The sequence below is a fragment of the Streptomyces sp. NPDC038213 genome (genome assembly GCF_055600495.1).
Window position 1 is genome coordinate 1 of sequence record NZ_JBVJYM010000032.1, and the last position, 55,450, is coordinate 55,450.

Sequence of the window (55,450 nt, forward strand, 5' to 3'; positions counted from 1 at the left end):
TACCGCCTGCGGAACCGTGTCCCCCAGGGACAAGAACTCCGCCCGCGTGATGCTCGTCCGGGCTGGTCTCGTACCCGGCTAGCGCTGATCTTGTAAGACCTGCCCGTCGCTGACGGTCAGGCGAAGTGAGCTAGGAATCCCCTCCCTTCAGGGAGGGGAGGAGTCAAATTCCCCCTGCCGAGCCCCTGGTGCCCACGCCCGTGCGCCCCGCTCCGTGCCCGCCCGTGCAGCGTTTGGCGGAGATTTGGGGAAACGATGGCGGCCCTCGCCAGGATGGACACGTCCGCATCACCCACTGATGTGAAGGAGATTCCCATGAAGAAGATCCAGGTCCGCAAGGCCGGTCCGGTCCGCCTGACCTCCTCGGCGTGCGACGTCTACACCAACCCCAGCTGATCTCGGATCAGTTGAGCCCCGGCACCTGATCAGCCGGGGTCCGGCGCCGTCGTGTCCCGGACCGCCCGAGGCGACTCGGGCCGTCCGCCGGCACGACGGCGCCTCCCGGGCGGCGGGCCCGCCCGCAGCCGGGTCCGGACCGCAAGCCCGAGGGAGGCCCCATGCCGGAGCACGGCACCCGCAGCGACGCAGACGCGCCCCTGCCGTTCCACCCGCTGGTCTACCTGGAGGACGGCGACGAGGTCACCATCGGGCGGCCCGACACGGACTCCTACGGGATCTTCCCGCCCGACGGCGCCCACCTGGTGCGCCGCCTCGAAGCCGGCGCCACCCCGTCCCAGGCCGCCGACTGGTACGCCGCCGAGTACGGCGAACAGGTCGACGTGGACGACATCATCGGCGCGCTGCGCGAACTCGGCTTCGTCCGCGAGGAGGGCGAGGAGCCCGCGCAGACGGGCCCGCTGCGCTGGCAGCGGCTCGGCCGCGCCCTGTTCTCCCCGCCCGCCTGGATCTGCTACGGGCTGATCACCGCCTGGGCGCTCTGGCGCACGATCCGCTCCCCGGACCTCGTACCGACCGCGCACGACATGCTGTTCAGCGAGTACTACGCCGTCATCAACCTGGTCATGCTGGTCGCCGCGGTACCCCTGATCGCCATCCACGAGTGCTTCCACGCCCTGGCCGCCCGGCGCCTGGGCGTCGGCTCCAAGACCAGGCTGTCGCACCGCTTCTACTTCCTCGTGGTCGAAACGGCCCTGGACGGGCTCGTCGCCGTGGAACGCCGCAAGCGCTACCTGCCGATCGTCGCCGGGATGGTCGCCGACGTCGTCCTCGTCTCCCTCCTCGTCACCGCCGCCGACGCCGCCCGCGGCCCCGGCGGCGCCGACACCACCGCCAGCCGCGTCCTCCTCGCGGTGGCCTTCGCCGCCCTGCTGCGGGTGGCGTGGCAGTTCTTCCTCTACCTGCGCACCGACGTGTACGTGCTGATCACCACCATGCTCGGCTGCGTGGACCTGCACACCACGTCGGTACGCCTGCTGCGCAACCGCTACCTGCGGCTGCGCGGGCGCACCGAGGGACTGGCGGACGAATCCCTGTGGCACCCCGTCGACCGCCGGGCGGCCCGCTGGTACTCCTGGCTGATCGTCGGCGGCTACACCTTCAGCCTCGGCACCTTCCTGCTGGCCCTCGCCCCCGTCTTCGTGGAGATGGTCTCCGGGGCCGTCAGGCGCTTCGGCGGCGAGGACTCCAGCTGGGTCGAACTGCTGGACTCCTCGGCCTTCCTCATCATGGCCTTCTGGCAGACCGCCCTGACGATCTGGATCGCCGCCCGGGAACGCCTGCGCGCCCGCACCTCCCGCACCCACCACGTCATCGACTGACGGAAGCCGCCACCCATCCGGGCGGAACACACCACGTCACAGGCCGGCGGACGCCCCCGCCGGTCCCCACGAAAGGCAGGCTCATGACCGGCCACTACTGGATCGCGGCCCCCCTGCGCCGTGAACGCGACCGGCTGCGGGCCGGGCTCGGCCTGCCCGCACCCCTGGCCGTGGTCGACGCGCACCGGCGGCTGCGCGGGCCCTACTCCGCGGCGGGTGCGCTGCTGCGGCAGGTCGCCCCCGAGGCGCTGCGCCGGATGCCCGAACTGGCCGCCCGCCACTACATCGAGCTCCAGGAGAGCACCCCGGAACTGGAGCACCTCGTACCGCCGCGGGCGCGCGCCCTGGAGAAGGCCGCCAACGCCCCGGGCGAGGCCAGCCGCTACCCGGCCCGGCTGCACTCGCTGCGCATCTCGCACGGGCTCGTGGACTTCCTGCTCGCGGCCCTCCCCGGGGCCGCGGACGGCCCGCGCACCCTCGTCGTGGAGAACGTGCAGCACGCGGACGTCACCGACCACGAGTTCCTCGCCGCCGCCCTGCGCCGGATCCCCGCCGAACTCCTCACCCTGGTCGTCGCCACCGACACCCCGGAGCTCGCCGACCAGCCGGGCATGGTCTCCGTGTCCCTGCCCGCGGAGCTCGCCGTGCGCACCACCCGCGTCCACCACCCCGGGACCCCCGCGGGCGCCGGGTACGACGGGCCCGCTGCCGACGGCGCCGGGGCCGGCGGCCTGGCCGAGGCCGCGGCCCGGTACGTGGACGGGGACTGCATCAGCGACGAGCCCGCGCTGCGCGCCGCGTACGAGGCCCTCACCGGCCCCGAGCGCGCCGCCCTGCACGACCGCCGGGCCGAGGAGGTCGCCGCCCGCGCCGAGGAGGAGCCCTCGCTCCGGCTGGGCACCCTCCCGTACCACCTGCTGCGCGGCAGCGACGGCGACGGCGCCGGACTCGACGCCCTGCGCCAGGCCCAGCTCCGCTGCAAGTACCTGGGCTTCTACCACGCGGCGGCCGAGATGGGCGAGGAGGGCCGCCACCGCACGGGCCCCGGCGTCCGGCCCGAACTGTGGTGGCCCTTCACCCGCGAGACGGGCGTGTGCCTGGCCGCTGCCGGACGGCCGGAGGAGTCCGCCGTCGTCCAGGAGGAGGCGCGCTCGCAGACCACCATGCCCAAGCACCACATGAGCCTCGCCTACGAGACGGGCATGCTGTACGCCCGCCACTTCCCGCCGGAGCTGCGCGACGAGCGCCGCGCCCGCGCGTACGTCAACCAGGCCATCGCGATCTCGGACCTGCTGACGGACCCGAAGGAGCGCGCCTTCTTCTCCGTGTTCAACCGCAACGGCCTCGCCCTGGTCGAGGTCCGCGCGGGCCGCCCCGACGAGGCCCTGAGGCTGCTGGACGAGGGCATCGAGCGGCTCGACCGCGAGCTCGGCATCGGCGAGCGGACCTGGCACCGCGTCGGCCTGCGCTACAACCGCGCCCAGGTCAACGGCATGAGCGGCCGGCTCGAGGACGCCCTCGAGGACTACGCCTCGATCATGGACCTGGACCACGACTTCGCCGACCACTACTTCAACCGCGGGAGCATGCTCCGCCGGCTCGGCCGCATCGAGGAGGCCATCGCCGACTACGAGCGGGCACTCACCCTGGAAGCGCCCTTCCCCGAGGTGCACTACAACCGCGGCGAGGCCCGGCGCGAACTCGGCGACCTCGACGGCGCGCTGGCCGACTTCGACCGGGCCCTCGAACTGGAGCCGGGCAACCTGGAGGCCCTCCTCGCCCGCGCGGGCCTGCTGGCCGACCAGGGCGAGGCCAAGGCGGCCCTCGCCGATGTCGAGGCAGGGCTGCTGATCGACGCCGAACACCCCCATCTGCTCTGCCTCCGGGGCCGGCTCTGGGGGGAGGAGGGCCGCACGGCCGAGGCCCGCAGCTCCCTCGACGCGGCCCTGCGCCTCGATCCGGAACTGGCCGAGGCCTGGGCGATCAAGGGCGAACTCGCCTATCTGGAAGGGGACCTGGCCACCGCACTGGCCGATTTCAACCGGGCGGTGGGGCTGGAGGACCGTCCGGAGTTCCGGTTCAACCGGGGCGTGGTCCACGAGGCGGCGGGCAGCCCGGCCCGGGCGGTGGCCGACTTCGACGCGGTCCTCGCCGTGACCGAGGACGAAGAGGCCCGCAGCCGCCGGGAGACCTGCCTGCGCGCGGCCGAGCGCGCGCACGCGTAGGGGCCGGGATGGACCTCCGTCAGCAGGAGAAGCAGCAGGAGCGCGGGCAGGAACGCCAGCGTGAGGCGCAGCGGGAGCGCGGGACCGGCGCGACCGTACCGGCGGCCGCGTTCACCGAGGCGATGTCGCGGCTGGTCTCCGGGGTGGCGGTGGTCTCCGCCCGGCGGGGCGACGGCCGGCCCTCGGGGCTGCTCGTCTCCTCCGTCTGCTCGTACAGCGCGGACCCGCCGTCGCTGCTCGTGGCGCTGGCGCGCACCTCCCGGACCTGCCGGGAGATCACGGCGGGGCCGGACGCGTACTTCGGCGTCCACCTGCTGGCGCGCAGCCACGCGGCGCTGGCGAGGACCTTCGCGGGCAGCTCCGGGGACAAGTTCGCCGACGTGCTCTGGGACTGGGACGGTACGGTGCCGCGGCTGGCGGGCGTCCCGGTGTACGCGAAGTGCCGGGCGGGGGCGGTGCTCCCGCACGGCGACCACGTGATCGTGGTGGGCGAGGTGGTCGGCTGCGCGGTGGCGGAGGACGACCCCCTCGTGTACTTCCGGCGGCGGCTCGACTGGAGCCTCGGGGGCTGAGCGGGGCCGGGCCGGGCCGGGCTCCACGGGCATACGGGTACGCCGGTACGCGGAGGACGCGTACCGGCGTACCGCTGTCTGTGCGTACTGGCGTCCGTTGCCCCGCGGAGGTGCTGCCTCGTGCCCCTCAGCCGCTGAGCGCCGCCGGCCGGAGTGCGCCCGCCGGGCGGCAGCCGTCGTGCCGGGTGTTGTCGGGCCGGTCCCCGCGCAGCAGGGCCTGCTGGGCCGCCCGCAGGCCCGGACCCGGTTCCATGCCGGTGTCCTCCACCACGGTGCGGCGGGCCCGGGCATAGGCGTGCAGGGCCTCGGCGCGGCGGCCCGCGGCGGCCAGGGCGAGCATCAGCTGCTCGTGGAAGTCCTCGCGCAGCGGGTGGCGCGCGCACAGCTCCTCCAGCTCGCCGACCACCTCGCGGGCCCGGCCGCTGCAGATGTCGGCGCCGATCCGGTCGTGGACGAGGGCGAGCCGCTCCTCTTCGAGACGGACGGTGTAGTGCGCGGGGAGGCAGGCGGGTCCGAGGTCCCCGAAGGGGGTGCCCCGCCAGAGGGACAGGGCCCGGTGAAACGATTCTGCCGCGGTGGTGCAGTGCCCCGAGGCCCGTAGTTCCCGGCCGCGCGCGGCCAGCGTGCGGAACCGGTCGAGGTCCAGCTCCCCCGGCTGTACGCGCAGCAGGTAGCCGTTGCCGTAGGTGAGCAGCAGGGGGTGGCGGCGGGGGTCGCCGCCCCCGCGGCTGTGCTCGGGGGCGAGGACGCGGCGCAGCCCGGACACGTACATCTGCACCGTCGCCACCGCCGAGCGCGGCGGCCGGTCGTCCCACAGCTCACCGATCAGGGAGCAGATCGGGAAGCGGCGGTTGGCGTGCAGCAGCAGCAGCGTGAGCAGGGCGCGCCGCTTCAGGGAGCTGGGCGTGCAGAGCACCCCGTCCCGGTGGACCTCCAGGGGTCCCAGGATCCGGTACGCCGGACCGTCGGCCGGCCCGCCCCCGCCGCCAGGGTCGGGGGCGGGCCCGGGACAGCCGGGTAAGTCGGGGTCCGCCGGAGCACCGGGGACGGGGTCTGCCGAGGATCTTTCGGTTCTGGCCAGCACTGGTCTGCCACCCCCGCGCTACCGGCGCCCTCGGGCGCACTGTCCTGTCGGCACGCGGTGGGGCTCACCGGCGCTCACGTCAATGGATACGGGATCAGCCGAGAGAGTGTCAGGGGCGCGAACCAGCCAACTTCCAATAAAAATAGGTGAGTTGTGAACCGGCAGCCGTCCTCAGCCGTGTGCCCGCCGCATCTCGGCCAATAATCGGGGCGCCCGGCCCGGCTCGGATCTTCTCCTTGGCAGGGGCCCGCCGCAGCGCTAGCGTGCCTCGATCTCCTCCCGCCACGCACGTTCTTCCCGATCGTCGACCGCCGACCACGGCCCTGCCGACCGGTCCGTTCGACCTGCCGTGAGAGGGCACCCAGCCATGTCCGCACGTCGTACCGCCGCGGCGACCGCCACCCTGGCCGCCGCCGCACTCGTCTCCCCGCTGCTCCTCGCCGGGCCCGCCAGCGCGGGCGCCGAAGACCCCGGCCGGGCCGCCGCCGCGCGGGGCGCGGCCCTGGCGGCACAACTCGTCCGGGAGTCCACGGCCAAGGACGCCCTCCGGCACCTGCGGGCCCTGCAGTCGGCCGCGGACTACAACGGCGGCGACCGGGTCGCGAGCTCGAAGGGCCACGAGGCCTCGGCCGCGTACGTGGAGGCGGCGCTGCGCAACGCCGGCTACCGGCTCTCCCGCCAGGAGTTCGGGTTCGTCTACACCGAGGACCTCGCCGAGTCCCTCACCGTCGACTCGCCCACCCCGCGCGAGGTCGCCGTCCAGCTGATGGCGTTCACGGCCCGCAGCCCCGAGGGCGGGGTCACCGGGGAGCTGGCCGTGGTCCCCGTCGACGCCGACAACACCCACGGGTGCGAGCCGGGCGACTTCGCACCGGGCGCGTTCACCGGCAGGATCGCCCTGGTCAAGCGCGGCGGCTGCGCCTTCGCCGTCAAACAGGGCAACGCGCACGCGGCGGGCGCGCTCGGCGCGATCGTCTACAACAACACCTCCGGCAAGATCAACGGGACCATCGGGGACTCCTCCCTCGCCCGCATCCCCACCGGCGGGATCAGCCAGGAGGACGGCGCGGCCCTGACGGCGGAGGCCGCCGCCGGGCCGGTGACGGTCACCCTCGACATCCACGAACTGCGCGAGAACCGCCGCAGCTTCAACCTGGTCGCGGAGACCCGCGGCGGGGACGCGGCCGACACCGTCCTGCTGGGCGCCTACCTCGACTCGCAGCACGACACCCCCGGCATCAACGGCAACGGCTCCGGCTCGGCCGGGCTCCTCCAGGTCGCGCTGAAGCTCGCCAAGTCCCAGGACCGCGTGGGCAACAAGGTGCGGTTCGCCTGGTGGTCGGGGCAGGAGTTCGGCGTCGCGGGCTCGCAGGCGTACCTCGCCGCCCTGACGCCGGAGCAGCGCGCGCAGCTGCGGCTCTACCTGAACTTCGAGACGATCGCCTCGCCGAACGGCGCCTTCTTCGTCAACGACGGGGACGACTCCGACCGCGTCGGCGCGGGCCCCGGCCCGGAGGGATCCGCCCAGATCGAGAAGGGCATCACCGACTTCCTCGACGCGAAGGGCGTCCCGCACGAGGGCACCGACTTCGCGGCCCTGACGGACTTCGGGCCCTTCCTCACGGCCGGCATCCCCTCCGGCGGCATCTTCTCGGGCTCGGACGGCATCAAGACCGAGGCCCAGGCGGCGAAGTTCGGCGGCTCGGCGGGCACCGCCTACGACGTCAACCACCACAAGCCCGGCGACGACCTCACCAACATCGACATGCGCTCCTTCGACGTCAACATCGACGTCATCGCCGACGCGGCCGGGCGCTACGCACACGATCTCGGAGCCCTGGGCAGGCGCTGACCGGAAGCCGCCCGCAGCGGCCGGCGGGGCACGGGAGTGGCCCGCCGGCCCGCGGGTAGGTGCCGCCCGGGCGCCCGGGGGCCGCGGCACCGCAGGGGTGCCGGAGCCGGGCGCGCGTCCGAGGAGGCAGAGCCATGTCCGCATCCGCACCCGAGCCGGGCAGGGGCGGGGTGCCGCCCGGGGAGACCCCGCCGGGGGAGTCCGGCACCGGCCCCGGCACCGGCCCGTACCGGCCCCCGACCCGCGGCTGGGCCGCCGGACCCCTGGCGGTGATCTGCCTGGTGGCCGTGGCCTGCGCCCTGTTCTTCCTGGCGTACGCCGTCCTGCTGGACCTCTGATCCTGAGCCGTACGCCCGCTGTGCCTACGACGGGTGCCATTCGGTGAGCAGGATGGTCGCGTCGTCGCTCAGCCGGTGGTTCTGGTGCGCGAGCACGTCCTGGACCAGCCGGCGCAGGGCCTCGGGGGCGCTCTCCCCGGCCGCCATCGAGCGGATGACGGCGTCGGCCAGGCGCCGTTCGCCGAACAGTCCGCCGTCGGGCGCGCGGGCCTCCGTGACCCCGTCGCTGTACAGGAGCACGCGGTCGCCCGGTTCCAGCCGGGCGTGGTGCACCGCGGGCGGGGTGCCGGTGTGGAAGCCGAGGCCGAGCGGCAGCTGCGGGGTGCGTTCGAGGTGCTGGTGGAGGACGCGGCCGCCCCTGATCAGCAGCGGCGGGGGATGCCCGCAGTTGATCCAGGAGAGCTGCCCGTCCGCGGTGTCGAGCCGGGCGAGGACGGCGGTCATCAGGCGGCCCGGGATCCAGCGGTCCAGGGTCTCCTCGATGGCGGTGGCGATCTCGGTCAGGGTCCCGCCGGAGCGCCGGGTGGCGCGGCAGGCGGCGAGCCCGGCGGCGCTCGCCCCGCCGGAGGCCAGGTCGTGGCCCATGGCGTCCAGCAGGGTCACGTGGAGGGAGCCGTCGGTCAGGTTGTGGTCGAAGGCGTCGCCGCCGATGTCGTACGCCGGCTCCAGCACGGCGGACGAGGTGACGTCCGCGGTCCCGATGGTCCGCGGGGGCAGGAACGCCCAGAGCAGTTCGGCCTGCACGGTCATCGGGCGGGCGCGCTCGCGCCGGATCAGCAGGTCGTCGTGCAGCGACTTCGAGACCACCAGCAGGGTGGCGAGCGCGGCCAGGGCCTCCCCGGCGGCGATCAGCCCGGCGGGGGCCCCGCCGGCGGCCGTCTCTCCGGCGGCCGTCCCGGCGGGGGGTTCCTGCGCCGCGGCCCCCGCCGTGGCCCTGAGCACCCCGACCCGCTCGATCCCGTCGATCATCGGCAGCCAGTGCGCGCCCGAGTCGCGGGAGTGCTGCACCCGCTGGGAGCGGTACGCGAGGCCGCCCAGGGAGGAGTCGATCTCGAGGACGTCCCCGGCCTCCGCCGGCCGCCCCAGGGCCACCAGCCGCACCTGCTGGAGGTCGGCCAGGTAGATGGCGGCCCCGCCGAACCCCATGACGCGCGCGGCGGCGTCCACCAGGGCGGGCAGATCGGCGGCGGACGCCCGGTGCGAGTCCGCCAGCAGCCGCGCCAACACCGCATCGGTCCCGGCCACGGCTGCTCCGTCCCACCGCGTACACCCGTACCCGGCTGCTCCGGCGCGGGCCCGTGCGGCCGCACGCCTCCCCGCCATCCTCCCCGCGCCCCCCGCGTCCCGCCGGACCGACACGGCGCAGACGGTGCCGGGTCCGCGCCGTCCTGCGCGTCACGGCTCCGGCCGCTCCCGGTGCCGCCTGCGGTAGCGGTCCCGCCACCGGAGGAGCAGTTCGCCGGGCGTCCTGGGCGGCGGCGGGCGTCCCCCGGGCCCGCCCGGCCCGTCCGCCCGCCCGTCCGCCGCCGACGGCATCAGACAGCGCCGCCCCCCGGTCTCCAGCACGCACAGCGGTACCCCGTCCAGGGCGCCGGGTCCGAGCCGGACGAGGAAGGGGGTGGCGGGATCGGTGGGCAGTACGGCCTCCAGCACCGTGACGGCACCGGGGTGCGTACCCGTCGCGGCCACCGTCTTGCCGTTCACCCACACCTCGGCGCGCCGCCTGCGCGCATCGTGCACGACGGTGAGGGAGTGGCCGCTCTGGTCCAGGTGGTAGCGGTGGTAACCGGTCATGGCAGCTCCCGGGGCCGAGACGCCCGTACCCGTCCCCTACCCTCCCGGCCCCGCCCTACCCCTCGGGCCGCCCGGGGGCCGGAGGTGCGGCTACCGCGCCGGGGGAGGGGTCCTCGACCTCCAGGCCGTGGTCCGCCGGGTCGAAGGAGCCGGGTACGAGGGGGCGGCCGCGCAGCCGTCCGCGTCCGACATCCCGTCGGCCGGGGCCCGGGCCCCCGCCGACGCGGGTCCGTCCGCGCCGGGGTGTCAGTCCGCCGTGGCCCCGGCCGCCGCCTCGCGGCTGATCTGCTCGAACTGGGCGCCCATCGCCGCGGCCAGGGCCTGGGCGGCGGACAGCGGGCGGACCATGACGGTGAACTCGTCGATCCTGCCGTCCTCGTCGAAGTGCAGGAAGTCGCAGCCCTGGATCTGCTTGCCGTCCACGGTGGCGGTGAAGACGAGGGCGTGGTCGCGGGCGCCCGGTTCGCCGATCTCGCGGACGTACCGGAAGTCCTCGAAGACCCGCATCACGGCGCGCAGGATCGCCGCCGTGACGGGCTTGCCGGCGTAGGGCTTGAAGGCGACCGGGCTGGTGAAGACGACCCCGTCGGCGAGGAGCTCCTCGATGGCGGCGGCGTCCCGGTTCTCGACGGCGGTGCGGAACGGGTTCACGGCTCCTCCTGGCTGCTGTTTCGGCATACGTTTATGCAACTAGTTGAATAATCCCTTCAGGGGCAGAGCGTAGGCCGCCCCGCCCCTCAGGCCAAGACCCCGCCGCGCCGGATTCCCGTCCGCCGCCGAGAACCGATCGGGCCGCGCGTGCGTGATAGGGGGCGTATGTTCCGGCATCCGGAATTCGGGATTCGGCACGAGCACGTACGACATGCACGACCATGCGCGGCCGTGGGCGGCTGCGCGTCCAGCCACACGGACGGGGGAGACCAGGGTGGGACGACGACGCAGGTCGAGGGCAGGGGGCGCGGTGCTCGCCGCCGCGGTCGCGGGGGCGCTGATCGCGGGTGCGGGGCCCGCCGCGGCCGGGCAGGTTGACGGACCGCAGCGGGCGGGCGGACCGGAGCAGGCGGCCGGGGACGGGAGGACGGCCGGGGCCCTGAACTTCGGCTGGCAGAGCGTCCCGGGGGCGGGGAAGGGCGGGGCGGGGGTACGGGCGACCGTCACGCTCGTCACCGGGGACAGGGTGCACGTCGGCGCGGACGGCCGTGTCCTGCGCATCGACCCCGCCGCCGGCCGGGACGGGGTCCTCTTCTCCGTACGGCGCGAGGCCGGGCACACGTACGTCGTCCCGCAGGACGCGCAGCGCCCGCTCGGCGAAGGCGTCCTGGACCGGCGGCTGTTCGACGTGACGCGGCTGGTCGCCGACGGGTACGACGATGCGCGCCGCAGCACGCTGCCGCTGATCGTGGGCTACCGCGGCGACGACGGCGCCGCGCGCGGTTCCGCCGCCTTCCGGGGCGCGCTCGACGCCGTGGCGGGCGACCGGCGTGCGCTGCCCGCCGTCAACGGCGAGGCCTTCGAGGTGCGCAAGGGGGCGACGGCGGCCCTGTGGTCGGCGGTCGCCGGACCCGCGGGGGCGCCCCTGACCGGCGGGGCGGCCCGTACCGCGCCCGTCGCGCACCTCTGGCTGGACGGCAGGGTCCGCGCTGCGCTGGAGAAGAGCGTGCCCCAGATCGGGGCCCCCGCCATGTGGCGGGCCGGGTACACCGGCAAGGGGGTCAAGGTCGCGGTGCTGGACACCGGCATCGACCAGAACCACCCCGACCTCCGCGGCCTGGAGGTCGCCGAGCGGAACTTCAGCGGCGCGCCCGACGCGAAGGACCGCTACGGGCACGGCACGCACGTGGCCTCCACCGTCGCCGGTTCGGGCGCGCAGTCCGCGGGGCGCAACAAGGGCGCGGCGCCCGGCGTGCGGCTCATCGACGGGAAGGTGCTCGGCGACGACGGCTGGGGGGACGATTCATCCATCGTCGCCGGGATGCAGTGGGCCGTCGACCAGGGCGCGAAGGTGGTCAACATGAGCCTGGGCGGCGGGGACGAGCCCCAGGTGGACCCGAAGGAGGCCGCGGTCGCCCGGCTCTCCGCCAAGGCCCTGTTCGTGGTCAGCGCGGGCAACAGCGGCGACGCGCCCGGCAGCATCGCCTCCCCGGGCAGCGCGCCCGCGGCCCTGACCGTCGGCGCCGTCGACAAGGGCGACAAGCTCGCGGAGTTCTCCAGCCGCGGTCCGACCGCCGCCGGAGCCTCCAAGCCCGACGTCACGGCCCCCGGCGTCGACATCCTCGCCGCCGCGAGCACCCAGACCGTCCCGCCCCCCGGGCCCGGCGGGTACGTCCCCATGTCGGGGACGTCGATGGCCGCCCCGCACGTCGCGGGCGCCGCCGCCCTCGTCCTCCAGCAGCACCCGACCTGGAGCGGGGCCCGGGTCAAGGCCCTGCTCACGGGCTCCGCCAAGGCGCGGGCGGGGCTGGTCCCGCACCAGCAGGGCGCGGGCCGCGTGGACCTCGTACGGGCCCGTACGGCCTCCGTGGTCTCCGAGCCCGGCGCGCTGGACTTCGGTACGCAGCTGTGGCCGCACGCCGACGACAGGCCGGTGGTCCGGAACCTCGTCTACCGCAACCTCGGTACCCGCGCGGTCACGCTGAAGCTGACCGCCGCCGCCGTGGACGCGGCGGGCCGCGCGGTGCCCGCCGGCACCCTGAAGCTCGGCCGTGCGCAGCTGACCGTCCCCGCGGGCGGTACGGCGGGGACCACCGCCACCCTCGACACCCGCAGGGCCATGGCGGACGGCACGGTCGGCGGCGCGGTCACCGCCGCGGGCGGCGGCCAGTCGGTGCGCACGCCCCTCGTGGCGCTCCGCGAGACCGAGTCGTACGACGTCACGTTCCGGCACACGGACGAGACCGGAGCCGCCACCGCCGCCTACACGACCTCGCTCATGAACCGCACCCCGTACGGCATCAAGCGGACCGACCTGCCGCAGCGCGCGAACGGCACGGTCGTCCAGCGGCTGCCCAAGGGCGAGTACCTGGTGGAGGGCCTGGTGCACAGCCCGGGCAGCGGCAACCGCACCGCCGCGTTCGTCCAGCCGCTCCTGAAGGTGGCCGGGAAGACCACCGTCGCGCTCGACGCCCGCAGGGCCAGGCCCTTCGCCGTCACGCCCCCCGACCCGGCGGCGAAGCCGGTCTCCACCACCGCGGGCTACGAGGTCCCGGCCGTGTTCACCGGCAACGCCTGGGTCGTCGGCGCCGGGACCCGCTTCAGCACCGCCGGTCTCGGCCCCGACTCCGCCGGGGTGCAGGCTCTGTTCCACGGGGTCTGGAAGGTCCCCGGGGCCGCCGGACGGAACACCGACTACCGCCTCGCCTTCCACCGCAAGGGCAACTGGTTCACGGGGCTGACCCGCACGGTCACCCGCGCCGAGACCGCCGAGGTCCGGCTCGCCGTCGGCGCCTCCGTCAGCGCCAAGGGCATGGTGCAGGCCCAGCCGTACACCGCGGCCGGCTTCAGCGCCGGACCGCACCCGCAGCTCCGGGCCGCCCTCCCGCTGTCCGCCACGCAGTACGTCAATACCGCCGACCTGCGCTGGGAGTGGTCGGCGGCGCAGTTCGACGCCCGCGGCGACGAGGTCCTGGGCTACACCGCGCGGCCCGCGGCCTACACCCCGGGCAAGCGGTACGCGCTGAACTTCAACACCGGCGTGGCCGGTCCGGACCTGGGCGCCGGGACCGAGCAGGGCGTCCGGCGCGACGGCGACGTGCTCGACGCCAACATCATGATGTTCGTCGACGGCGCCGGACACGAGGGCGGGTCCTTCGGCGACGGCTTCACCCGCCTGGAGTCCGGCGGCCGGGTCGTCGCCACGAGCTCCTCGCCGGGCTCGCTCACCGCCGAACTCCCGGCGGGTGCGGCCGCGTACCGCCTCACCACGCAGGCCACCCGGCCGCTCGCCGTCTCGACCACGAGCACGAAGGTGTCGGCCGTGTGGACCTTCACCTCGGCCCGCCCCTCCGGCGGCGCCGCCGTGAAGCTCCCGCTGTCGACCGTACGGCTCAACCCGGCGCTGCGCCTGAACGGCACGGCCCCCGCGGGCGGCACCCTGAAGGTGCCGCTCCACGTGGCCGGGCACGCCGCCGGCGCCGGGCGCCTCGCCGCCCTCGCGGTCTCCGTCTCCTTCGACGGGGGAGCCACCTGGAGGGCCCTCACGGTCTCCACCGGTACGCGGGGCGCCCGCTCGGTGACCGTCGCGCACCCCGCCGCCGCGAAGTCCGCGAGCTACCGCGTGGACGTCAAGGACACCTCGGGCAACACCCACCGCAGCACCATCACGCACGCGTACCGCCTCGCGCCCTGAGCCGGGATTCGGGTGCCGGGTGCCGGGAGTCGGCACCCGGCACCCGTACGCCCCTCAGAGCCAGGGCACCTCCTGGGCCCCGTACCGGTAGGCGCGGAACACGGAGTTCTGGGCGCCCGCGGAGGACTCCAGGCCCACGCCCTCGCCGAAGGACCGGAACTGCGGCACCACGAACTCCCACACCACCTCCCCGCCGGGGGTCACCTCGAAGAGCCGCCCGAAGGAGCCCTCCGCGATGAAGGTGTTGCCGTTCGGCAGCCGCTGCGCGCTGGACATGTACGGGCTGTAGAAGTTCTGCGGCGGGTTGTCCTGGTACGACCAGACCTCCTCGCCCGTGCGCGGGTCCAGCTCCAGCACCCGCGAGTACGGGACCGAGGTCGTATCGCGGTAGGTGCCGTTGTCGAAGACCAGCAGCGTCCCGCCCGGCAGCTCGTGCGGGTGGTGCTGCTGGGCCAGGACGTCCGGGCCGATCCGCCACCGCACGGAGCCGTCCGCGCGGTCCACGGCCACCACCGAGGACGCGCTGCGGAAGCCCACGACCACCGAGCCGTCGGCCGTCTCGTTCACGGTGTTGGCCATCGGCCAGTGCTCGCGGGCGAAGTGCGGGTCGAGCGGGTAGTCCTCGGGGTCGAGGTGCTCGATCGCGGCCCAGCGCCACACCTCCTCGCCCTCCCAGGTCAGTTCGAGGACCACGTCCCCGTAGACCACCCCGCCCGGCGCCTCGGAGCCGGGGATTCCGCCGCGGATGCGGGCCGCGTCGGCGGGGGCGAGCGGCTCGACGACCGTGACGAGGAGGTTGCCGTTGCGCAGGACCGAGGCGTCGTGGTGGTGGAAGGGGTGGCGCACCTCGCGGACCACCGTGGAGTCGGGGGCCAGCTCCTGGAGGATGCCGCCGTGGTAGACGTCCCAGATCGGGAAGAGGCTCGGGCCCGAGGTGTCCTTCGCGGCGTAGAAGAGGTTGCCGCCGGGCAGCAGCTGGGCCTGGCGGCCGGGCGGGTGCGGGGAGTTCCAGGTGTGCACGGGCCGCCCCGCGATATCGACGAGGTGGATCTCGCCGGCGCTGGTGATGGGCGTGTAGAGGGTGTAGCCGCCGTGGCTGCGGCCGGGGTCGTGGGCGATCAGGCCGGTACCGCGGCGGCGCAGGGTGTTCTGGTCGACGGTGCTCATGGGGTGTCTCCTGTTCGGGCGTGGTCGGGTGAGGGGGATCGGGGCGCCACCGCTCAGGGGAGGGTGACGGCGGCCGGGGCGACGGCCTTCAGCGGACCCGGGTCCAGGTGCTCCAGCAGCGCGGCCCGGTCGGCTGCTCCCGGCAGGCCCTGGGCGGCCTTCACCCAGCTGGCCTCCTGCTCCAGGTGGGCCAGCAGCCCGGGGGAGAGGGTCGCGCCGTAGCCGTAGCGGGGCTGGAAGGCCTCCACGTACGCGGCTTCGAGGGCGCCCTTGGACTGCGCGAGTACGGCCTTCCGGGCCCCGGCCGGGTCGGCGGCGATCTCCCGCTGGGCCGCGGTCAGCGCCCGCAGGACGGCCCGCACGGCCGCGTCGGCGGCCCCCGGGCCGGCGACCAGCAGGGTCCGGGCGGTGTAGCCGGGGAAGGGGAGTTCGGCGTAGCGCGCGCCGAGGGCGGTGCGGGCGGAGCCGTAGAAGCTGGGGAAGGTGACCCCGGCGTCCACGTCCCCGCGGGCCAGCGCCGCGGTGACCTGGTTCGGGGCGAGGTTCACCACGGTGACGTCGGCGGGCTCCAGGCCGGCCGAGGCGAGCATCCGCGACAGGGCGTACTCCACGTTCGTGCCCTGCGGGACCCCGACCCTGCGGCCCTTCAGCGCCGCGAAGCCGGTGATGCGGCGGTCCGTGCGGGTGAGCAGCCGGGTGTCGGAGAAGCGCGACAGGTCGGCGACGATCCGCAGACCGCGGCCGCCGAGGGCGGCGGTGACGGCGGGCAGGTCGCCGACCACCCCGAGCTGGGCCTGCCCGCCGAGCACGGCGTTCAGCGCGTCCCGCCCGGTGGCGTGGGTGGTGACGGTGGCGTCGACTCCGTGGCCCGCCCACAGCCCGCGCTCCTGGGCCACGTAGACGGCGGCCCCGCCGAGGTGGTCGCTGGCGGCCAGGGACACGGCGGGCCGGCCCCCGCCCGCGGGGGCGGCCGCGCCGGGGGAGCCGGTGCAGGCGGTGGTGAGGGCGCCGAGCAGCGCCGCCGCGGTGAGCAGGGCGGCCGCGGCCAGGGGTCTGCGCATGGGGATTCCTTCGGGGGATCGGGGGAGCAGGTGCACCGGAGGGGAAGGGGGTTCAAAACCGGGTTTTGAAAAGGGGGTTCAGGAGGCGCCGAGCCGGTCGGCGATCAGGGACCGCAGCGCCGGGTCGGGCGGCCCGTCCGGTACGGCGTGGTCGGCCAGCACCCGTCCGGGGCTGCCGCCGAGGACGACGACCCGCCCGGCCAGGGCCAGCGCCTCGTCGATGTCGTGGGTGACGAACAGGACGGTGGTGCCGCGGCGCCGCCACAGCTCGCGCAGCAGCTCCTGCATCCGGGCCCGGGTCAGTGCGTCGAGCGCGCCGAACGGCTCGTCCATCAGCAGGACTTCGGGTTCGGCGGCCAGCGCGCGGGCCAGGGCGACCCGCTGCTGCATCCCGCCCGACAGCTGCGCCGGGTACTTCTCCGCGCCCTCCTCGAGCCCGACCTCCGCCAGGGCGGCGAGGGCGCGTCGGCGCCGCTCCGCGCGCGGCAGCCCGAGCCGCTTGAGGGCGAACTCGACGTTCCCGCGGGCGGTGCGCCAGGGGAAGAGCGCGTAGTGCTGGAAGACCACCCCGCGCTCGGGGCCGGGCCCGCGCACCGGGGCCGAACCGGCCGTCACCCGCCCCCCGGTGGGCCGGACGAACCCCGCCACCAGGCCCAGCACCGTGGACTTGCCGCAGCCGCTGGGCCCGAGCAGGGCCGTGAACGACCCGGCGGGCAGGTCGAGTTCGGTGCGCTCCAGCACCGCGGCGGCCCCGTACCGCACGGACACCCCCTCCAGCCGTACGTCCAGGCTCACGACGCGCTCCAGTGCACGATCCGGCGTCCCGCCGCGGCGAGGAGGAGGTCGACGGCCACCCCCACCAGCCCGAGGACCAGCAGGCCCGCGAACATCCGGTCCACGCGCAGGAACTGCCCGTCCACCTGGAGCCGGTACGCCAACCCGCTGTCCGCACCGCCCAGTTCCGCCGCGACCAGCGCGAGCAGGGCCACCGAGGCCCCGTACCGCAGGGCGGCGAGCAGGGCGGGCGCGGCGGCGGGCAGCAGCACCTCCGTGAACCGGCGGTGCAGCGGGGCCCCGAGGGAGCGGGCGGCCCGCAGGTGCGACACCGGGACCCGGGACACCCCGTCGTGGACGTACAGCCAGACCGCGAGCAGGACGGCGTACGCGATCAGCAGGCGTTTGGCCGTCTCGCCGATGCCGAACCAGGCGGTGGCCAGGGGGACCAGGGCGATGGCGGGGATCGGGCGCAGGAAGGACACCAGCGGGGTGACGGCGGCCGACAGCGCGGGCAGGTAGCCGGTGGCGAATCCGAGCACGCCGCCCGCCAGGGCGCCGAGGGCGAAGCCCTGTCCGGCGCGGGCCAGGCTGGCCGCGAGATCGGCGGCCAGCACCCCGCTGCGCACACCGTCCGCGAGGGCCGCGGCGGTCTCGCCGGGGGTGGGCAGCAGCCCCGGCGCCACCACCCCGGACCGGGCGGCCAGGTACCACAGCGCGAGCACGGCGCAGGCGGCGGCGAGCGCCGGCCCGGAGCGGCCGAGGGCCCGGCCGGCGGGCCGGGGTGGTGGTGAGGCGGTGGGGACGGCGGCGTGCATGACCTGGCGTGCTCCTCGGTTGTCCGGCGGTTCATCGGTCCGGAGGTTCATAAGTGGGGTCAATAATTGACCACGCTTATGAAGGGAGTGTTGCGGGCGTGCGAAACCTGTCGGGCGCCTCCGGCCCCCCTGCCGCCATGGGGTACGTTCACCTGCGTGTCTCGACCCGAACCCACGCCCGAGGCGATCGAGGTCGGACGGGTGATCCGGAGCTGCCGCAAACGGAGCGGGGTCTCCATGGCCGTCCTCGCCACCCGCTCGGGCCTCTCCCAGCCCTTCCTCAGCCAGCTCGAACGCGGCCTCGCCACCCCCAGCCTCAGCTCCATCTACCGGATCGCCGAGGCCCTGGACGTCTCCCCGGGCACCTTCCTGCGCCCGCCCGCCCGGCCCGGCGCGGTCAGCCACGAGGAGGACCCGCAGGTCATCCGCGTGGAAGAGGCGGCGGGGCAGATCGCCCGGGTCCTCATCCCCGGCGGCCGCAGCTCCCGGATGGAGGCGTACGAGCACCACTTCGCCCCCGGCCAGGGAGAGCGCGGCTGGTTCGAGCACCCCGGCGAGGACCTCCTGTACGTCCTGGAGGGGGAAATCGTCCTGGAGATCGAGGGCGAGGAGCCGCTCACCCTGCGCGCCGGCCAGAGCGCCCACCACCGCGGCGAGGTGCCGCACCGCTGCCGCCTCGCGGGCCCGCACCCCGCCCGCACCCTCCTGGTCATCGCGAACGCCTGACGGGCCCTGCCGCCCCGGGGGCCGGACCGCCTCCCGGACCCCCCGGACCCCCCGGGCCGTACCGCCGCCCCGGCCCGTGGCCCGTCGGATGCTCCGAAGATCCGCCACCGGTACGGATGAGGCGGCCGGTACGGGGCAGGCGAGAGAACCGGGACCCGGACGGGCCGGGCGCGCACCGCCGCCCCACCGGTCCGGTCCCGGCGACCCGCTGCCCAGGACCACGGAGGTGCCAGGTGTCCACAACCGCCCTCACCGCGGGCGTGCTGCCCGCGGGACTCATCGCCCTGCCGGGCGTCTACCGGCCGCAGGGGGACACCGGCCTCCTCGGCCGGGCCCTGCACGAGGAGGACGTCGGCCCGGACACGGACGTGCTCGACATCGGCACCGGCACGGGCGCCCTCGCCCTCCTCGCGGCGGACCGCGGCGCCCGCGTCACCGCCGTGGACGTCTCCTGGGCGGCCGTCCTGACCGCCCGCCTCAACGCCCTGCGCCGGGGACTGCCCCTGCGCGCCCTGCACGGGGACTTCGCGGAGCGCACCCGCGGCCGCCGCTACGACCTGGTCCTCGCCAACCCGCCCTACGTCCCCGCCCCCGGGCGCGCACTGCCGCGCCACGGGCGCCGCCGGGCCTGGGACGCGGGCCGCGACGGGCGCGTCCTCGTGGACCGGATCTGCGCGGCGGCCCCGGCGCTGCTGCGCCCCGGCGGCGTACTGCTGATGGTGCACTCCGGGATGTGCAGCGCGCACGAGACCGTGGACCGGCTGCGCGGGGCGGGTTTCGAGGCCGGGGTGCGCTCGCGCTGCCTGGTCCCCTGGGGCCCGGTGCTGCGCTCCCGCCGGGCCTGGCTGGAGGCCCGCGGCCTGGCCGCCGCGGACGAGGACCGGGAGGAACTGGTGATCATCCGTGCCCGCGCCCGCTGACCGCCCCGCGGGTACGGACGGGGGTGCGGACCCGGGGACGGCTGCGGACCCGGGGACGGATTCGGGCGCGGGGTCCGGCCCCGCGCCTGCCGCCGCCCGCCGCGTCAGCGTGGAGCCCGGCGGCCCGGTGGTGGTCGAGGGCCCCGTGGAGATCGTCCTCGACGACCTCACGGTCGCCCGCTCCGACCGCTTCGCCGTCGCCGTCTGCACCTGCCGCCGCAGCCGCACGTACCCCTGGTGCGACACCAGCCACCGCCGCCGCGCCTGAGCCCGGCCCCAAGCGCCGACGGACCAGAGAACAGGAGCCCCCCATGCCCGCCGCCGCATCCGCGGAGACCACCGCCCCCGAGCCGACCGCCACCCCCGCCGCCCCCGGACCCCGCCTGCCGGCCGACGGCCGCGGCCACCTCTCCGCGGCCGTGGTCCGCGCCCTGCGCTCCGGCGGCCCGCCCCGCCTCACCGGGTCCGGGACCGGGGCCGGAACGGACGCAGGAGACGCAGGGGACTCGGCGGGCCCCGCGGACGTACAGGACGCCGTCCGCGCCGCCGACCCGTACGGAGAGGACGTCCAACTCGCCCTCTACCTCCTCTACGAGCTCCACTACCGCGGTTTCGAAGGCGTGGACGACGACCGCGAATGGGATCCCGCCCTCCTGCACCTGCGCCGGGCGCTCGAAGACCGCTTCCTCGGCGCCCTGCGCACCGACCTGGCCGATGCCCCCCGCACCGCCGAGGTCGCCCTCGCCCCGCTGCTGGTCGAACCGCTCGACCACTCCGGCAGCCTCAGCCACCGCCTGGCGACCGGGGGCGAGCTGTGGCAGCTGCGCGAGTACGCCGCCCTGCGCTCGCTCTACCACCTCAAGGAGGCCGACCCCCACGTCTGGGTGATCCCCCGGCTCACCGGCCGCGCCAAGGCCGCCATGGCCGCCATCGAGTACGACGAGTTCGGCGCCGCCCGGCCCGAACGGATCCACGCCCGCCTCTTCGCCGCCCTCATGGCCGACCTCGGCCTCGACCCCGTGTACGGCCGCTACCTCGACCGGGCCCCGGCCGCCCTCCTCGCCACCGTCAACCTGATGTCCCTCCTCGGCCTGCACCGCGCCCTGCGCGGAGCCCTCGTCGGGCACTTCGCCTGTGTGGAGGTCACCTCCCCGCCCGGCTCCCGCCGGATGGCCGCGGCCATGCGCCGCTGCTCCGCGGGCCCCGCCGCCGAGGAGTTCTACGCCGAGCACGTGACCGCCGACGCCGTGCACGAGCAGGTCGTACGGCACGAGGTCGTCGGGGGCCTCCTCGCCGATGAGCCCGCACTCGAAGCCGACGTCGCCTTCGGCTGCGCCGCCACCCTGTTCCTGGAGGACCGCCTCGCGGACCACATCCGCGGCGCGTGGGACCGCGGGCGCAGCGCCCTGCGCAGCCCGCTGCCGGACCCGGCGGACCGCGGGGCCGACAGCCCCGGCAACGGCAGAGGGGAGGCCCCGGCCGAGTGCGCGGCCGGGACCTCCCCGAAGTGACGGGCTGTCAGCCCGTTTGCTCTGCTGCCTACTTGCCCAGGTAGGCGTTCTGGATCGTCACCGCGGACTTGTTGCCCTGCTTGTCCGTGACGTGAGCGCGGAAGGAGATGCCCTTGTCCTTCGCGGGGTTCTTCACCGTGACCGCGCCGTTCTCGACCGCGACGCGCTGCCAGGTGCGGCCGCCGTCGTAGCTGACGGCCACCGCGAGCGCCTTGAGGTTCCTCCCCGCGGCGGAGCCCTGCACCGTCACCGGGATCCGGACCTCCTGGCCGGCCGGGGCGCGCGAGGCGAGGTCGACGGGGGCCGCGAAGCGGACCGTGGACACCGGCAGGGCGGTGGTGGCCGCGACCTGCTTCGAGCGGAAGGCGAAGGCCACGTCGATGCGCGTCGAGACCCGGGCGTTCTTCGCCGGGCGCTTCACCGAGGCGGTCAGCCGGTACTCGGCGTCGTCCGCGCCGACCGCGAAGGGCTCGAAGCCGCTCAGCGGGTCACTGTTGCGGGCGACCTCGACCCCGTTGCGGTAGAGCGTCGTACGGGCCGCGGTGTACGCCGAGGAGCCCGCGTGGCCCGCGCCGTCCGTGAACAGCGGCACCGCCCCGACGAGGTGCTGCTCGCCCGTGTCCGGGTCGGGCGCGGTGCGGAAGACGCCCAGCTTCTTGTTCAGCATCGGCCCGAAGACACCGGTGTTGAAGGTCTCCCGGTACGTCCGGCCGGCCTCGTAGCGCTTCGGGGCGACCGTCTCCTGGTTGCTGTCGAAGGTCGGGAAGCCGTGCTCGTCGGGCGCACCGTACTGCTCCGAGCGGGTCACCCACTTGACCGCGTCTGCCGTGGACACGTACAGCGTGCGCGTGCCCGGAGCGGGCTGGCGCGAAGAGAAGCCGTTGCCCTCCGGCGCCCCGGGCAGCTGCGGGAACGGCGCGGTCAGGGCGGCCTTGCCGGGGGCGGAGGCACCCACGGCCACCTTCACGACCGCCAGTTCGGAAGCCTTCACGTGCTTGGTGAAGCCGGTCGCGACCTTCTGCTGCTTCCCGCCGAAGGCCACGGCGTACTGGGCCTTCGCGCCCTTGAGGAAGTGCGCGTCCCAGGTCTGCAGCAGCGAGCCGTCGGTGACCGCCGGACCGGCGTGCGCCGTGCGGAAGCCCTCGAACCCGCGCAGCACCCAGCCGTTGCCGACCCGGCCGATGTCCGTCGCGCGCTCGTAGTACGTACCCGCCCAGTCCGCCTTGCTGAGGCCCGGAACGGTCAGGTCCACCGGTTTCGCGGCCCGCGCGTCCACGGTGATCTTCGTGGCGCGGTTCACCTCCAGCTTCGGCTGCGCGATCCAGTCGGCGCCCTTCGCCAGGTCCGAGGGGTCCTGGTACACCGAGGTGTTGAGCATGTACGAGCCCTTGGGCACGCGGATCTTCTGCGCGCCGGGCTTGCTGTCGATCCGGGCCTGGAAGCCCGCGCCGAGGCCCGCGACGCCGATCAGGGTGTTGGTGTAGCTCGCGGCGTCGGCGCCGTCGCGGCCGAGGGTCCGCAGCGTGATGTCGTACGACTCCGCCTCCCGGACCGCCGTGGCCGCCGTACGGACGGACTGCCCGCCCGCGGTGGCGGTGACGTACCCGGAGTACGCGCCGTCGGCGGTGCCGATCCGCGTGTCGGCGGTCAGCGCCACCTCCGCGCGGCCCCCGGCGGGCACGGTCAGCGTGCTCGCGCCCAGGGTGAAGAAGCCGGCCGGGGCGGGCTTGCCCGAGGGGTCCAGGGTGGCCACCGACAGCGCGAGGGTGACGTCCTTCGCACCCAGGTTGCGGTAGGCGAGCTTCTTCGTCCGCGGCTTGTCGTCGGCGTGCGGCCAGCTCGCGGTGCCGAAGGCCAGCGAGACCGGCTCGGCGATCACGGTCTGGTCCAGTGCCCGGTCCACCTGGATGCGGCCCGAACCCTGCTGGAAGGCCGTGTACGCGCCGCCCTTGGTGGAGCCGGCCAGCACGCCCTTGAGCTCGGCGGCCTTCCACGCCGGGTAGCGCTGCTTGAGCAGCGCTGCGGCGCCCGCCACGTGCGGGGTCGCCATCGACGTGCCGTCGATCGCGAGGTAGCCGGGGGCCGGGTGCGGCGTACCGGGGCGGACGTCGATGGCGCTGCCGGCCGCCGCAGCCGCGGCGATGGCCACGCCCGGGGCCGTCACGTCCGGCTTCACGGCGCCGTCGCCGACGCGCGGGCCGGTGCTGGAGAACGGCGCCAGCTTGTCGTCCTTGTCCACGGCGCCGACGGTCAGCGCGGCGTCCGCACTGCCCGGGGAGCCCACCGAGGACGGGCCGGTCTCGCCCTCGTTGCCCGAGGCGATGGCGAACAGCACCCCCTTCTCGGCGGTCAGCCTGTTCACCGTGGCCTCCAGCGGGTCCACGCCGGGGGAGTCCGGGCTGCCGAGGCTCAGGTTCACCACGTCCGCGCCCTCGGCGACCGCCCACTCCATGCCCGCCACGATCGCGGAGTCGTCCCCGAAGCCGTGGTCGCCCAGCACCTTGCCGCTGATCAGCTCGGCACCCGGGGCCACGCCCTTGTACTTCCCGCCCGAGCGGGCGCCGGTGCCGGCGGCGATCGAGGCCACGTGCGTACCGTGCCCGACCCGGTCCTTGGCGTCCGGGGAGTCGGAGAAGTTCTTCTCGCCCTTGACCTGGGTCCGCAGATCCTCGTGCGTGCTGTCCACACCGGTGTCCAGGACGGCGATCCGCACGCCCTTGCCGTCGTACCCGGCCTGCCAGGCCCGGTCCGCGCCGATCTGCCGCGTGCTGCGGTCCAGGCTCGCCTTGCGGACCCCGTCCAGCCACACCCGGGAGACACCCGCCGCGGCGGCGCGCATCCCGCCCCGGCCGCGGTCGGTCAGCGCCTCCCACACGGCGGCCGCGGAGTCCGGCGGGGCCTGCACGGAGTCCGCGCCGAGCGCCGGGAGCGTACGCAGCACCTGCGCACCGCCCCCCGCCCGCATCCCGGCCCTGGCCTTGTCCTTCGCCCTGCCCGCGTCCGCGTACTGCACGATGAGCTTGAGCCCGTCGCGGTGGCTCCTGCGCAGCGCGGGGTCGGTCAGCACGCCGATGTCGAAGAGCCGCTCGTCGAGCGTGCCCGCGGCGATCAGGCGCTCCGCGTCGGCGGGCACCACCAGGGTGCGGTCCCCGGTGCGCTGGATCCGTACGGGTATCCGCTCGCGGCCCGCGGCGGCCTCGAAGCCCACCACCCGGCCGCCGGGGCCCACGACGACGCGGTCGCCGGTGAGGAGCTGGATCCGCTGGTTGCCGCCGATCCGGGCGGTACCCGAGCCTGAGCCGGAGGCCGAGAGCGGCCCCGCCGTCGCCGCCGTGTACGAGCCGATCGCCGTGGCCGGCCCGGTCATTCCTGCCACGAGCGCCACCGAAGTGGCCACCGTGACGGTGAAGGCGCCTGCCGTCTTCACATGTGCGCGCAAGTCTCCCCCAGGAGCTTGGGATGGGGTGGGGTGGGGTGTCATTCCGGCCAGGGGCGCAGAGCTGCGGTCGGCCGGGGTGAGCGCAGTATGTGAGCCGGGAAATGCGGTGATCAACCACGGCACCCCCGCCGAACCGCCCCATCCACCGCTTTCAAGCCACGTGACGGCCCCGGAGTTTGACGACCGCAAGACCGCACTGTGACCGTTCCATGACCACCCCGCGATCACCCCGCAACCACCCCACACCCCACCCCACCCACAACCCCCACCCCCACCGGCCCCACCCCACCCCCCTCAATCCGGAATCCCCACCACCACTTCCCCACGGCCAACTTGGCCGTTTCCGACAGCACCCGGCGAGCGGGGAAGGGCTGCCCCCGACTCGAAGCCGAAGCGGCAGCCGGCGCGGGCGCCGTTCCCGTCCGCCGCTAAGGTGGCCGTCTTGCCGGTGGCCGCCGGCTGGTGGGCCGGAGCAACCCCGCTGCCCGCAGCGGTGGTCGGGGGAGCGCGCGTATCAAGGCCCGGAGTCGCGCGCCGGAGTGTGGGGGAGAGCCGTGTACGCCGCTGCCGTAACGACTCGGGGCGATCAGATGCGCTGGGTCGAGCTGCCGGGGGAGGAGCCCGCCCGCGTGTACGTGCACGGCCTGGGCGCCACCTCGCCCGCCTACTTCGCCCGGGTCGCGGTGCACCCGCTGCTCGCAGGCCGCCGTTCGCTGCTCGTCGACCTGCTCGGCCACGGCCTCAGCGACCGGCCCGCGGACTTCCCGTACACGCTGGAGGCGCACGCGGACGCACTCGCCGCCGCGCCGGCCGAGGCCGGCGTCGAGGGCTGCGAACTGGTCGGCCACAGCATGGGCGGCTCGGTCGCCGTCGTCCTGGCCGCCCGGCACCCCGCGCTCGTCTCCCGCCTGGTGCTCGTCGACGCGATCCTCGACCCCCTCACGCCCGTCCGCGGGGCCGCAGGCAGCAGCGGGATCGCCGCCATCCCGGAGGAGGAGTTCCTCGCGGGCGGCTGGGAGGAGATCCGCGAACTCGCGGGCCCGCACTGGTGGTCCACGATGCGGCTCGCCGGCCGCGAGGCCCTCCACCGCAGCGCCGTCCACCTCGTCCGGGCCACCGTGCCCACGATGCGCGCCCTGCTCCTGGACCTGGACGTCCCGCGCACCTTCCTCCACCCCCAGACCGACGGCCCCGTCCCCGGCACCCCCGAACTCACCGCCGCAGGCGTCACGGTGGTCGGCATCCCCGCCTGCGGCCACAACGTCATGCTGGACAACCCGGAGGCCTTCGCCCGGGCCACCGCCACGGCCCTGGGCTAGCCTTCAGCACCCGCTGCCCCCGCCCGCCGCTTACCGCGCCAACATTGCGCGGAGCCGGTCCGCGGAGGCGGCACCCGAGGCGCGTACGGTCAGCCAGGACCCGTCCGCGCACGCGATGTCCACACGCCGCCGTGTCCGCCGGGGCCACGGGGTCCGCCGTACGCCCGCGTGCGCGCACACGGCCGTGTCCGCCGGGTCCGGCCATGCCGCCCGTACGCCGATCCGGCCGTCCGCCACGAAGAGCAGGCAGTCGGCCTCCTCCGTCCGCCGGGCGTCCCGCACCCAGTACGCCGTGTGCACCGCGAGGACGAGCCGCCCCGCGTCCCCGTCCCAGCCTCCCCGCGTCGCGGGCCCGGCCCAGACCCGCACGGCGAGGCGCCAGGCCTTCGCCACCGGATCGAACAGGGCGGCCAGCGCCCCGGGCGCGTCATCGGGCAGCTCAGCGAGGAACCGTACGAGGAAGAAGTCCCGCAGCGCCCGCCACCGCGTCCGCCGCGGATGCGGCGGCAGCAGCCGCACCCCCGGCCGCCGCCCGTACCGCGGCAGCCCCACCTCGAACGGGAACCCGGACGGGAACTCGGCGTCCGTTCCCGTTCCCCGTCCCGTTCCCCGTCCCGTTCCCGTCTCCGCCATCCCGACCCCCCAGCCCCGCCCCCGATACCTGCAACCCATGCGCAATAGCGCTGCGATAAGCCCGCGATGTGCGGTCTTCCTAGCGTCACCCCCGTACGCACAACCGCCACGGTACTCACACCAGTACCGCCGCCACCCACCCCACACACCTGCGGAGACCCCGTTGAAGCGACTGCTCGCCACCGCCACCGCCCTCGTGTCCCTCGCCGGAGCCCTCGCCATCGCCGCCCCCGCGCAGGCCGCCGGGCCGCGCCCGCTCTTCCAGCTGCCGTTCCCCTGCGGCGAGCAGTGGCGCCTGGCGACGTACGCGGGCCACGACGACTACGACATCGACCTGACCCGCCCGGACTGGAACTCCAACGACCGGCCGGTCGTCGCCTCGTACGGCGGCACGGTCAGCTACGCCGGCTGGGACAACGGCGGCGGCAACATGGTGGTCATCGACCACGGCAACGGCTGGAAGACCGAGTACCTGCACCTGATCCGCCCGGCCCCGGTCACCTCCGGCCAGCGCGTCGAGCAGGGCCAGCGCATCGGCAACGTCGGCTCCACCGGCGACAGCAGCGGGCCGCACCTGCACTACGCACAGCGCCGCGACGGCGCCGTGGTCCAGTCGTACTTCAACGGCGCCCCGTCCGACATCACCGACGACGCCCGCGCCAACTCCTACCTGGACACCAGCCGCAATTGCGGGGGCGTGACGGCAGGCGGCACGATGCACTCGGTCTGGGGCGACTCGTCCGGCTGGCACGCCGGGTCGATGGACAACATCAAGGCCGACCTGGTGGCCGCGGTCGACATGGGCGAGGCCTTCCCGCAGGCGATGGTCGTCAAGGACGGCTGGATCCAGCAGGTGTGGGGCAACAGCAGCGGCTGGCACTACGGCAACACGGGCATCCCCGCCGCGGGCGTGACCGCCATCTCGGCCGTGAACATGGGCGGTTCGCACCCGCAGGCCGTGGTCGTCAAGAACGGCGTCCTGCACTTGGTCTGGGCCGAGGGCACGGCCTGGCGGATCGGCAGCATGGACGGCATCACCGCCGAACAGGTCACCGCGCTCAACCGCGGGGGCAAGTTCCCCGAGCTGATCGTCCTGAAGGGCGGAGTCCTCCACTCGGTGCGGGCCGACGCCTCCGGCTGGCACGCCGGCTCGATGGACGGCATCAGGGCCGACATGGTCGCCGGAGTCCACACCGGCGGCGCCTTCCCCCAGGCCATGATCGTCAAGGACGGCCAGGTCCAGCAGGTGTGGGCCGACAGCAGCGGCTGGCACGCCGGCAGCACCGGAGTCTCCGCCGCGGGCGTCTCCTCGATCTCGGCGGTGTACATGGGCGGCACCCACCCGCAGGCGGTCCTCGTGAAGAACGGCGTCCTGCACCTGGTCTGGGCGGACGCCTCGGGCTGGCGCTCGGGCAGCATGGACGACATCCCGGCCAACGCCGCCTCCCCCCTCAACCGAGGCGGCAAGTTCCCGACGGTCCTCACCCTGCGCTGACGAAACCCCCGCCGGCCAGGTCCGCTGCCCGGGAGCCGTCTCCCGGCACACCGGGCACCCGGAACACCGGCCACCTGGCACGCCGGGGAGACGGCTCCCGGGCCGTGCGTCACGGGTCCAGCGTCGGGGCCTCCCTGAGTACCAGCCACGTGCCGCCCGGCTGGCGGGTGCAGATCACGTACAGCTCCTGGGGGGCCTCGCGGGTGGTCGTGCCGTCCGCGGCGGTCAGTACGGGGACGTAGGTGACGCGGAGCACGGCCCGGGTCGGGGTCGTCCGGGTCGTGGTCGCCCGGACGTCGGCCGGGGCTCGTGTGGCACCGGGCGGCGGCGGGTCCCAGACCGGCTGGCCCATGCCGCGCTCGGCGTTGTCGGGGCGCATGTACTCCTCCGCGCGGCGCGGCGGGGCGGAGGCGTCGGCCGCCCTGACCGTACGGCTGGCCGTGACGTACCCGGTGGCGGCGGCCTCGGGGGTGGCGGGGGCGGCCGTACGGGAGGGGGCGGGACCGGGCGGGCGGTAGCCGGGATCCGGCTGGAGTACGGGCGGGCTGGGGCTGGCGGCCGGGACGGCATCGGCGCCGGGTTCCCCGCCGGAGCCGCCGGGTTCGCCGGGGCCGCCGCAGCCGGCCAGGACCGCGCAGAGCGCGGCGGCGGCCAGGACCCGGGGGAGTACGGGGACGTGCATCGGGGGCTCCTAGCTCAGCGGCACCGGCCCCTTGCCGGACCCGGAGACGAGCCCGGACCCCACAGGACGGGGACTCGCCATGCGCGTCAACCGGGCCGCGAGCACCCCAGCGGAATCCACCCCCGCCGCAGTGCCGCCGCTCGGGGCAGGGGCCTCCCGTACCCCGACCGCCGTCTGATGGCGGGCCGCGGCCTCCGGATCGTCCGCCCTGGGGTCGAACCACTCGTGCGCCTGCTTCATCGCCTCTTCGGGAGTGTGCGCCGCGTGCAGGAGCTGCGTGTACAGGTGCATGGCTCCGGGGTGCCGCTGGGTCAGTTCGGCCGCCAGGAGGTTCGCGGCGTCCTGGGCCCCGGGATCGGAGTGGACCCGTAGCCGCGCCACGGCCCAGGCGGTGGTGAGCTCGTCCGTGGTCGCCGCGTCGCGCCAGTCCTCGTCGAGGGCCCGCTGCCACTGCACACGGGCCGTGGGCAGCCGAAGCCGCTCGGCTGCGGCCTCGGCACGCAGGCGCTCCGCCCCGTCGGACCGGCGCCGCTCCAGCGCAGCAGCAGCCGTCGCGGCGGCGTCGGCCAGCTGGACCAGGAGGGCGGAAGCCCGTGCCGAGGCGGTCCCCAGCGCCTCGTTCAACGGGTCGGTTCCGTACTCCAGCGGGCTGCTCACGGGGCACCCCTCGCGCCGGTGCTCACACGTCCCACCCGCGTCCGAGGCCGCCGGGCCGACTCACAGGGCCGGTCCCCGGTGCGGATCGGGGGCCGCGGCCCGGGCCGCCCCGGGCTGCCCCGCGCCCCGGTCCGCCGACTGCTTCGGTGCTCCTCGTGGTGCGCTGAGTGCCGCGAGGCGGGCGGCAGCCACGGCCGTGCCTCCCGCGGTCTCCGCTCCGGCGGACCCCTGTCCCTGGGCCCCTTGTGCCGGCCTGCCCCGGGCCTCGGCGTAGACACTCCGTACGGCGTCCTCGGCGGCCCGTTCCGGCGCGGCGAGACCGGCGCGGCGCAGGGCCTCCGCCTGTCCGGCCACTGCGGCGTCGGGCAGGAACTCCGGCAGCCGGGCCGAGTCCTCCGGGAGCCGGTTCTCGACCAGCCGGGAGAGCAGGGGACGGGTGGTCCGCTGGGCCGCCCTCTCCAGGTCCCGGTCGTCGGCCGAGACCATGGCGGCCACCGCGTCCGCGTCCGTGAGCAGCTGCCGGAGCACGGGCCGGCTCTTGTCGTTGATCTCCCCGCGGACCGCCATCGTGACGGTCACCCGCTGGTGCTTCGCCAGCCATGCGCGCGCCTCTGCGGGAGGCAGCGTCTGTGACCTCCTGGCCTGCAGGGCCTGTACGGCCTCAGGCCGGTCCTGCCACGAGCCGCCGGCAGCCCGCTCGTTCACGTAGAGGTCGGCACCCGAACGGTCGGTGATCACGATGCGCTGCACGGCGCTGCTCCGCTCGGCGCCCGCAACCGTCTCCGGCACCATGCGGTACGCGAGCTCCTGGAGCTCGGGGGGTGTCCACCGGCCGCCGTCGAGGAACCGGCCGAGTGCGTCGAGCCGGCTGGTCTCCTCGCGCACGGCGAGGGCGACCACCTCCACGTGACGGCCTGCCCCGGCGAAGCGCTCCGCGGTGCCGATGGTCATCTGCGGGTCCCGGAACACCCCTTCGAGCACGAGCGAGTAGTCGTGCTCCATCGCATACTCGATACTCATCCGCACCCAGGCCCCGGAGGCCTGAGCGGTGGCGGTCTCCCGGGTTTGTGCATCTTCCCGTAAGAGCTCGGGATAGCGGGGGTGGAACGGTCTGAGCTCGTCTCCGGTCAGCGGAACGACATTGCCGCCGTGCCGCTCCATGGCCCCGATCATGGCCTGGCTCTTTCCAGCGCCCGGCTGCCCGCCCAATAAGACCAGTGTTGGCTCTCGCTGGGGCTTGTAATCACCGAAGACGAAATCTCGGATCAGCTCATCGAATCGAGCCTTGAGCTGGGCCTCCGTCAAGTAATAGGCACTAGGGTCGGTCACCGGCCGGCCTTCAGGTCCTCAATCGTGCGCTTCCACGTCGCCATCTGCGCGAGCAACGCGTCCCGGTCGTACGGTGGCACTGCCCTACGGCAGTCGCGTACCGCTAGCACAGCCTCCCACCACCGCGTGCGCTCGGCCTGCTCGGTCGCTGCGTCGTACCGCTGGACGTAGATGGCGATCAGCTCATTGCCGGTCTCGGCGAAGATGTCGTAGACCATGGCCGTCGAGGTGTGCTCGTACGGATCGGATGCGGAAGACATGCGCTCCCCTTCTGCTGTGTCGAGATCGACTGGGGCCCACGCACCCGGATCGCTCGAGAGTAGGACAACTTAACAAGATTCAAACGGGGTTGTGCGGGCTGTGGATCACGGCGCAGGCGGTGTGACGTCCCGATTCGGACTGCGTCAGCGAGGGCTCGGCGCATGCACGGCGCAGGAAGGACCCTGGCGGGGCGTGCGGTACGCGGCCCGGTCGCGGAGGCGGCCGGTCCAGGGGGCGTCCGGTTCCATCCGGCGGATCAGCAGGTGGCGGCTGCTGCCCTGGTGTACGTGGCCCCGGTACTCGGTCAGCAGGGCCTCGCCCTCCGGCCCCTCCGGGATCAGGGTCCGGGCCTGCTCCTCCAGGAGGCAGAACGGGCAGTACCCGCCCGGCGGTATCCGGAACTGCCGCCCCTCCGGACGGGCGTCCGTACCGAACGCCGTGACCATCAGACCGCCCGTGTAGGGGACGAACAGGCCTATCAGCTGCGGTGGTTCAGAGGCGGCCACCGTGCCCACCAGTGCGCGCAGCCCCGCCGGGTCCAGCACGCTGACCTTCTTCAGCCCGTCCCGCCCGGCGCCCACCAGCGCGTGCACCGCGCCCACGGCCGACAGCGCCGCCACGGCCAGCACGGCCCCCAGCGGCTGCGTCGCCGCCAGCCCGTACAGCACCATGGCGTTCGCCACCGCACCCACCGCCACCGCGGCTCGCAGGCCCGCACCGCTGCGCCGCACCCCGTGGTAGACCAGCAGCAGCACGGCCGCCGACAGCACCACCACGCCCAACCCGCCCAGACCGCCCACGTGCAGCCCCCTCCGTCCGCCGCGCCCGTCCGGACGCGCCGCCCCCGGTCAGCATCCCGCAGCACCGGCCCCGCGTCGACACCCCCGCCGCTCGCCCGCCAACGCTGGCCCTCACTCCCTTCCCAGCGCGTCCGGATCCCGGTCCGAGTCCGGCCACACGTACGGCAGGTCGTCCGGTACGTCCGGGAACCGCTCCCGGTAGTAGTCCGGGTCCTTGCGCACCAGCGCGGACCGGTGGCTGCGGTGGAACTCCGGCAGCCCGAGCCACGGCGGCAGCTCCCCGGCGGCGGCCAGCTCCTCCTGCGTCCGCACCGGGCCGCCGTCCGGCAGCCGGCTCCGGAGGTCCGCCACCATGGTGGCGGCGCAGGTGTCCGCCCGCCCGGTCTCCGTCCACACCCCGCAGACCTCGAGCCCGTACCGTACGAGCGCCTCCTCGTACCCCGCCCACATCCGCACCGCCGGGTGCCTGCGCCACCCGTACCCCGGCACGGTCAGCCCGCGCAGCACCTGGAGGGCCTCGACCCGCTGCTTGCCCAGCCGCCGCCCGTCCAGCACGGCCGCCGAGGCCCCGAACGACGGATAGGGCAGGAACGTCTGCACCTGCGGGCCACCTCCCTGCAGCAGGTCCCGCGGCAGCGCTGCCGCAGGTCGGCAGCCTCCTACACCAGGTCGGTGTACGCGACCCGCCACTCCGGGCGCTTCTGCTCCCCGACCCCCGTCCAGTACTCCGTCCCGCGGACGACCCGCCCCTCGCGGACCGTCCAGAACGAGGCCGCCCGGAACACCCCGACGCCCTCGTGCGGCACCTCCACCTCGGACACGACCTGATCGCCGTCCGCGACGATCCGCAGCACCCGTATCTCCCAGCCCTCGGGGTACTCGCTGTTCACCGCGACATAGTTCCCCCGCCCCACGATCCGCTCCCCGGTGACCGGCCACTCCACGACGGCCCCCTCCGCCACCAAGGCCCCGACACCGTCCCAGTCCCGCGCCTGGATCCGGTCCCACAGTGCTTCGACCACGCTCAACGGTTCCATGCGCGCCACCTTCTCAGACGCCTCTGACAATGCCGCCGGCGAAGGCGGCGAGGGTGTGGAAGTCCTCGGCCCGCAGGCCGATGCGCGGGTTGACATGGTGGAGGAGGGCGGGAGCCGGGTGGTGCGCGTGTACGTAGGCGTGGTCCTGCTCGCCCTGCTCATCGTCCACCCAGGCGAACGGGCAGCCGGCGGCGTGGGCGAGCAGGTGGTCGGTCTTCCAGTGGACCCCGTCTGGGCGCTCCCGCAGCAGGTCCGCGCCGAAGTCGACGAAGGGCAGCTCGGGGAGACCGAGCACGGGGGAGATGTACCGGTTGGCCTCCGCCATCCACGTCGTCGCCCAGCACAGCTCGTAGCCGTCGCCCCCGTCTCGGCCGGCACCAGAACCGGCGCCGTCGCCGAGGGTGAGCAGGGCCGGGCCGTGCTCCGGGTTGAGCCACACCCGCAGGGGCCGCCGCCGCGCAGACGGTCCGCCCCCATCCGGTGGGTTCGCGTCGTCGCGGGGGACGCGCAGGGTCGTATAGCCGAGGGGGCGCCGCTCAGGCTGCGCCGCGTACGGGTTGAGCGGACCGTCCACGTCGAGGAACAGCAGGGGTCGGCTCATTGCCTCGGTCTCCGCCTTCGGTCGGCTGTACGGCCAGCCAGGATCGCACCCGGCCGCGACCTGTCCGCCAGGGTCCGTGCCGTCTCTGCGCTTCACGTGGAACCGAGTTGGTCCTCCGGGGACTCCATGGGGGTGAGGCCTGCGGGTGCGGGTCGGGTGCGACTCGGTGCGAGGAGGAGCGAGTGGTGGACAGCGGGGGCCAGGGCGCGGGCGGGGTTGTGGTGGCCCAGACCACGGTGGACGACGAGTCGGTGGCGTACGAGCTGGCGCAGGGGGCCGTGCAGGCGCGGCTGGCGGCCGGGGCGCACGTCGACGCGCGGATGACCACCTTCGCCTGGCGTAAGGACAAGGTGCACCACGGCCGCGAGTACCGGGTCTCCTTCCAGACCACCGCCGGGCGGGTCGCGGAGCTGGGCGCCTGGGTGCGTGAGCGGCACTCCCACACCCACTCCGAGCCGATGTGGCTCGTCCTCCCGCCCGCCGAGGGCTCCGCGGCGTACGCGGACTGGGTGCGCACGGAGACGGGGGCAGGGGGGTGACCGGCGGGCCGGGCCCGACCGGTCGTGGGGCGGGTCAGGATTCCAGGAGGCGTACGGCGAGGGCTGCGACGTCGTCGTCGAGGCTGCCGCGGCGGTAGCGGAGCAGGTCGCGGTGGAGTGCGGCGAGGAGGGCGCGCGGCGGCGCCGCCGGGCGGCCGCCCATCCATGCGGCCAGCGGGAAGAACGCGCCGTCGTCGGCCCGGGCCTCCGCGATGCCGTCCGTGTACAGGAGCAGCAGGTCCCCGGGGGACAGGTCGAAGGTGTCGACGCCGTAGTCGTCGCCGATCAGCTCCGCGAGGCCGAGCGGCGCCGCGGAGGCGGCGGGGTCGAGGACGCGCAGCCCGTCGCGGCGGCGCAGCAGGGGCGGGGGGTGCCCGCAGTTCAGGAGGGAGATGCGGCCGCCCCCGTGCGGGATCTCGACCAGGAGTGCGGTGGCGAACCGCTCCAGCGCCGCGTCGGCGGGGAAGGCGGCGCTGTAGCGCATGGTGCTCGCGTCCAGCCGGCGGGCGACCCCGACCAGGTCCCGCTCCCCGTACGCGGCCTCCCGGAAGGCGTTCACGATCGCCGCGGCCGCCCCGACGGCCGGCAGCCCCTTGCCCCGTACGTCCCCGATCAGCAGCCGCACCCCGTACGGGGTGTCCGCCGCCTCGTAGAAGTCCCCGCCGATCCGGGCCTCCGCCGCGGCCGCGACGTACAGCGACTCGATCTCGACGTCGCCGAAGCGGCGGGGCATGGGGCCCAGCACCACCTGCTGCGCCGCGTCCGCGACCAGCCGCACCTGGAAGAGGGTGCGCTCCCGCTGGAGCCGGACGTGGCTGCCGTACGCCGCTGCCACGGTGACCGCGATGATCCCCGCGCCCGTCCACCAGGTGCCGAGGTCGGGGAAGACGAGGCTGAGGCCGATCATCAGCAGCAGGCAGACCGTGCCGAGCAGGACCGTGGGCAGGACCGGCCACATGGCGGCGGCCAGTGCGGGTGCCGCGGGCAGGAGGCGGCTGAAGGCCATCTCCGGGGGAGTGGTGTAGGCCAGGGCGGCGATCACGACCGTCAGGACGACGGGCGACAGCCGCACGAGGTTTCCCGGGCCGGGGCGCCGGCGGAACCGCGGTCGTCCAGACTCGATCACATCTCACACAATATCCATGCAAGTGGTGTATAGCGCCCCGGGTGGGGAGCAACGCACCGGCGGGGCGGATTCGGGGGACGGGTCGGCTCGTACGCGCGTACGTACGCGGACGGGGCGCGGGTGCGTGGAGGGCGTCGCCCGATTGTTTCGCGCCAGGCGATTCCTGTCATTCCCTGCCATTCTCCGGAATTGCGATTTTCTCCCCTAGGGGTGCGGGGGTCGGGGGGCTTTTATCTACGGCTGTGTGGGGTGATGGGTGGCGCCCCGTCTTTTCTTGCGACTGCTTGAATGGAACGTTTTTCCGTCCACTCCCCGGGATTTGGATTTACGTTTTTCCTGGAGGTGGGAGGGTGGGGTGGAGGTTGGTGGTCCGGCCTCCCCTGGTCCGGGCGTATAGCCAGCTCGGAGCGGGTTTCGGCCATAGCGGAGACCTGGTCGGATAATCCGTCGACTGCCTGATGCGGGTGAACTGTTCGCCGTAGCCGTATGGGCCGGACGGCGGCCCCTGGTACTAATTCTCACGCACTCGAAACCGAGTCGGATAGCCCCGCTTTCCGGTCGTGCGTGAAATATGCAGACCGGCTCCAGAATGGAATACGCGCCATGCGAAACGTCCTCCGCAAGACTCTCGCCGTCGCCGCGCTGGCCCTCACCGCCTCGCTCCTGCCGGCCGGCCAGGCGGGGGCCGCCGCCCCGCAGGCCGCACGCACCCCCGGGCTGTACTGCCTGGCCAACGCCTGGGAGACCCCGAACATCTCGAGCAAGCCGTGCGACTCCGCCGACCGCGGCCAGCGCTGGACGGTCTCGGGCCACCAGATCGCCCTGACCGACGCCCCCGGCTACTGTCTCGCGAACACCTGGAACAGCGCGACGGTCTCCACCAAGCCCTGCAACCCGAACGACCAGGGCCAGTACTGGAACGTCGACGGCCAGCGGATCTCGCTCACGTTCGCCCCGGCCTACTGCCTCGCCAACGCCTGGGGCACCCCGAACGTCTCCACCAAGCCGTGCGACTCCGCCGACCGCGGCCAGAGCTGGGTGGTCTTCAACCGCCAGATCAGCCTCGGCCTCGCCTGATCCCCCACCTGCACCCTCCGTCCGCCACCACACCGTGCCCGGGGCCGCCGCAACGGCCCCGGGCACGGGTTTGCCAAGGCTGAGGGGGGCCCACGGCGCTCAGAACATCGTGTTGCCGTTCGCCGAGGTGGGCGGGACGACCTGGAGTACGTCCCAGTGCTCGACGATCCGGCCGTCCGCGTCGAAGCGGAAGATGTCGATCCCCGCGTACTCCTCGTCCGGCCAGACCTGCCGGCAGTGGAGCACGACGTGGTCGCCCTCGGCGAGGACGCGCTTGAACTCCACCCGCTTGCCCGGGTACTCCGCGGCCATCCGCTCGAAGTAGTCGACGAAGGCCTGCTTGCCGTCGCCCACGTGCGGATTGTGCTGGATGTACGTGTCGCCCGCGTACCGCTCGATGGCCTCGGCGGGGCGGCACTCGTTGAACATCAACTCGTAGAACGCCTTGGCCGTGGCCTTGTTCTGCTCCGGGTCGCCCATGGGGCCACCGTAGCCGGGCTGCCCCGGCAGTGCAGCCGGACGTGGAGCGGGGCGGGCGTCGTCACTCACTGTCACACCCGGGGCTTAGGGTTCGGAGGTGGTTGGCTCGCTGGCCATTTCGCGGTCGTGGGCTTGTCCCTTACAGGACTCAGGAGTTCCGTCATGTTGATGTCTGCGCCCCATGCCGTGCCTGTGGCCGGTGGCGGGGAGTTCGGGGAGCGGTTCGCGCTGGTCGGTGGGGACGGGCGGCTGGTGCGGGGGGCCGAGTTTGCGGCCGTCGGGGTGTTCTGTGCGGACGGGCGGGGCGGGTTCACTGCGCCTGCGGCCGGGCTCGACGGGCGGTGGGGGTACCTCGGCGGGGACGGGGAGTGGCGGGGGGAGCCGGGGTACGAGAGGGCTTCGGCGTTCGACGCTTCCGGGCGGTCGCGGTTCCTGGTGGAGGGGGTGTGGGGTTTCGCCGACGCCGCCGGGGCCGTCGTCGTGCCCGCCCGGTTCGCCGCGGCCGGGCAGTACCGGCTGGGGCTGGCCGCCGTACGGACCGCGGAAGGGGCGGGGTACGCGGACGGGACGGGGGAGGTCGTGATCGGGGGTGCGTACCGGGAGGCCGGGCACTTCGCGCCGAACGGGCTCGCCGCGGTGGTGACGGAGGACGGGGCGCGGGGGTACGTGGACCGCGGCGGGCGGCTCGCGGTGGCCGTTGCCTTCGATGAGGCGCGCGCCTTCAACTCCGCGGGTACGGCGCCCGTGCGGATAGGCGACGACTGGGGGCTGCTGGGCGAGTCGGGGGAGTGGGTGGTGGAGCCCTCCTTCCGCTTCCTGTCCGCTTTCGACGGCAACGGCCTCGCGTACGCCGTCGGAGAACTCGACGGCGCCCGCTGCGGGTTCGTCGACCACCGGGGCCGGACGGTGGTCACGCATGCGGGCGAGCTGGCCGGCGAGCCGACGCACGGTCTGATCAAGGCGGGCGACGGGTACACCCGCGGGTTCCTGGACGCGCGCGGGGCTTGGGCCGTCGAGCCCGTGTACGCGTGGGTCGACCACTTCGACGCGGGCGGCGCGGCGGTGGCCCGGCCCGAGGAGGGCGACGGGTGGGGCGTACTGCGGGCCGCGGACGGCTCGTACGTGCCCGTCGGGCACCCGGAGCCGCTCACCGACGACGAGGGCTGGGTCGTCGGCTTCGACGGGGGCCACGGCCTGGCCCCCTTCCGTACGGAAGAGGGCCACGTGGCGTACGTCGGGCGGGATGGCCGCGAGGTGTGCCGGGTGGCCCCGGACGCCCCCGACGGCAGCGCCGTCGTCCTGCGCGACGCGCGCGGCGGGGCCGTCTGGCGCGGGGTCGCGGAGCCCGGCACCTTCCGGCCCGAACCGGCCTTCCTGAGCGGGGACCCCGTCGGCTACCTCTCCGCGGGCCTCACGCCGGAGACCGATCCGGAGCCCCTCGTCAGCGAGTTGGAGCAGCAGACCCCGCGGCCGTTCTACCCCCGGTCCCTGATCTTCGGTCCCGGCGACGACCCCTACGACCTGGAGGAACTGGACGAGTACGACCTGGAGTCCGCCTCGCACGGTGCGATACGCATCCTCGCGAGCACCTGGCTGGCCGCCGAAGTGGAAGCGGAGTACCCCTTCCTGGACGACAAGATCCAGGAGGGCTTCGGCCGCATCTACGACGCCTTCGCAGCCTCGCTGCGGGCCCGTTACGGAGACCCGCTGCCGCACTGGAGCCCCTGCCTGCGCAGCGGCGACGGGAACGCCTCGCTCGTCTGGGAGGTGGCCGGCCGCCACCTGGTGCTCGAGCAGTACTACCAGATAGGCGACGGGGACCGGGAGTGCCAGATCTGGCTGGCGCTCGTCAGCGGCTCAGGGTCCTGAGCGAGGCGGCGTCGTACGGCTTCAGCTCGTCGAGGCGGTTGCCGAGGACCTTCGCGGCCCACTGCGGGTCCTGGAGGAGGGCGCGGCCCACGGCCACCATGTCGAACTCGTCGCGCTCCAGGCGGTCGAGGAGGTTGTCGAGGTCGCCGAGCGCCGCGCCCTCGCCCGCGAAGGCGCGCAGGAAGTCGCCGTCGAGGCCGACCGAGCCGACGGTGATGGCCGGCTTGCCGGTGAGCTTCTTCGTCCAGCCCGCCAGGTTCAGGTCCGAGCCCTCGAACTCCGGGATCCAGTAGCGGCGGGTGGAGGCGTGGAAGGCGTCGACGCCCGCGGCGGAGAGCGGGGCGAGGATCGCGTCCAGCTCCCCGGGGGTGTGGGCGAGGCGCGCGTCGTACGCCTCCTGCTTCCACTGGGAGTAGCGGAAGATCACCGGGAAGCCGGGGGAGACGGCGGCGCGGACCGCGGCCACGATCTCCGCGGCGAACTTCGTCCGGGCCACCGCGTCGCCGCCGTAGGCGTCGGTGCGGCGGTTCGTGCGCTCCCAGAGGAACTGGTCGAGGAGGTAGCCGTGGGCGCCGTGCAGCTCTACGCCGTCGAAGCCGATGCGCTCGGCGGCGGCCGCCGCCTGTGCGAACGCGCCGATGACCTCGTCCAGGTCGTCGAGGGTCATCGCGCGGCCCGTGCCCTCGGTGCCGTCCACGCGGATGCCGGAGGGGCCTACCGCGGGGGCGTCGGCGTACGGGGCCTCGCCCTGCTTGCGGACCATGCCGATGTGCCACAGCTGCGGCACGATCGTGCCACCCGCGGCGTGCACGGCCGCGGCCACCTCGGCCCAGCCCGCGAGCTGCTCCTCGCCGTGGAAGCGCGGCACCCGGTCGCTCTGGCCGGCCGAGTCGTGGCCGACGTACGTCCCCTCGGTGACGATGAGTCCGACCCCGGCCGCGGCGCGGCTGGCGTAGTACTCCCGCACGTCCTGTCCGGGCACGCCGCCGGGGGAGAACATGCGCGTCATCGGCGCCATCGCGATGCGGTTGGGGACGGTCAGCCCGTTCAGGGAGACCGGCCGGGACAGGATCTCGGCCGCGCGGGACGCGGGGGAGGGCGAGGAAGGGGAGGCGGGGGAGGCGGTGACGGTCATGCGGGTCCTCCTGGCAGGCGGCGGCGCGGGGTGGGGCGGCGCGGAGTGCAGCTGGCGGTTCCTTGAGGTGTACGGGGTGCCACGGCGGCGAGGGAGCTCCGTGGAGTTCCACAACGGCCGTCGAGGTCAGCCCGAAGTGCATCGTACACACGATATGTATCATGCATATGTCGGGTGCCGGTCGGGGCCCGGAATAATGGAGCGCCGGGAACGCGAGCGGGAGGCGCCGTGCTGGAAAGACTGGAGCGGGAGCTCATGCTGCTCTCGCGGCACCAGGTGCTGGCGCGCCGCGAGCGCGACCCCGAGCGGCTGGACCGCTCCGCCTACCTCCTCCTGTGCCGCATCGAGACGCAGGGCCCGATGTCCATCGGGCAGCTCGCGGAGGCCTTCGCCCTCGACGCCTCCACCGTGAACCGCCAGACCGCCGCCCTGCTGCGCTGCGGCCTCGCCGAGCGCGTCGCCGACCCCGCGGGCGGCATGGCCCGCCACCTGCGCATCACGGCCGAGGGCGCGCGCCGGCTCGCGGAGGACCGCGAGGTCAACCGCTCCTGCCTGGCCCGGGTCGTCGCCGACTGGTCGCAGGAGGAGATCCGCGCACTGGAGGACGTACTGCTCCGTCTCAACCGCAGCGCCGAGGCCGTGGAGGGCCGCCACTGGCCCCGTGCGGAGGACCGCCCGTAATGGAAGAGCCGGGCTTCCGGGTTCTGGTCACGGGGTCGGGGGACCGCAAGGTGGACGCGGTCCGTGCGGTCCGGACGCTCACCGGCCGCAGCCTCTGGGACAGCAAGCTCCTGCTGGATGGTGCGCCCGTGGCCGTCACCCGGCCCGACTGGCTCGAAGCAGCCCAGGACGCGGCCGCTGCCCTTGAGGCCGCAGGTGTCCAGGTGACAGTGGTGTGCGACTGGTGCGACCGGACCGTTGCGCGCGAGGGCGCTCCGCTCGACCCCGGCCCATGTCGTCCGTGGCCTGCCGGGGCCTGTCGAGCCAGCTGTCCACCGGAAACTGACCGGGTCCGGCCGCTGCTGACGGACTCGTAGCCGGACCTGCGAGGGCCCGCGGCGGTCAGCGGTCAGGGGCGCTGTGGGGTCGGTTGCGTTGGGGGCGGCGAGGCGTTCGGTGGGGTTTCGGAGGAGACGCGGGGAGTGGGGGCGCCGCTCGGCGGGGGTTGTGCCGAGGGCTGGTCGGGGTTCGGGTCGGCCGGGCCGGGCTCTTCTCCTGGCGCTGCCGAAGGCGGTACCGAGGGCGTGGCCGAAGAGGGGACCGAGGACGGGTGCGGTGAGGGGGCCGAAGGCGCGGGGGTGGGGGTGGCCGGGCGTGGTGTCCGGTCGGGGTCCGGGGTGTTGAGGTCCCGCGGGGCGGCCGGTGGGGCCGGGCGCGGGTGCGGGCGTTCGGCGGGCAGGGTGAGGTAGCCGGCCGCGACGGCCGCTGCGGTGGCCAGGCTGGCGAGCGGCAGCGCGAAGCGGCGCAGCCGTTGGGCGGGGAGGCGCCGCAGGTGCGGACCGGGAGGTTCCGCCGGCCGGAGGTCCCGTACGGAGACCCCCTCGGCGCGGGCCGCCAGCGCTGCGCGCAGGCGGTGTTCCACGGGGTGGGGCGGGGCGCCGTGCAGGTCCGGGGGGCCGTGCAGGTCCGCGGCGCCGTTCAGGTCCGGGGAGCCGGGTGCGGCCGGGGGCCCGTCCCTGCGGTCGTGGTCCGGGCGTCCGTACGGTTGCTCGCGGGTCATACCCGGCCCTCCAGGATCTTCTCCAGTGCGTCCAGGGCGCGGCTCGCGTTGGACTTCACCGAGCCCCGGCTGATGCCGAGGGTCTCGGCGATCTCGGCCTCGCTGAGATCGCCCCAGTACCGCAGGACCAGGACCTCGCGGCGGCGCGGCGTCAGCCGGCCGAGGGCGGCGAGAACCTCGCGGTGGGACTCGTCGAGGAGGACGTGGTCGGCCGCGGAGGGGACGTCCGGGGCCGGGGGCGGGTTCCAGGCGCGGGCCGTGCGGCGGCGGCGCAGCACCGAGCGCGAGCCGTTGACCACGGAGGTGCGCAGGTAGCCCAGGGCGTTGTCCACCTCGCGGATCCGCTCGCCGTGGCGCCGGTACAGCGCGGTGAACGCGTCCTGCACCACGTCCTCGGCGGTGGCCCGGTCGTCGACGAGCAGCACCGCCAGCCGCACCAGGCGCAGCCGGTGCGCGTGGTACAGCTCGCTGACCGTGGGCGGGCGGTCGTCCGGGAGCGGGCCGTCCCCGGTGGCCGCGACCGCCGCGGCCCCGTAGGGCGGGGGAGGGGGCGCTGGGGGAGGCGGCGCGGTTGCGGCCGGACCGCCCCGCTCCCGCGGGGGAGCGAGGCGGTCGCGGCGCAGCAGCCCGGACAGCAGCCCCCGCACCGCGCGGCGGATGCCGGGCGGCACGGCCGCGGGCAGCGGTACGGGCTGCGGGAGGGCGGGACGGAGCACGGGTGTCCTCGGGTGGGGTGGTGCGTCAGCTGTGCGCGCGGCGCCGTACGGCGTACAGGGTTCCGGCGCCGGCCGCGACGAGTCCGGCGGCTGCGGCCCCGAGGGCGGCGTTCGTCGCGGTCGAGCCAGTATGCGCGAGCTCGGGGGCGGAGGCGTCGGCGGGGGCTGCCGGGGCCGGGGCGCCGGGCGCCTCCTCGGCAGGAGCTGCGGACGGGGCTGCGGACGGGGCCTCGGAAGGCTCCGCCGACGGGGCCTCGGAGGGCTCCGCCGAGGGGGCGGGCTCCGAGGGCCCGGTGGGCTCGGCGCCCGGAGTCGCGCTGGAGGCGGGCGCCGGTACGGGCGAGGCGGAGGCGGGGGCTCCCGGCGCGGACTCGACGGCCGGGGCGGCAGCGGCGGGGGCCGCCGGAGCGGCCGCGGGGGCTGCGGGGGCCGGTACGGAGGTGTCGGCCTGGGCCGGGGCGGCGGCGAGGAGGGCGAGCGCACCGGCGGCGACCGCGCCGGCGGCGGCCGCGCCGCAGAGGTGCCTGAGCTTCTTCAAGAGGTTCTCCAGGGTCGGTTCGAGGGCGCGGAACTCCGCCCTTCACCCGCCACGACGCGCGACCCGGCGGGAGGTTGCCGCGCGTTCCGCACTTTTTCGAATCCGTCCCGGGGAGCCGCCCGGTCCCCCTGGCTTGCGCCGCCGCAGGACGATGATCGGAAGTGTCAAGGCCGCGGGCCCCGCTCATGCGTACAGGGGAATATTCCAGCGTCAATTTGAAGTCGGTGATCATCTTGCGGAAGGGTGAAGACGCGGCGCCGCTTCCCCCATCTGCTCCTCACTTTGGAGATCGAGACGTGACCATTTCCCGTTCCCGTCGTGTCCTTGCCGCTGTCGCCGCCGTCCCCTTCGTCCTGGCCGTCTGCTCGGGCGTCGCCCACGCCGACAACCGGGCCGAGGCGGCCCAGGCCTCGAACGCGGCGATCGCCGGAATCATCGGCAGCGGAGTCGGGGGCGCCAACCTGGGCAACTCCTCCACCGTCCAGCAGGTCGCCACCGGCTGGGGCGCGTCCAACCAGAACAACACCGCCCAGGCCAGCGGCAGCGGCTTCACCGGCGCCGGCCAGACCAACACCCACCACTCCGTGGTCGTCGACCCCGCCCCCTGATCCCTCCCCGCACCGCCGACCGACGCCCCCCGACACCAACGGAGAACGACACCATGGCCAGCACCCGTAACTCCGGGGCCGTGACGCGCGCCCTGTACATCGCCGCACCCGCCGTCTTCGCCCTCGCCCTGTCCGTCTGCGGCGCCGGTGCGGCGCACGCCGACGACGCGGGCTCCGCCGCGGCCAACGCCTCGAACGCCGCCGTCGCCGGCGTGCTCGGCAGCGGGGTCCTCGGCGACAACGCCGGCAGCTCCTCCACCGCCCAGCAGGCGGCCACCGGATCCGGCGCGTCCAACCAGAACAACACCGCCCAGGCCAACGGCAACAGCTTCACCCTGTTCAGCCAGGCCAACGCCAACGAAGCGGCCGTGTTCCACCCGCTTCCGTAACCGCAGCGCGCACCACCCCGCAGCCGCGGAGGAGGGCCCGCCGGCCTCGTGCCGGCGGGCCCTCCTGCGCTCCGCGGGCCGGGGTCAGCGGTCCTGGAGCGTGCGCAGCAGCTCGAAGGCGGGGGCGTCCACGGGGCGCTGGGTGTTGCTCAGGACGACGGCCCCCGTGCCGGTCTCGGGGTCGAAGCCGACGAAGGACGAGAAGCCGCCCGTGCCGCCGTTGTGCCAGATCTGCAGGCGGGCGCCCTGGCGGGGGTGCAGCCGCTGGGCCGCCCACCCGAGGTGCATCCACGCGAACCCGTTGGTGCGGTGCTCGACCTCGCGGGTCAGCCGGATCGCCTGCGCAAGCTCGTCACCGGCGGCACCTCTACCGGTACCGGTAGAGGTACGGGCATCAGCACCCGGACCCGCAGCGGCCAGCTGCGCCCGTACGTACCCGGCCAGGTCGCTGGCCGTGGACCGGAGGCCGCCCGCCCCGGCCAGGTCGGCGAGCTGCCAGGGCGCGGCGGGCCGGCGCTGCTTGTCGTGGCCCCGGGCGAGCCGCCCGGCCCGGCTGCCCGCGGCCACCACGGTGTCCGGCATCCCGAGCGGTTCGCACACGAGCGTGCCGACCAGGTCCTCGTACGGGGTGCCGGCGCGGCGGGCGAGGGCCAGCCCGAGGAGTCCGGCGCCGAGGTTCGAGTAGTGGACCCTGCGGCCGGGCGCGGTGCGCAGCCGGGTGCGGGCCAGCCCGGCGAGCAGCACGTCCGCGGTGCAGCCGGCGTACGGATCGGGGGTGCGGGGGTGCAGCAGGGCCCGCAGGAGCATCCCCTTGGGCAGCCGCGGGAGGCCGGAGGTGTGGGTGGCCAGGTGCCGCAGGGTGATCTCCTGCCCGCCCCGGGAGGGTACGGACGCCCCCTCGGGGAGCAGGCGGGCCAGCGGCTCGTCGAGCTCCACCGTCCCGGCGACCGCCATCCGCGCCAGCGCCAGCGCGGTGAACGTCTTCGTCACCGAACCGATCTCGAAGAGCGTGTGCGCGTCCGGCGCCCCGCTGCCGTCACCGGCGGCGGAGCCCGCCCCCGCGAACCCCGCCTCCCCCTCCGCGAGGGCGGCGACCGCCACCCCGACGTGCTGCTGCCCGGCGAGACGGTCCGCGGTCTTGCGCGCGAGCGCGCCGAGCTCCTGTGCCGTGTCCATACCGGACATGATGCGGAGACGCGGCTGCCGCCGGACAGCGCCCGCAAGACGATTCCCCCTTGCCCGCATACGACTTGAGGAGGAGCGCCGCCGATACGAAAGTTGATCCGCCGGGGCGGCCGGGCGGCCTCCGTACACTGGTGGGCATGGACAGGGATCCGCCCCGGCGCCGTCCCGGCGGCCCCGGCGCACCGCAGGACCCGGCCGACGCGCTCTTCGGCCTGGACGAACTCGCGGCCGCAGCCGCGGGCCCGGCGGAGGAAGGCGGCGGCCCCGCCTTCCGGGACGGACCGCAGGCCCGCCGGATGCTGCGGGTCGCGGAGATCCACGCCGAACCGGCCGCCGCCGAATCCCTGCGCGGCCGCCAGATCATCGCCCGCTTCCCGGAGGCCCGGGTCCTGGCCGTGGACTCCCACTGGCGCATCCCGCACCTGCACGGCAACGAGGGCAACGTCGAGCGCTGGGTGCGGATCAAGCGCGAGACGCTCGTGCTCGGCGAGCGCAAGTCCTTCACCGTGCGGCCCAACGGCCGGTCCGCCGACTGGATCGCCCCCGGCCTCTCCAACGGCTGCGCCATGGCCTGCGCCTACTGCTACGTCCCGCGCCGCAAGGGCTTCGCCAATCCGATCACCGTCTTCACCAACGTCGAGCGGGTCCTCGGCGCCCTTGCCCGGCACATCGCGGCGGCGGGCCCCAAGAGGGAGCCCAACCAGTGCGACCCGGACGCCTGGGTCTACGACATCGGGGAGAACGGCGACTGCGCCGTCGACGACCTGATCAGCGACAACACCGCCGACCTGGTACGGGCCTTCCGCCGGTGGCCCACCGCCAAGGCCTCCTTCGCCACCAAGTACGTCAACCCCGACCTGCTGCGGCTGGATCCGCAGGGGCGCACGCGGATCCGCTTCTCCCTGATGCCCCCGGAGGACTCCCGGATCCTCGACGTCCGCACCACCCCCGTCCCGGAGCGGCTGGCCGCCGCGGCGGACTTCCTCGACGCCGGGTACGAGGTCCACTTCAACCTCTCGCCGGTGGTGGTCCGCGAGGGCTGGCAGCGGGACTGGGGCGCGCTGCTGGAGGCCATGGACGACGTACTGCCCCGGCGCGTCAAGGACCAGGCCGCGGCCGAGGTCATCATGCTGACCCACAACCGCGAGCTGCACGAGGTCAACCTCGGCTGGCACCCGCGCGCCGAGGAGCTCCTCTGGCGCCCCGGCCTCCAGCAGCCGAAGAAGTCCGAGAACGGCGGCTGGAACGTGCGCTACCGCACCGGGGCCAAGGCGGCCGCCGTGGACGAACTCCTGCGCCTGATCGAGGAGCGCGCCCCCTGGCTGCGCGTGCGGTACGCCTTCTGACCCTGACCTGTACCCCGACCGGGCCCCGTGGGGCTCAGCAGCACTGGAGGGTGAAGAGCGCCTTCTCGAAGCGGCCCGCCGCCAGGTCCTCGGGGCGTATCAGCCAGTACAGCGTGCCCGAGTCTCCCCACATCATGTCCGCCGCCTCGTCGGAGTCGATCTGCGCGAGCAGCACCCAGTGCACCGCCTCCGCATCCAGGCGCGGATCGTTCCACGCCGTACCCGGACCCAGGGCGCCCTGGGCTATCTCCCGCTCCACGGAGCCCTGTACGGGGACGGGGTGCCCGCCGAGCCGGTGGCGGACATCGCCCGCGTCGGAGCCCAGGGCGTGCAGACCGGCCGTGAACTGCCGCCCGTTGACCGGGTGCCCGCGCCACTCGGCGGAGTCGGTGGCCGCGCCGAACGCGGCCCGGATGCCCGGGGAGTCGTACCCGGGCGCGGTCATGCCGGGCTCCGCCGTCAACTCCACCTCCGGGTAAGGGGGCAGGCCCTCCGGGGCCGGGCGGGGCCGGGCCTGCGCACCCGCCGGGACGTGGAGGACCCGGGAGCCGGGGTGCGTGGCCGGGTCCGAGGCGTGGACGAAGGGCTCGCCGTCCCCGTCGTCCGCGCGGTCGTCGTGGAGGAAGAACACCAGCGTGCCGGAGTCGGGCAGGGCGAGTCCGCAGCCGCCGGCCGCGGCGACGGCCGCGCAGTCCAGGGACGCGATGTGGGACAGCGGGCCGTACCCCTCCCACACCGGCCACGGCACCCCGGGCGGCAGCTCCGGCAGCCCGCCGAGCCGCCCCACCACCGCCATCCCCTCGCCCGCGTGCGCCAGGCGTATGCCCGGGGTGAGCAGGCCGGTCCAGCGGACGGCGTCCTCGGGCGGCAGGTGGCGCCGGGCGAGGTCGTACAGGTCTTCGGCAGCAGCGAGGGTCATGCCACCGATCATGCCCCAGGGCGCCGACAGCCCGCTCCGCAGCCCGCCGCCCTGTGGACAACGGACAGCGGACCGCGGGCAACGGGCAGGAGACAAGAGGCAGCGGACGGAACGTCAGCAGGCATACCGACGCCCCGCAGGCGTCAGTCGAAGTGCCGTACGAAGACGTCCGAGGCGCCGTTGGTGTCGCCGGTCACGAGGTCGGAGGCCGCGGACTGGAAGACCACCTCGCCCCCGCCCGCGGTGACCGAGTCCGTACCGGCCGTCGCGGGCTGGTCCGAGACCACCGAGTCCGTACCCGTCACCAGGTCGCGCAGGGTGAGCGACGGTCCGGCGGCGCCGGGGTGCGGGGAGTGCAGCAGGTGGCGGCCGGTGGGGTCGATGGCCACGCCCTTCACCCCCGGCACGAGCTGGGAGGTGCCCGCGGTCAGGTCGTGGACGTACGTGTCGGTACCCGCCTGGTACACGACCTTGCTGCCGTCGTCGCTGAGCTGCACGAGCGAGGCCGCCACGCCCGCCCCCTCGACCGGCCCGGTGACGGTCCCCGCGGTCATGTCCCGGACGAACACGTCCTTCGTCAGGGCGTCCTGGTACGCGACGTAGCGGCCGTCGCCGCTGATCGAGGGCCGGGCCGGGCTGGTGTGCGGGAGGTTGGCCACGGTCTGTTTGGTCCAGGTGTCCTGGTCGTGGACCTCGACGGTCTGGTACGAGGAGGAGTACCGGAGCACGGAGAGGGCGACGTAGCGGCCGTCCGCGTTGAAGACGGGCTGGGTGCAGCTGTACGCGGAGCAGTCGGCGGACACCGTGCGGCCCGTGGCCACCTGGTAGAAGCGGATGCGTACGTTCCTCATCCACTGGAGGGCGTAGCCCGCGTAGGCCCCGTCGCCGCTGACCGACGGGGGCCCGATCGGGGTGTAGTCCCCCTGCCGCAGGTTCTGTCCGGCCTGCCGGTCGCGGACGAAGACCGCTGTGGAGCCGGCCGCGGAGCCGCCGGTCAGGTTCGACGCCGAGGACGAGAACACGACGTGCCGGCCGCTCGGGGTGATCGAGGCGTCGACGGAGGAGCCGTTGGCCTGGCTCCCGTCCGCTGCGACGCTCACCCGCTCGACCCAGGTGGACGTCTGCGGTGCAGCAGGTGCCGATGCCGATGCCGATGCGGCGCCGGGCAGTACCGCCGCGACCGCGCAGGCCGCGACCACCGCGCCCAGCGCCCCCCGCACGCGTCTCGACGAATCCAGGCCGGAATATCCCGTCATCTTTCCCCCCAGTCGGAAGCACGCCAGAACGCGTATGAACGCGCAAGAACACGGTTCCTCCCCCGGTTCCCCGCCGGAGGACCACCGAATGCAACCGCGGCGAAGCCATGGGGTCAATGCCGCACTTGCCCGAGAGATGCGGTTTCGGCCAGTGATCCCCACGTGCTCACAGGGGCATGCCGGTGCGCGCCCTCACGGTCGCTGCAGCATCCGGTGGCGCAGGGTGTCGTACAAGGGGGTGCTGCCCAGGCGGGAGGCGGTGAGGTCGGCCGCGAAGCAGGACAGGAGGAGGGGGAGGAGGAGCGGGGCCGAGCCCGTCATCTCCACGACCAGGACCACGGCCGTCAGGGGGGCCCGGACCACGCCGGTGAACAGGGCGGCCATGCCCACCGCGGCGAAGGCGGCCGGACCGGGTGCGTCCGCGGGGAGCGCGGGGCCGGCCAGGGAGTGCGCGAGGGTGCCGAGCAGGGCGCCCAGGGCCAGCAGGGGCGCGAAGAGGCCGCCGGGGGTGCCGGCCGCGTAGCTGAGGGGGCCGGCGAGGAAGCGTACGGCGAGGTAGAGGGCCAGCACCGCGGCGGCGGGGATCTGGCCGGTGAGGAGGCGTTCGCTCAGTTCGTCGCCGCCGCCGGCGAGCAGCGGTTCCACGCTCATCAGTGCGCCCACCACCGCCCCGATGGCCGCGGCGCGGGCGACCGGGGGGATCCGGGTGAGGCCCTCAACGGTGTCCAGGGTCCGCACGACCAGGGCGCCGTACGCCGGACCGAGCACCCCGGCGGCCGCTCCGAGCAGCAGGAACAGGGCCATGCTCCACGCCGGCGGCGGCGCCAGGCCCGGCATCGGCAGGACGGGGGAGCCGCCGACCAGGAGCCGGCAGGAGAGCGCGGCCGAGGCGGTACCGACGAGGGTGAGCAGGACCAGGCGGGGCCGGACGCTGCGGGTGACCTCCTCGCACACGAACAGCAGTCCGCCCAGCGGCGCCGTGAACGCGGCGGCGAGCCCCGCGCCGCCGAGCGCGGCGTGCAGCATCCGGGCGTCCTCGGGGTCCTGGCGGGTGTGGTGCCCCGCGAGGGCGCCGATGGACGCGCCCATGTGGACCACCGGCCCCTCCCGGCCGAGGACGAGCCCGGAGCCGATGGCGACGACCCCGCCGGCGAACTTGGCCGGCAGCAGCCACAGCGCGAGCGCGTCGGACTGCCGCCGCCACACCGCCTCGACGTGCTGGATGCCGCTGCCCGCCGCGTACGGGACGCGCCGGGCGATGAGGCAGGCGAGGGCGGCGCCCGCGGCGGTGAGGGCCACGGGCAGCAGGAGGCCCGCGGCCCCGAGCCGCCCGCTCGCCTCCACGTAGTCGGCGCGCAGGGCGTCGGCCCGTACGAGGCACCAGCGGAACGCGCCGCCGACCAGTCCGACCAGGGCCCCGCCGAGGGCCGCGACGGCGAAGGCGCGGGCGCCGATCCGGCTTCCGGGCATCGCGCGCTCCTCCGCTCCGCGCCCCGGACCGGTACCGGGCACGCCCCGCCGCCCCGGGGGCCGGCGGCTGCGCCCAGTATCGGTTCGGGGCGTTGCGGGAGGGCGCAGGTCGGTGCGCCCGCGCGGGGCGTGTCCCGGCCGCTGCCCGCTGCCCGCCCGGACCATCCGAAGCACTTGAACTGCCCGAACCGCCCCGACGGATCCGCCCCGGCCGCTACTCAGGCGGCGGTGCGAGCTCTCCGCGCAAGCGCCGCGTCCGCAGCACCAGTTCGAGTTCGAAGCGGCGGTCCGGGTCGTCGAGGTCGTCGCCCCACAGTTCGCGCAGCTGGCGCAGGCGGTAGCGGACGGTCTGGGGGTGGACCCCGAGGCGGGCGGCGACCTCGGGGGCGCCGCCGCGGGTCTCCAGCCAGGCCAGCAGGGTTTCGGCGAGGCGCTGGGCGTGGGCCGGGCCGCCGGCCTCGTCGAGGCGGGCCAGCCGCAGCCGGGCCAGGTCGTCGATGAGGTCGTCCGCGGGCAGCAGGACCAGGGCCTCGGTGTGCTCGGCGCAGTGCAGGAGCCGGCCGCGGGGCAGGACGCCCTGCTCGATCAGGCGGACGGCGGCCTCCGCCCAGCGCAGGGAGGCGGCGGCCTCCGCGACGGGGACGGCGGGGCCGATGGCGCCGGACCAGCCGGTGACGGCCCGCTGGAGCAGGTCGGCGCGGCCGGGGGAGTCGGGGTCGGGCAGGACCAGCCGCGGCCGCTCGCCCTCGGTGTCGAAGAGCACCTCTTCGCCCACGGCGGGGGCCACGGCCTCCGCCGTGGGGCGCAGCAGGACGGCCACCGCCACCTTCGCGGGCACCGGCCAGCCCACGTCGGCCGCGCGGTCGGCGAGGACGGCGGAGGGGTCGGAGCGGTGCTCGGTGAGCAGGAGGTCGACGAGCAGCCGCTGGAGGCGCAGCCGCTCGCCGGCCTGGCGGGCGATGGCCTCGGCGTAGCCGCGGACGGACTGGGCGGCCATGACGTCGAGGTACTCGAAGGCCGATTCGGCCAGTTCGTACATGGCGGCGGACGGGATCTCCGCCTCCTGGCCGATCTCGGCCATGCGCCGCCAGGAGAGCCGGACGCCGAGGCGGTAGATGCCCTGGAGGGAGTCGAGGCTGCGGCCGTGGGCGACCTCGCCGCGCCCGAAGTCGCGGAACACCTCGGGGAGGGTGCTGGGGCGGTCCGAGCCGGTGGTCATCTGGTCCACGAAGAGCTGGAGCGCGTGGCGGATCGCCACCAGCGCCTTGGGCTCCCCGGACTCGTCGAGGATGAACACCAGGCCCGGGTACTCCCGCCGGATCGCGGCGAGGATGTCCTGTGCCAGCTGGGGGATCTCCTCCTGGGCGCGGTCGGCGAACCGGCGGATCCGTGCCTGTGGGACATCGCGCCACGCCGACGAGGCTTCCACTGTGCTGCTCCTGGATCTGCGGTCTGTCCCCGGGCTGCGGCCGGCGGCCCGCCCAGGGCCCAACTTAGTGCGGCCCGGGGCCTCAGGAGCCGGAGGGCCCCGCGGCGGGCGGGTCGGGGAATGTGACGAGCGGCACGTTCTGGTGATCGGGCGTGGCGTCGAGCGCGGCGACGATTCCGAACGCGGCTCCCGTCGCCAGAGCGGCGGCGGCTACGCAGGTCAGCAAGGCGGCGAGCAGTCTGGACATGGGGATGATCGGCCTCTCAGTCGATGAGGTCAGTCACCCAGCGCGCCGGCCCGGTCCGGCCCGGTCAGTATGCGAGGCGCATTGACAGGTGGTCAAGCTCCACCTAGCTTCGCCGTTCACGGCAGTGTTACCACCGGGTAAGTCGCTTATCGCCCCGGACGGGTTGAATCCGTACGCGCGGCCGTTCCCGCACCGCCCCGAACTCCCGCACTCTCGCGTCCGTATCGGAGTACCCGCATGCGTCGTCCCATATCGCCCTTGTCCCTGGTCCTCCTGGGCACCGGTGTCTTTCTGCTGGTGCTCACCCAGCTGCTCGTCTGGTACGTGGAGCCGCGCGCCAAGCGCACCCCCACCGACACCCTCTCCACCACGGTCTTCGAGGGCCAGGGGAGCTACTTCGACACGGGCTCCGTGTCCACCGTCGAGGGCCAGAAGCTCACCATCACCCGCCGCGTGGTCGGCGACGTCGCCGCCAGCGAGCGCAGCGGCAACGCCGTCTGGGACGTATCCACCCAGATCGACACCCCGAAGACCCTGCCGCTGAACGATCCCCGCAAGTCGCTCCAGTGGGTCACCGAGCGCTGGGTGACCGACCGCAAGACCAACCTGCCCGTCCACTGCTGCGACGAGAAGCCGCGCTTCGAGGGCGAGGCCTACCTGAAGTTCCCGTTCGACGTGGAGCGGCGCACGTACTCCTGGTGGGACAGCAGCCTGGGCGCCACGGTCCCGCTGGAGTTCGAGAAGGTCACCCGCATCAAGGGCCACGAGGGCTACGTCTTCGTCGGCTCCGTCGACGACACCCGTACGGGCAGCCGCCTGGTGCCCGGTGTGCTCGTGGGCAGCTCGCAGCCCGGTCAGGTCGCGGCGGAGGAGTGGTATGCGAACGACCGCATCGAGCTGACCGTCGACCCGGCCACGGGCCGCATCATCAACGCCGTACTGGCCCCGACGAAGACCCTGCGCGCCCCGGGTTCGCAGGACGTCGCGGTCACCCTGCTGTCCAGCCCGAAGCTCGAGTTCACCGAGAAGACCCGCTCCGAGCAGGTCGAACTCGCCAAGGACGGCAGCGGTCTGCTGAAGCTGCTGGGCCAGACCGCGCCCGTGGCGGGCGGGCTCGCCGGAGGCCTGCTGATCCTCGCCGGCATCGTGCTGCTCGTCCGCGGCCGTAAGCAGGACACTCACCTGAATGATGAAAACCCCCCTGGCGAAGACCGGGAAATTGTCACCAGCGTGAGTAGCCGGAACTAATCGCGAACCGAACACTGACGTTACCCCTCGGTAAGCCCAGTGTTACCTGGCGAAACCGTCCCGCTACCTGCAACGAAGCCCCCGGGCCCCACCCGGCCCGCGCACCACCCGCACACCCAGCCAGCCCAGCGCTTCATCCCCGGAAGCCCGGCCGTCCCTGCCCCTCCTGCCTCCCGCAGCCGCCGAGTTGGAGCACCTCATATGCCCCAGCGCGCGTCCGCCCTGGCCCCCGGCCAGAAGGACTCCCTGCCCGTCCCCGCCCAGCCCCGCACCGGCCTCCACCCGGCCGGACCGCAGCCCGTACAGCCCGCGGCGCCCCTGCCGCACCGGATCACCTTCCTCGCCCGCCGCGACCTGGGAAACCAGGCCGCGGGGGGCTCGGAACTGCTCATCGACCGGATCGCCGACGGCCTCACCGCCGACGGCCACGAGGTCACCCTCGTGTGCGGCGGCCCCGCCGCCGACCGCGACTACCGGGTGGTCTCCGCGGGGGGCGACGCAGGTCACTTCCTGCGCGCCAAGTCGACCTTCGCCCGCGAAGTCGGCGACTGCGACCTGCTGGTCGAGGTCTGCAACGGAATGCCGTACCTGGCACCGCTGTGGCACCGCGGACCCACCCTCTGCTTCGTCAACCACGTCCACACCGACCTGTGGCAGATGCGCTACCCCGGCCCGGCGGCCCGGCTCGGCCGTCGGCTGGAGCACTGGGCGCTGGCCGGCACCCACCGCGACAACCTCATGGTGGCCGTCTCCGAGTCCACCGCCGCCGAACTGCGCGCCATCGGCGTCTCCGCCGACCGGATCCGCATCGTCAACAACGGCGTCGAGGAGCCCGGACCCCTGCTGCCCGAGGCCGAGGAGCCGCTGTTCCTCGCCGTGGGCCGGCTGGTCGAGTACAAGCGCATCGACCTGCTCCTGCGCCTGTGGGAGCGGGTCCGCCCGGTGACCGGCGGCCGGCTGGTCATCGTCGGCGACGGGCCCGAGCGCCAGCGCCTCGAAGCGATGGCCGGACCTGGCGTCACCTTCGCAGGCCGGGTGTCGGATGCCGATAAGCACCGCCTGATGTGCGAGGCGTGGCTCCTGCTGCACCCCTCGCTCGTCGAGGGCTGGGGGCTCGTCGTCACCGAGGCCGCCGCGCGGGCCACCCCCGCGATCGGCTTCGACATCCCCGGCCTCTGCGACTCCGTCGTGGACGGGGAGACCGGCGTACTCGCCAAGGGCGAGAGCTCGTTCGCCGCAGCCTGGTGCGCCCTCGCCCTCAGCGGCGCGCGGCGCGCGGCGATGGGGCGGGCGGCCGCCGAGCGCGCCCAGCGCTTCCGCTGGGGCGCGACGGTCCGCCAGTTCCAGGCGGTCGCCGCCGAGGCGGCGGCCCGCGCCGCCGAGTACGCCGGCGGCAGGAGCGGCCGCGGCCGCGGCAAGGGCGGTCATGTCTGAGACCACCGGACCCGGGTTCAAGGACCCGTCGCTGCGGCGTTCGGCCGCCCTCTTCAGGGCGTTCATGCGCGAACCCACCGATCCTGAACGCTGTTACAGACTGCTCGCCCGGGACTCCGTCGCGCAGGTCGCCCGCCACGTCGACCTGCCCGGCAAGATCGTCGTCGACATCGGCGGCGGCAGCGGCCACTTCACCGAGGAGTTCCGCCGCCGCGGCGCGCAGAGCTACCTCTTCGAGCCCGACCTGCGGGAGCTCAACTCCCGCGGCCGTCCCCCCGAGGACGCGGTGCTCGCCGACGGCTACCTGCTGCCGCTCGCCGACGGCGCGGCGGACGTCTGCTTCTCGTCCAACGTGCTCGAACACGTCGCGGACCCGCAGACGTTCATCAGCGAGATGGCCCGGGTCACCCGCCCCGGCGGACTGATCTACCTGTCCTTCACCAACTGGCTCTCCCCCTGGGGCGGTCACGAGACCGCCCCCTGGCACTACCTCGGGGCCGACCGGGCCCGCGCGCGCTACAAACGGCGTACGGGCCACGAGGCGAAGCACACCCTCGGCGAGAACCTCTTCGCCGTCCACATCGGCCCCACCCTGCGGCACGTCCGCGGCCGCGACGACGTCCAGGTCGTCACGGCCCGATCGCGTTACTGGCCGTTCTTCGCGAGCACGATCACCCGGGTGCCGGGGCTCCGCGAGATCGCCACCTGGAATCTGCTGCTGATTCTCAGGCGAAGCCCATGAGCATGCGAAGCGAGGAACGGTCATGACCACTGCGGTCCAGGCGCCCACCCGGGCGCCGCAGCCCGGCCCGACGCCGTCGGAGGCGTCCGGCGAGCCGCGCGGAAGACGCCTGCTGTTCGGCTTCTGGGCCGTCGTGCTGGCGGCCTTCGTCGCGGTGTCCCCGGGCAAGATGACGTTCGAGACCAAACTCGGCGTCGCCCTCGACCCCTGGCGCTTCCTCGGCGACCTCGGTTCGCTGTGGAACGGCAACGTGGGCCTGGGCGGCATAGCCAACCAGTACGTCGGCTACGCCTTCCCGGCCCTCCCCTACTACGCCTTCATGGACCTCATCCAGGTCCCCGTCTGGCTCGCCGAGCGGCTCTGGCTGTCCGCCATCGTCACCGCCGCCTTCTGGGGAGCCCTGCGGCTCGCCGAACGGCTCGGCGTCGGCAGCCCCGCGTCCCGCGTCCTCGCGGCCGTGGTCTACGCCCTGTGGCCCACCTTCACCATCGTCGTCGGATCCACCTCCGCCGCCGCCCTGCCCGGCGCCCTGCTGCCCTGGGTGCTGCTGCCGCTGACCTCCGCGGCCCTCAGCCCCCGGATCGCCGCCGCGCGCTCCGCGCTGCTCATCCCCCTCATGGGCGGGGTCAACGCGGCCTCCACGCTGGCCGCGCTGCTGCCCGTGGGCCTCTACCTGCTCAGCCGCCCGGCCGGCCCGCGCCGCCGCGCCCTGATCACCTGGTGGATCCCCGGGGTCCTCCTCGCCACGATCTGGTGGGT

Annotated in this window: 54 protein-coding genes (1 of these 54 cut by a window edge); 24 read left to right on the plus strand and 30 right to left on the minus strand. The window is 74.5% G+C overall.

The features are described 5' to 3' along the window. Positions 1–557 precede the first annotated feature (557 nt). The 3 genes from ACZ7JZ_RS30215 (at position 558) to ACZ7JZ_RS30225 (ending at position 4,575) form a co-directional block, all read left to right on the plus strand. A complete protein-coding gene (locus ACZ7JZ_RS30215; protein WP_470944894.1) occupies positions 558–1,778 on the plus strand; it encodes a hypothetical protein in 1,221 nt (406 codons plus the stop codon). Between the two features lie 83 nt (positions 1,779–1,861). Beyond that, positions 1,862–4,003 (plus strand): tetratricopeptide repeat protein, encoded by a 2,142-nt coding sequence (locus ACZ7JZ_RS30220; RefSeq protein WP_470944896.1) that lies wholly within the window; start codon positions 1,862–1,864, stop codon positions 4,001–4,003. An 8-nt stretch (positions 4,004–4,011) separates the two neighbouring features. Continuing rightward, a complete protein-coding gene (locus tag ACZ7JZ_RS30225; protein ID WP_470944898.1) occupies positions 4,012–4,575 on the plus strand; it encodes a flavin reductase family protein in 564 nt (187 codons plus the stop codon). Between the two features lie 127 nt (positions 4,576–4,702). Here the strand turns inward: ACZ7JZ_RS30225 and ACZ7JZ_RS30230 are convergent, their stop codons facing one another. Next, complete coding sequence (locus tag ACZ7JZ_RS30230; protein ID WP_470944901.1) at positions 4,703–5,491, minus strand: AfsR/SARP family transcriptional regulator; 789 nt, start codon at positions 5,489–5,491, stop codon at positions 4,703–4,705. Positions 5,492–6,026: 535 nt separating this feature from the next. Here ACZ7JZ_RS30230 and ACZ7JZ_RS30235 point away from each other — a divergent pair. Then, on the plus strand, positions 6,027–7,511 hold the full coding sequence (locus ACZ7JZ_RS30235; RefSeq protein WP_470944903.1) for a M28 family peptidase: 1,485 nt from the start codon (positions 6,027–6,029) through the stop codon (positions 7,509–7,511). Between the two features lie 134 nt (positions 7,512–7,645). Next, on the plus strand, positions 7,646–7,849 hold the full coding sequence (locus ACZ7JZ_RS30240) for a DUF6480 family protein (RefSeq protein ID WP_470944906.1): 204 nt from the start codon (positions 7,646–7,648) through the stop codon (positions 7,847–7,849). Positions 7,850–7,873: 24 nt separating this feature from the next. On the opposite strand, the gene ACZ7JZ_RS30245 is transcribed toward ACZ7JZ_RS30240, so the two are convergent. The 3 genes from ACZ7JZ_RS30245 to ACZ7JZ_RS30255 form a co-directional block, all read right to left on the minus strand. Continuing rightward, positions 7,874–9,094 (minus strand): PP2C family protein-serine/threonine phosphatase, encoded by a 1,221-nt coding sequence (locus tag ACZ7JZ_RS30245; RefSeq protein ID WP_470944908.1) that lies wholly within the window; start codon positions 9,092–9,094, stop codon positions 7,874–7,876. Positions 9,095–9,244: 150 nt separating this feature from the next. After that, positions 9,245–9,643 carry a hypothetical protein gene (locus tag ACZ7JZ_RS30250; protein ID WP_470944911.1) on the minus strand — a complete coding sequence of 133 codons (399 nt, stop codon included), beginning with the start codon at positions 9,641–9,643 and terminating at the stop codon, positions 9,245–9,247. A 246-nt stretch (positions 9,644–9,889) separates the two neighbouring features. Then, complete coding sequence (locus ACZ7JZ_RS30255; RefSeq protein WP_470944913.1) at positions 9,890–10,294, minus strand: nuclear transport factor 2 family protein; 405 nt, start codon at positions 10,292–10,294, stop codon at positions 9,890–9,892. Positions 10,295–10,568: 274 nt separating this feature from the next. Here ACZ7JZ_RS30255 and ACZ7JZ_RS30260 point away from each other — a divergent pair, with 274 nt between their 5' ends. Further along, positions 10,569–13,988, plus strand: coding sequence for a S8 family serine peptidase (locus ACZ7JZ_RS30260; protein WP_470944914.1), 3,420 nt, complete (start codon positions 10,569–10,571; stop codon positions 13,986–13,988). A 54-nt stretch (positions 13,989–14,042) separates the two neighbouring features. Here the strand turns inward: ACZ7JZ_RS30260 and ACZ7JZ_RS30265 are convergent, their stop codons facing one another. The 4 genes from ACZ7JZ_RS30265 to ACZ7JZ_RS30280 form a co-directional block, all read right to left on the minus strand. Then, positions 14,043–15,155 carry an aryl-sulfate sulfotransferase gene (locus ACZ7JZ_RS30265; protein WP_470944917.1) on the minus strand — a complete coding sequence of 371 codons (1,113 nt, stop codon included), beginning with the start codon at positions 15,153–15,155 and terminating at the stop codon, positions 14,043–14,045. Between the two features lie 53 nt (positions 15,156–15,208). Continuing rightward, on the minus strand, positions 15,209–16,216 hold the full coding sequence (locus ACZ7JZ_RS30270; protein ID WP_470944919.1) for an ABC transporter substrate-binding protein: 1,008 nt from the start codon (positions 16,214–16,216) through the stop codon (positions 15,209–15,211). Between the two features lie 78 nt (positions 16,217–16,294). Beyond that, complete coding sequence (locus ACZ7JZ_RS30275; protein ID WP_470944922.1) at positions 16,295–17,011, minus strand: ABC transporter ATP-binding protein; 717 nt, start codon at positions 17,009–17,011, stop codon at positions 16,295–16,297. Further along, entirely contained in the window at positions 17,008–17,808 is an 801-nt protein-coding gene (locus ACZ7JZ_RS30280) for an ABC transporter permease (RefSeq protein WP_470944923.1), read from the minus strand. Before ACZ7JZ_RS30280 ends, ACZ7JZ_RS30275 begins: the two co-directional genes overlap by 4 nt. 156 nt (positions 17,809–17,964) lie before the next feature. On the opposite strand from ACZ7JZ_RS30280, the gene ACZ7JZ_RS30285 reads away from it, so the two are divergent. The 4 genes from ACZ7JZ_RS30285 (at position 17,965) to ACZ7JZ_RS30300 (ending at position 20,965) form a co-directional block, all read left to right on the plus strand. Continuing rightward, positions 17,965–18,534 carry a helix-turn-helix domain-containing protein gene (locus ACZ7JZ_RS30285; RefSeq protein WP_470944926.1) on the plus strand — a complete coding sequence of 190 codons (570 nt, stop codon included), beginning with the start codon at positions 17,965–17,967 and terminating at the stop codon, positions 18,532–18,534. Between the two features lie 233 nt (positions 18,535–18,767). After that, positions 18,768–19,454, plus strand: coding sequence for a HemK2/MTQ2 family protein methyltransferase (locus ACZ7JZ_RS30290; protein ID WP_470944929.1), 687 nt, complete (start codon positions 18,768–18,770; stop codon positions 19,452–19,454). After that, positions 19,438–19,722: a CDGSH iron-sulfur domain-containing protein gene (locus tag ACZ7JZ_RS30295; RefSeq protein WP_470944932.1), complete on the plus strand. Its 285-nt coding sequence runs from the start codon at positions 19,438–19,440 to the stop codon at positions 19,720–19,722. Before ACZ7JZ_RS30290 ends, ACZ7JZ_RS30295 begins: the two co-directional genes overlap by 17 nt. A 43-nt stretch (positions 19,723–19,765) precedes the next feature. Continuing rightward, on the plus strand, positions 19,766–20,965 hold the full coding sequence (locus tag ACZ7JZ_RS30300; RefSeq protein WP_470944935.1) for an iron-containing redox enzyme family protein: 1,200 nt from the start codon (positions 19,766–19,768) through the stop codon (positions 20,963–20,965). Between the two features lie 28 nt (positions 20,966–20,993). Here ACZ7JZ_RS30300 and ACZ7JZ_RS30305 read toward each other — a convergent pair whose 3' ends face one another. Next, complete coding sequence (locus tag ACZ7JZ_RS30305; RefSeq protein ID WP_470945047.1) at positions 20,994–24,332, minus strand: S8 family peptidase; 3,339 nt, start codon at positions 24,330–24,332, stop codon at positions 20,994–20,996. Between the two features lie 626 nt (positions 24,333–24,958). On the opposite strand from ACZ7JZ_RS30305, the gene ACZ7JZ_RS30310 reads away from it, so the two are divergent. Further along, positions 24,959–25,723 carry an alpha/beta fold hydrolase gene (locus ACZ7JZ_RS30310; RefSeq protein ID WP_470944937.1) on the plus strand — a complete coding sequence of 255 codons (765 nt, stop codon included), beginning with the start codon at positions 24,959–24,961 and terminating at the stop codon, positions 25,721–25,723. A 30-nt stretch (positions 25,724–25,753) separates the two neighbouring features. Here the strand turns inward: ACZ7JZ_RS30310 and ACZ7JZ_RS30315 are convergent, their stop codons facing one another. After that, complete coding sequence (locus ACZ7JZ_RS30315) at positions 25,754–26,275, minus strand: hypothetical protein (RefSeq protein WP_470944938.1); 522 nt, start codon at positions 26,273–26,275, stop codon at positions 25,754–25,756. A gap of 244 nt (positions 26,276–26,519) precedes the next feature. Between ACZ7JZ_RS30315 and ACZ7JZ_RS30320 the strand changes: the two genes are divergently transcribed. Continuing rightward, a complete protein-coding gene (locus ACZ7JZ_RS30320; RefSeq protein WP_470944941.1) occupies positions 26,520–27,851 on the plus strand; it encodes a M23 family metallopeptidase in 1,332 nt (443 codons plus the stop codon). 109 nt (positions 27,852–27,960) lie between these two features. Here ACZ7JZ_RS30320 and ACZ7JZ_RS30325 read toward each other — a convergent pair whose 3' ends face one another. The 8 genes from ACZ7JZ_RS30325 to ACZ7JZ_RS30360 all read right to left on the minus strand — a co-directional run bounded on the left by ACZ7JZ_RS30325 (position 27,961) and on the right by ACZ7JZ_RS30360 (position 33,218). Continuing rightward, positions 27,961–28,533, minus strand: a complete 573-nt coding sequence (locus ACZ7JZ_RS30325) for a hypothetical protein (protein ID WP_470944942.1) — start codon at positions 28,531–28,533, stop codon at positions 27,961–27,963. A 9-nt stretch (positions 28,534–28,542) separates the two neighbouring features. Beyond that, positions 28,543–29,190, minus strand: coding sequence for a hypothetical protein (locus ACZ7JZ_RS30330; protein ID WP_470944944.1), 648 nt, complete (start codon positions 29,188–29,190; stop codon positions 28,543–28,545). A 60-nt stretch (positions 29,191–29,250) separates the two neighbouring features. Beyond that, positions 29,251–30,519, minus strand: coding sequence for a zeta toxin family protein (locus tag ACZ7JZ_RS30335; RefSeq protein ID WP_470944945.1), 1,269 nt, complete (start codon positions 30,517–30,519; stop codon positions 29,251–29,253). Beyond that, on the minus strand, positions 30,516–30,779 hold the full coding sequence (locus ACZ7JZ_RS30340) for a hypothetical protein (protein ID WP_470944947.1): 264 nt from the start codon (positions 30,777–30,779) through the stop codon (positions 30,516–30,518). Before ACZ7JZ_RS30340 ends, ACZ7JZ_RS30335 begins: the two co-directional genes overlap by 4 nt. A 144-nt stretch (positions 30,780–30,923) precedes the next feature. Beyond that, the gene (locus tag ACZ7JZ_RS30345) at positions 30,924–31,580 is read right to left on the minus strand and encodes a hypothetical protein (protein ID WP_470944948.1); all 657 of its coding nucleotides are present in this window, start codon (positions 31,578–31,580) and stop codon (positions 30,924–30,926) included. 111 nt (positions 31,581–31,691) lie between these two features. Next, entirely contained in the window at positions 31,692–32,180 is a 489-nt protein-coding gene (locus ACZ7JZ_RS30350) for an MSMEG_6728 family protein (RefSeq protein ID WP_470944949.1), read from the minus strand. 59 nt (positions 32,181–32,239) lie between these two features. Beyond that, positions 32,240–32,617, minus strand: a complete 378-nt coding sequence (locus tag ACZ7JZ_RS30355) for a nuclear transport factor 2 family protein (RefSeq protein ID WP_470944951.1) — start codon at positions 32,615–32,617, stop codon at positions 32,240–32,242. A gap of 13 nt (positions 32,618–32,630) precedes the next feature. Then, positions 32,631–33,218, minus strand: coding sequence for a hypothetical protein (locus tag ACZ7JZ_RS30360; RefSeq protein ID WP_470944953.1), 588 nt, complete (start codon positions 33,216–33,218; stop codon positions 32,631–32,633). A gap of 182 nt (positions 33,219–33,400) precedes the next feature. Here ACZ7JZ_RS30360 and cutA point away from each other — a divergent pair, with 182 nt between their 5' ends. Beyond that, positions 33,401–33,757, plus strand: coding sequence for a divalent-cation tolerance protein CutA (gene cutA / locus ACZ7JZ_RS30365; RefSeq protein WP_470944955.1), 357 nt, complete (start codon positions 33,401–33,403; stop codon positions 33,755–33,757). 34 nt (positions 33,758–33,791) lie between these two features. Here cutA and ACZ7JZ_RS30370 read toward each other — a convergent pair whose 3' ends face one another. Further along, entirely contained in the window at positions 33,792–34,829 is a 1,038-nt protein-coding gene (locus ACZ7JZ_RS30370; protein WP_470944957.1) for a PP2C family protein-serine/threonine phosphatase, read from the minus strand. 657 nt (positions 34,830–35,486) lie between these two features. On the opposite strand from ACZ7JZ_RS30370, the gene ACZ7JZ_RS30375 reads away from it, so the two are divergent. Beyond that, the gene (locus ACZ7JZ_RS30375) at positions 35,487–35,960 is read left to right on the plus strand and encodes a ricin-type beta-trefoil lectin domain protein (protein ID WP_470944959.1); all 474 of its coding nucleotides are present in this window, start codon (positions 35,487–35,489) and stop codon (positions 35,958–35,960) included. A 99-nt stretch (positions 35,961–36,059) separates the two neighbouring features. Here the strand turns inward: ACZ7JZ_RS30375 and ACZ7JZ_RS30380 are convergent, their stop codons facing one another. Continuing rightward, the gene (locus ACZ7JZ_RS30380) at positions 36,060–36,440 is read right to left on the minus strand and encodes a nuclear transport factor 2 family protein (RefSeq protein WP_470944961.1); all 381 of its coding nucleotides are present in this window, start codon (positions 36,438–36,440) and stop codon (positions 36,060–36,062) included. A 162-nt stretch (positions 36,441–36,602) separates the two neighbouring features. Here ACZ7JZ_RS30380 and ACZ7JZ_RS30385 point away from each other — a divergent pair, with 162 nt between their 5' ends. Next, on the plus strand, positions 36,603–38,309 hold the full coding sequence (locus ACZ7JZ_RS30385) for a WG repeat-containing protein (RefSeq protein WP_470944963.1): 1,707 nt from the start codon (positions 36,603–36,605) through the stop codon (positions 38,307–38,309). Here the strand turns inward: ACZ7JZ_RS30385 and ACZ7JZ_RS30390 are convergent. After that, entirely contained in the window at positions 38,290–39,444 is a 1,155-nt protein-coding gene (locus ACZ7JZ_RS30390) for an NADH:flavin oxidoreductase (RefSeq protein ID WP_470944965.1), read from the minus strand. The two genes, ACZ7JZ_RS30385 and ACZ7JZ_RS30390, sit on opposite strands and share 20 nt — an antisense overlap. 255 nt (positions 39,445–39,699) lie before the next feature. On the opposite strand from ACZ7JZ_RS30390, the gene ACZ7JZ_RS30395 reads away from it, so the two are divergent. Further along, positions 39,700–40,125, plus strand: coding sequence for a MarR family winged helix-turn-helix transcriptional regulator (locus ACZ7JZ_RS30395; RefSeq protein ID WP_470945049.1), 426 nt, complete (start codon positions 39,700–39,702; stop codon positions 40,123–40,125). Continuing rightward, positions 40,125–40,481 carry a ribosomal protein L7/L12 gene (locus ACZ7JZ_RS30400; protein ID WP_470944967.1) on the plus strand — a complete coding sequence of 119 codons (357 nt, stop codon included), beginning with the start codon at positions 40,125–40,127 and terminating at the stop codon, positions 40,479–40,481. The genes ACZ7JZ_RS30395 and ACZ7JZ_RS30400 overlap by 1 nt, the downstream gene beginning before the upstream one ends. Positions 40,482–40,513: 32 nt before the next feature. Here ACZ7JZ_RS30400 and ACZ7JZ_RS30405 read toward each other — a convergent pair whose 3' ends face one another. From ACZ7JZ_RS30405 to ACZ7JZ_RS30415, 3 genes are read right to left on the minus strand one after another with little or no spacing between them, the layout of a single operon-like run. Then, a complete protein-coding gene (locus ACZ7JZ_RS30405; RefSeq protein ID WP_470944968.1) occupies positions 40,514–41,164 on the minus strand; it encodes a hypothetical protein in 651 nt (216 codons plus the stop codon). After that, entirely contained in the window at positions 41,161–41,880 is a 720-nt protein-coding gene (locus ACZ7JZ_RS30410; protein ID WP_470944969.1) for an RNA polymerase sigma factor, read from the minus strand. Before ACZ7JZ_RS30410 ends, ACZ7JZ_RS30405 begins: the two co-directional genes overlap by 4 nt. 25 nt (positions 41,881–41,905) lie before the next feature. Then, positions 41,906–42,418, minus strand: coding sequence for an LPXTG cell wall anchor domain-containing protein (locus ACZ7JZ_RS30415; RefSeq protein ID WP_470944970.1), 513 nt, complete (start codon positions 42,416–42,418; stop codon positions 41,906–41,908). A 296-nt stretch (positions 42,419–42,714) separates the two neighbouring features. On the opposite strand from ACZ7JZ_RS30415, the gene ACZ7JZ_RS30420 reads away from it, so the two are divergent. Together ACZ7JZ_RS30420 and ACZ7JZ_RS30425 are read left to right on the plus strand one after the other, a co-directional pair. Next, positions 42,715–43,026: a hypothetical protein gene (locus ACZ7JZ_RS30420; protein WP_470944972.1), complete on the plus strand. Its 312-nt coding sequence runs from the start codon at positions 42,715–42,717 to the stop codon at positions 43,024–43,026. Between the two features lie 53 nt (positions 43,027–43,079). Continuing rightward, the gene (locus ACZ7JZ_RS30425; RefSeq protein WP_470944973.1) at positions 43,080–43,415 is read left to right on the plus strand and encodes a hypothetical protein; all 336 of its coding nucleotides are present in this window, start codon (positions 43,080–43,082) and stop codon (positions 43,413–43,415) included. A gap of 84 nt (positions 43,416–43,499) precedes the next feature. Here ACZ7JZ_RS30425 and ACZ7JZ_RS30430 read toward each other — a convergent pair whose 3' ends face one another. Beyond that, complete coding sequence (locus ACZ7JZ_RS30430; RefSeq protein ID WP_470944976.1) at positions 43,500–44,591, minus strand: serine hydrolase domain-containing protein; 1,092 nt, start codon at positions 44,589–44,591, stop codon at positions 43,500–43,502. A gap of 146 nt (positions 44,592–44,737) precedes the next feature. On the opposite strand from ACZ7JZ_RS30430, the gene ACZ7JZ_RS30435 reads away from it, so the two are divergent. Further along, the gene (locus ACZ7JZ_RS30435) at positions 44,738–45,946 is read left to right on the plus strand and encodes a spore photoproduct lyase family protein (protein ID WP_470944979.1); all 1,209 of its coding nucleotides are present in this window, start codon (positions 44,738–44,740) and stop codon (positions 45,944–45,946) included. 34 nt (positions 45,947–45,980) lie between these two features. On the opposite strand, the gene ACZ7JZ_RS30440 is transcribed toward ACZ7JZ_RS30435, so the two are convergent. The 5 genes from ACZ7JZ_RS30440 to ACZ7JZ_RS30460 form a co-directional block, all read right to left on the minus strand. Beyond that, the gene (locus ACZ7JZ_RS30440; RefSeq protein WP_470944982.1) at positions 45,981–46,865 is read right to left on the minus strand and encodes a YwqG family protein; all 885 of its coding nucleotides are present in this window, start codon (positions 46,863–46,865) and stop codon (positions 45,981–45,983) included. Positions 46,866–47,008: 143 nt separating this feature from the next. Next, positions 47,009–47,965, minus strand: a complete 957-nt coding sequence (locus ACZ7JZ_RS30445) for a TolB-like translocation protein (protein WP_470944984.1) — start codon at positions 47,963–47,965, stop codon at positions 47,009–47,011. A gap of 348 nt (positions 47,966–48,313) precedes the next feature. Continuing rightward, positions 48,314–49,591 carry a chloride channel protein gene (locus tag ACZ7JZ_RS30450; protein WP_470944986.1) on the minus strand — a complete coding sequence of 426 codons (1,278 nt, stop codon included), beginning with the start codon at positions 49,589–49,591 and terminating at the stop codon, positions 48,314–48,316. A gap of 214 nt (positions 49,592–49,805) precedes the next feature. Beyond that, on the minus strand, positions 49,806–51,020 hold the full coding sequence (locus tag ACZ7JZ_RS30455) for a PucR-like N-terminal domain-containing protein (protein WP_470944989.1): 1,215 nt from the start codon (positions 51,018–51,020) through the stop codon (positions 49,806–49,808). Between the two features lie 82 nt (positions 51,021–51,102). Next, a complete protein-coding gene (locus ACZ7JZ_RS30460) occupies positions 51,103–51,267 on the minus strand; it encodes a hypothetical protein (RefSeq protein ID WP_470944990.1) in 165 nt (54 codons plus the stop codon). Positions 51,268–51,504: 237 nt separating this feature from the next. On the opposite strand from ACZ7JZ_RS30460, the gene pgfA reads away from it, so the two are divergent. The 4 genes from pgfA to ACZ7JZ_RS30480 all read left to right on the plus strand — a co-directional run. After that, entirely contained in the window at positions 51,505–52,515 is a 1,011-nt protein-coding gene (gene pgfA / locus ACZ7JZ_RS30465) for a cell envelope lipid trafficking protein PgfA (protein WP_470944992.1), read from the plus strand. A 201-nt stretch (positions 52,516–52,716) separates the two neighbouring features. Next, positions 52,717–53,949: a glycosyltransferase family 4 protein gene (locus ACZ7JZ_RS30470; protein ID WP_470944994.1), complete on the plus strand. Its 1,233-nt coding sequence runs from the start codon at positions 52,717–52,719 to the stop codon at positions 53,947–53,949. Next, positions 53,942–54,691 (plus strand): class I SAM-dependent methyltransferase, encoded by a 750-nt coding sequence (locus ACZ7JZ_RS30475; RefSeq protein WP_470944997.1) that lies wholly within the window; start codon positions 53,942–53,944, stop codon positions 54,689–54,691. The genes ACZ7JZ_RS30470 and ACZ7JZ_RS30475 overlap by 8 nt, the downstream gene beginning before the upstream one ends. Positions 54,692–54,713: 22 nt before the next feature. Further along, positions 54,714–55,450 carry the 5' end (the start) of an alpha-(1->3)-arabinofuranosyltransferase domain-containing protein gene (locus ACZ7JZ_RS30480; RefSeq protein WP_470945000.1) on the plus strand. Its footprint extends 3,595 nt past the window's final position, so the window shows 737 of its 4,332 coding nt (coding positions 1–737); its start codon is at positions 54,714–54,716; its stop codon lies off the right edge, out of view.

Bases quoted from the DNA above. Each gene is read 5' to 3' on its own strand.
- ACZ7JZ_RS30430 (WP_470944976.1), bottom strand. From the start codon at position 44,591: ATGGACACGGCACAGGAGCTCGGCGCGCTCGCGCGCAAGACCGCGGAC.
- ACZ7JZ_RS30250 (WP_470944911.1), bottom strand. From the start codon at position 9,643: ATGACCGGTTACCACCGCTACCACCTGGACCAGAGCGGCCACTCCCTC.
- ACZ7JZ_RS30220 (WP_470944896.1), top strand. From the start codon at position 1,862: ATGACCGGCCACTACTGGATCGCGGCCCCCCTGCGCCGTGAACGCGAC.
- ACZ7JZ_RS30425 (WP_470944973.1), top strand. From the start codon at position 43,080: ATGGCCAGCACCCGTAACTCCGGGGCCGTGACGCGCGCCCTGTACATC.
- ACZ7JZ_RS30360 (WP_470944953.1), bottom strand. From the start codon at position 33,218: ATGAGCCGACCCCTGCTGTTCCTCGACGTGGACGGTCCGCTCAACCCG.
- ACZ7JZ_RS30225 (WP_470944898.1), top strand. From the start codon at position 4,012: ATGGACCTCCGTCAGCAGGAGAAGCAGCAGGAGCGCGGGCAGGAACGC.
- ACZ7JZ_RS30355 (WP_470944951.1), bottom strand. From the start codon at position 32,617: ATGGAACCGTTGAGCGTGGTCGAAGCACTGTGGGACCGGATCCAGGCG.
- ACZ7JZ_RS30380 (WP_470944961.1), bottom strand. From the start codon at position 36,440: ATGGGCGACCCGGAGCAGAACAAGGCCACGGCCAAGGCGTTCTACGAG.
- ACZ7JZ_RS30305 (WP_470945047.1), bottom strand. From the start codon at position 24,332: ATGACCGGGCCGGCCACGGCGATCGGCTCGTACACGGCGGCGACGGCG.
- ACZ7JZ_RS30440 (WP_470944982.1), bottom strand. From the start codon at position 46,865: ATGACCCTCGCTGCTGCCGAAGACCTGTACGACCTCGCCCGGCGCCAC.
- ACZ7JZ_RS30395 (WP_470945049.1), top strand. From the start codon at position 39,700: ATGCTGCTCTCGCGGCACCAGGTGCTGGCGCGCCGCGAGCGCGACCCC.
- ACZ7JZ_RS30470 (WP_470944994.1), top strand. From the start codon at position 52,717: ATGCCCCAGCGCGCGTCCGCCCTGGCCCCCGGCCAGAAGGACTCCCTG.
- pgfA (WP_470944992.1), top strand. From the start codon at position 51,505: ATGCGTCGTCCCATATCGCCCTTGTCCCTGGTCCTCCTGGGCACCGGT.
- ACZ7JZ_RS30340 (WP_470944947.1), bottom strand. From the start codon at position 30,779: ATGTCTTCCGCATCCGATCCGTACGAGCACACCTCGACGGCCATGGTC.
- ACZ7JZ_RS30215 (WP_470944894.1), top strand. From the start codon at position 558: ATGCCGGAGCACGGCACCCGCAGCGACGCAGACGCGCCCCTGCCGTTC.
- ACZ7JZ_RS30300 (WP_470944935.1), top strand. From the start codon at position 19,766: ATGCCCGCCGCCGCATCCGCGGAGACCACCGCCCCCGAGCCGACCGCC.
- ACZ7JZ_RS30390 (WP_470944965.1), bottom strand. From the start codon at position 39,444: ATGACCGTCACCGCCTCCCCCGCCTCCCCTTCCTCGCCCTCCCCCGCG.
- ACZ7JZ_RS30235 (WP_470944903.1), top strand. From the start codon at position 6,027: ATGTCCGCACGTCGTACCGCCGCGGCGACCGCCACCCTGGCCGCCGCC.
- ACZ7JZ_RS30405 (WP_470944968.1), bottom strand. From the start codon at position 41,164: ATGACCCGCGAGCAACCGTACGGACGCCCGGACCACGACCGCAGGGAC.
- ACZ7JZ_RS30460 (WP_470944990.1), bottom strand. From the start codon at position 51,267: ATGTCCAGACTGCTCGCCGCCTTGCTGACCTGCGTAGCCGCCGCCGCT.
- ACZ7JZ_RS30325 (WP_470944942.1), bottom strand. From the start codon at position 28,533: ATGCACGTCCCCGTACTCCCCCGGGTCCTGGCCGCCGCCGCGCTCTGC.
- ACZ7JZ_RS30385 (WP_470944963.1), top strand. From the start codon at position 36,603: ATGTTGATGTCTGCGCCCCATGCCGTGCCTGTGGCCGGTGGCGGGGAG.
- ACZ7JZ_RS30450 (WP_470944986.1), bottom strand. From the start codon at position 49,591: ATGCCCGGAAGCCGGATCGGCGCCCGCGCCTTCGCCGTCGCGGCCCTC.
- ACZ7JZ_RS30435 (WP_470944979.1), top strand. From the start codon at position 44,738: ATGGACAGGGATCCGCCCCGGCGCCGTCCCGGCGGCCCCGGCGCACCG.
- ACZ7JZ_RS30280 (WP_470944923.1), bottom strand. From the start codon at position 17,808: ATGCACGCCGCCGTCCCCACCGCCTCACCACCACCCCGGCCCGCCGGC.
- ACZ7JZ_RS30240 (WP_470944906.1), top strand. From the start codon at position 7,646: ATGTCCGCATCCGCACCCGAGCCGGGCAGGGGCGGGGTGCCGCCCGGG.
- ACZ7JZ_RS30400 (WP_470944967.1), top strand. From the start codon at position 40,125: ATGGAAGAGCCGGGCTTCCGGGTTCTGGTCACGGGGTCGGGGGACCGC.
- ACZ7JZ_RS30265 (WP_470944917.1), bottom strand. From the start codon at position 15,155: ATGAGCACCGTCGACCAGAACACCCTGCGCCGCCGCGGTACCGGCCTG.
- ACZ7JZ_RS30270 (WP_470944919.1), bottom strand. From the start codon at position 16,216: ATGCGCAGACCCCTGGCCGCGGCCGCCCTGCTCACCGCGGCGGCGCTG.
- ACZ7JZ_RS30375 (WP_470944959.1), top strand. From the start codon at position 35,487: ATGCGAAACGTCCTCCGCAAGACTCTCGCCGTCGCCGCGCTGGCCCTC.
- ACZ7JZ_RS30475 (WP_470944997.1), top strand. From the start codon at position 53,942: ATGTCTGAGACCACCGGACCCGGGTTCAAGGACCCGTCGCTGCGGCGT.